This window comes from Candidatus Limimorpha avicola (assembly GCF_056978975.1).
In genome coordinates, this window is record NZ_DBMCYK010000013.1 from 1 (window position 1) to 57,671 (window position 57,671).

A 57,671-nucleotide genomic window follows, 5' to 3' on the forward strand; every position below is an offset into this window, starting at 1 on the left:
AAATTAACCGAAGACCAAGGGAAAAATTAAACTTCTCCACTCCAAAAAAGGAGTTCTTCAAATTTATTTCGTAATATTGCACTTGCTGTTTGACTCTACCTTTTTTAAAAAAAATTAAAAAAACTTTTTTCAATTAAAAAATATTTTATCTTTGCCAAATAATCTTAAATATATTTATTATGAATAAAAATCTCAAACTCATTCTCCTTTCATTGGGAGCGACAATTTTTGCAGCAGCAATTATATTTACATCCTGCAAAAAAGAAACATTGACACCTAAAACAGATTCTGTTTCAACCACAGACAATTCACAAGGCAAAGTCATTTATGAAAAGATTCAAAAGTTTTTGAAATTAAACGAGACATACAAAGCCGGTACTAAATCGAGCGGAACAATGTCAGTAGCAGAAGCAAGAGAGATCTTAGACCTTACTATTAATTATGAGTATAGTGAGCACATGACAGTATGCGACTCTGTCAGTCTTGATACTTTATATATAGCTATGCCACATGTAGATAATAATGGAAATATCTCTACAGATGATGTGATTGCAACTTATGGAACATTTGAAACCACATTAGCAACATACAAAGCAGCTATCGAAGACAATAGAAATACACTTAGTTATTTTATGATTAAATTTCCAACAAATGACAATGCTAAAACAGATAGTAATATTGAAATTGTGTTTGACAGAGGTATTCCCAGTAATGATTCTTTACAACAATATCAAGGACCTTTTGAAGAAGGAGATGATTTTTATTGTGGTTATATGCGCGGAAGATGTAATAGTACGTTTTCTGAAAATACAGACGCTGCAAATGAGTTAACAAAACGGTTTAAATATATTCCAAATCCTCCCGGAGAGGAATATATTATGTTACTCTGTAATGTTGAACATGTTAAATATATTGCCATTCCATATAATTATAATAGTTTCAGACCTTATGTCTATTATGATGACCCAAATATGGAAGACTGTTCTGATCATTGGTTATTTGCTAAAGAGATGATAGGTATTCAAGAATTTCCTTGTATCTGTCATGAAGAAATGAATTGCTATTGGCGTAGCATTAGGCGAAATATTGTTTTGCCCAATGCACCATTACACTATTCTCCGATTTATAATTCACCATATAATCAATGTCAAATATATTTCACGGACCTTTATCCAAAAAATAACAACTATTGTACTTATGTTCATATTGCAATAGTAAGATATTGCAATGTCTATTGGAATAATCCTAATGATGTTGAATAAATGAAACATTTCAGGTTATTTTTCATGATATCTTTTAGAATATACTCTATAAAAACAGTTGAATAAATGAAACATTTCAGGTTGTTTTTCATGTTGTTGATAATATCACATATCGGCAACAAAAGTTTTTGTCAAGAATATGATTGGGAATATACCATTGAACATGTATTCTCCGATTCAGTGTCGCCAAACCTCATGCATTCTATGATTGAGTTGGAATCCAATGATATCATAATCAGTTCTGCATGGTGTATTATTGACAGCAGCGGACAGGCGTCAAACAGCAGTTTTCCATCAATAATGAAATTCTCACCGGATGGTGTATTATTAAATGAAAAACGATGGTCGAAACCAGGATACCGTTCTGATGATCAATATCTCATTGAAACGGAAGACAATAAAATCATTGTTATGGGAACATACAATCCCGACAGAAATAAAACATCGCCCAATTACATTCCGGACATCAACGATGCTTTTCTGTATTTCTACAAGTTGGATTCCGATTTCAACATGGTCGATTCAATTGAATACAGAACAACACTTGACACAACTATATGCGAATCGTGTACTTCTCTTGACTATATCGCCAATGCGAACCATTATATGGCAAAAATAAGGCTTACGTCATGTTTTGAGGAAGACGGTCAAATAGTGGGTTCTTTTGTCAAGAATCAGACGAGAACCGACCAATTTGAACCCGGTCCTATTGATTCTCTTTTTCTTTTCAAGATGGATTATAACGGAACTATTACGGAAAGCAATGAAATACATTTGGGTGAATATGCTGTAAATGTTTTCTGCTTCAGTGATTTAATGATAGGTAATGATTCTTACTATGTTCATTACGATCTTGCATGTGAAAGCAGGACGGAGTCAGATAACAAGTCTGACTGGAGTCAGATTGCAGTATTGTTGGATAAAAACTTCCAATATGTAAAAACCTGTAAAGTTCCTACAGCATTTCAACCAGGACATTGGGGATTTCCAAGATGGTATGATTATACCATGGTTAAAAGAAGTCCGTGGGGAACAACGTATCTTTCCAGCAATGTAGATTATCTAAACAGCCAGGATGAACATCGATTTAGTGCATCTCTTATAGAAATAGAAGATGACAAGGGGACCTTAAACGTTTTAAATCGAATAGAATCTAACTCCGACGACTACGATTTTCCTTCATTATGGTCGCCTGTCGATTTCTCGGAAGGATATGTTTATTGGGCATATACCCGAAACAGAGGAATGTTTCACGAATATGAGTCGTGGATAACCATCGACGTCTTGGACAGGAACATGAATATAATTAAAGAACTTTATTACGAGAAACAAGACAACACGAATATGGAGTTATTGTCATATATAAAAACTGGCGACAACGGCTTATTGCTTATTATTCGTAAGACTTGGATATATGATTCTGAAAAAAACTATCACACACTCGTAAAAATACCTGCCGAAGCATTCTTGGGAATAGACGAAGCACACAAATACGGACTTCATTCAGCCATAGCATATCCCAATCCCGGAAACAATATCCTAAACATTAAAACTGCTCTTCAAAACGCAAAAGCAGAAGTTTATGACATTCAAGGTAAATTGGTTTACAGACAAGACATTACAGAAAACATTACCACAATTACAACAGATGAATGGAACAGCGGAATGTATTTTTGGAAAGTCTATAGCAATGGCAAGGAAGTTGAAACCGGGAAGTGGATGAAACAATAAATTTCGTTTGTAACAACAGGCAAAGGCAGAATACATGATAAAAGGTGTTCTGCCTTTTACTTTTCAATAAAATATGAATGTAAAACTTGAAAAAGAATTATAAATCATAAAACCGTTGCAAGATTTCGGTGCAGTCGTCGCATTGACTTTATCATCAGAGGCACAGTCACAAATAAAGTCGCGACTTCAGCCACAGGCATTGCTATCCATATACCCATATCGCCTATATAACGAGGCAATACAAAAAGAGGTATAAGCACGAATATCAACGAACGGCATAATGCTATCGCCACCGACTCCAACGGTTTTTCCACTGCTGTATGGAAACTGCTTCCCAATATATTGACAAACGACACAAGATAATGCAATGTAACGTATGTAGCTGCCGTGACCGCAAGAGAAAACAGCACTGTATCGTCATTGGAAAACACCCTTATTATCGGACGTTTAAACAACTGTATTACAATGAATACCGACACTCCTATCACAGCGCTTGTTTTCATTGACACACCGAGAAGACGACGTATCATATCATAATTTCCTGCTCCGAGTCCATACGACATAAGAGGATACAAAGCCTGAGACAGTCCGAATATCGACATATTGACTATCATATTCATATAATACACAATAGTAAAAGCAGCCACGCCTTTGGCTCCTATATCATTCATCAGCACTATGTTAAAGGCACACATCGTCACAGCCGACGACACTGCCGTCAGCATCTCGGAACTGCCATTGTAAAACACTCTCCATATATCTCTCAACCCTCCTCTTATCCTACCCATCTTAAGATTTGGAGCAAGCACCACAGCAGCCGAAGTATTGGCTATGACAGTAGCATAAGCAGCACCACTCATGCCCCACTGCCAGCGTATCACAAAAAAATAATCAAGAACCACGTTGACTACACAACATATCACACCACTGACAAACACCCAGTTGGGTTTGTCAACGAAACGGGTAAAAGCCTCTGTAAAATTGGGTATGCAATAAAAAAAGAAAAAGGCAACAAGTATTCCGAGATATGTCCTGACATAAGGATATGTATTGTCGTCACTGCCCAACAAATAACATATATCCTTGATATTCAACATCAAGACAGCAGACATAAAAAGACAAGTTCCAAGCAGCAATACAAATGTCAGAGTTGTGAATCCGCGAGCGAGAGCATCATCACCACTGCCTTTGGCGATACCGGCAATAACGACACCACCGGAAACTATCATGATGCAAACGCTGAGAAGTGCATTAATCAAAGGCATGGAAATGTTGACAGCCGCAAGACCTAATGCGCCAACACCCTTGCTGACAAATATGCCGTCAATCATCATTTGAAATGAAACAATCAACATGCCCACTATACTCGGCAAGGCATAACCTAAAAACCGTTTTTCAACAACAGACCCGCAATCATTTATTCCAAACTTCATTTCCAATTATTACAACAAAAAAACGGGACAAAATTAGTAAATATTGACAAAAGATAAAAATATCGTCATTTCAAATCCTCAACAAAAATAGTATCATTATTGCCTTTTTGTTTTACCATGGCAATACTTATGTTAAGTTCGTAGCCAATTAAAATAAGAATACAGTTAAAATACATCCAAAGCAAAAATATCAACAAACCTCCTATAGAACCATAAAGAGCATTGTAACGAGAGAAATTGTTGATATATACTTTAAAAGCGATAGTGCCGACAATGAAAAGACCTGTAAACAGAAGTGAACCCGGTGTAAAGATCTTAAACCTTATTCTCTTAGGATTAGCAAAATAATACAACACTGATACAGCAACAAGAAGCATGAACACAGTAAGCAGCCATTGTATCAACTTTGTAATAAAAATGACGAATTTATTACTTATATCAATCTCGACGAACACTTTTGAGATGACAGTATTTCCCATGGCGATAAGTACTGTCGAGGATATCAACAACACAACAAGTATTATCATCACAAAAGCAGCATTGAACTGTTTTTGGAACCATGACATGGAACCTATGCGGTTAACGCTCATGTCAAAGCCTCGAAAGAAAGCCGTCACTGCACTTATACTAAAATAAAAAGCAAGAAGGATACCTATTGAAAAAAGTCCGCCTCGCTCTATTGAAACTATTTCTGTTATTGTAGTTTCCACCAAACCGTACGCTTCACCCGGCAACATATCAGACAAGGTATTGAGTAAAACCTCATAAGCCTCATCTATATGAAGATAAGGTATTATGGTAAAAAGCACCATCACAGCAGGAAAAATGGCAAGGAACACATTAAATGCGACAGCGGCAGCCCTGTCGAGAAGATAACCTTTTGTAAATCCATTGACAAAATATACCAGGACATCATAAAGAGGCATACCTTCAAAACCCGGCAGTTTGACGATACGCAACAACCTCACCAATTTGGCTATAAGTATCTTGTAAATGCGTTTATATCTGTTGTATTTTGTTTTAATCTTGTTCATAGTGGCAAAAATAGTAAAATTGCCGATTGTCAACAAAAAAAGTTTATTTTTGCATGTTGAAATTATCAGGAATGATGGCAATAGAGTATGTATCACACCCGGGAGTAGTATCGGAAGTAACGGATAAGGAGATAAAAGTAAAAATCGTATCATCCGGAGCATGCGGAGGTTGCAATATAAAATCAGCATGCAATGTGGCAGACATGGCAGAAAAAGAACTTGTCATCTCTGTTGAAAATGGTGAAGAATACAGTATAGGACAACCTGTAAGCATCAGAATGAGCGCAAGACAAGGCAACAAAGCCGTGTTGTATGCATACCTTGTCCCGGCAGTCTTGTTGATATTTATGATATTATTATTCAGCGTCATGGGCATGAATGACTTATACGTTGCCCTTGCAGCCATTACTGTAGTAGGGATATATTATTTTGTCCTTTATCTTTTCCGAAACAAGATAAAGAAACAATTCAAATATGAAGTTTTAACACAAGGAAACAAAATTAATCAAATTTAATTTTGAAATATCAAAAGATGGGTTTAATTTTGCAGACAAAAAGGCAGAACATGTCCATAATTGAAAATGTACAATCTAATAACATAAAAATTCATAAACAGTGAACGGAGTCTTATTGTATTCCCTAATAATTTTAGGGGTAATGGGAGGAATTTTGGCAATTATCTTGTATTTTATTGCCCAAAAATTCAAAGTAGAAGAAAATCCATTGATTGATGAAGTGGAATCGGCATTGGCAGGAGCAAACTGCGGCGGTTGCGGTTATGCCGGTTGTCGCAACTTTGCAGAAGCATGTGTCAAGGCGGCAGCAGAAAAGAAAAGCCTGACAGGCTTGCATTGTCCGAGTTCCGACATGCAGAAGGTTGCCGACATACTTCAATTGACAGTGGAAGCGGAAGAACCCAAGATTGCAGTGGTACGTTGCAACGGCAGTTGTGAGAATGCCCCGTCGAAAGTACATTACGAAGGTGCCGACATCTGTGCATTTGCCAACACCTTGTATGCCGGAGAGAACGGATGTCCCAACGGCTGTCTCGGTCTCGGAGACTGTGTCAAGGCATGTCCTTTCGATGCCATACACATCGACGGCGTCACCGGACTTCCCGTAGTGGACCCGGAAAGATGTGTGGCATGCGGTGCATGTACCAAAGTATGTCCACGCAACATCATCGAGATACGTCCACGCGGCAAAAACGACCGTAGAGTTTATGTCAGCTGCATGAACGCCGAGAAAGGTGCCATTGCCATGAAAAATTGTAAAGTCAGTTGTATCGGCTGCCAGAAATGTTTCAAGACATGTCCTTTCGAAGCAATAGAGATGCGTGGCAATCTGGCATATATCGACCCTGCAAAATGCAAGTCATGCCGCAAATGTGTCGAGGTGTGCCCGAGAGGAAGCATCATTGAGGTAAACTTCCCTCCAAGAAAACCAAAAGAAGAAAATAAAGAATCAGTTAATAACGAAGTAAAAAATTAGCATGAATCCAATAAAAACATTCCCTAAAGGTGGTGTTCATCCGGAAGAAAACAAACTTTCGTCGGATCGACCTATCGAAAGGTTCCCCATACCTAAACAAGTGATAATACCACTCGGACAGTGTTTAGGAGCTCCCGCTGAAGTCATCGTCAACAAGGGCGATACAGTGAAAACAGGTCAGCTTATAGGTACAGCCAAAGGATTTATCTCAGCAAATGTACACTCTTCGGTAAGTGGCAAGGTGGCTAAAATAGACGAGGTAATGGACCATACCGGCTATCGTAAACCAGCAGTCTTTATCGATGTGGAAGGTGATGAATGGGCAGAAGGAATCGACACAAGCGACACCATCATAAGAGACATCACACTGTCAAGAGAAGAGATAATCGAAAGAGTCAAAACTCACGGCATAGTAGGTATGGGAGGAGCTACATTCCCAACATACGTGAAACTATCTATTCCCAAAGACAAAAAAGCAGATTTCGTAATAATAAATGCCGCAGAATGTGAACCTTATCTCACCTGTGACAACAGACTGCTTCTCGAAAGAGCAGAGCAGTTTCTTATTGGCGTAAAAATACTGATGAAAGCCGTCGATGCACCTAAGGCATTGATAGGCATTGAGAAAAACAAGATAGATGCAGCAAGGTATCTTGATAAGATGATAAAAAGCGACAGCTATTATGATGGTATTGAGGTACAATTGTTAAAGACCAAGTATCCACAGGGCGGTGAGAAACAACTTATCAAGGCGACCACAGGACGTGAGGTGCCATCCGGCAAACTGCCTATAGAGACCGGGTGCGTTGTCGTCAACGTTGCTTCCACATACGCAATTTACGAGGCTGTTCAAAAAAACAAACCTCTCATCTCGCGTATAGTGACTGTGACAGGCAAGTCGTTGAAGAAACCATCCAATTTGGAAGTTAGAATAGGAACGCCTGCCAACCTGCTTATTGAGGCATGCGGTGGCTTGCCTGAGGATACCGCCAACGTCATCAACGGTGGTCCCATGATGGGAAAATCAGTGTCGGTGACAGACTTCCCAGTAATAAAAGGCACATCGGGCATCCTAATGCTCAATGTCAAAGATGCACAACCTCGAACAGTAGGTAACTGCATCCGTTGTGGCAAATGCATACAGGCATGTCCTATGGGTCTCGAACCTTACTATTTGTGCAGAATGTCGAGACAAAAAGACTTTGAAAGTACCGAAAGTCATAACATTATGGATTGCATAGAATGCGGTTCATGTGAGTTCACTTGCCCAGCCAACATACCTTTGCTCGATTATATAAGATTCGGAAAAGCAAAGACAGGACAAATCATTCGTTCACGTAATCAGAAATAAGAGAAGTCATGAATCAATTTACCATATCAGGTTCTCCACATGTTCATGGAGAAGAAAGTACAAAAAAGATAATGTATAGCGTGGTGATTGCCATGCTGCCAATGTTTTTAGTATCGATTTATTTCTTCGGACTCAACGCTTTAAGAGTTGTAGCAATATCGGTAGCGTCGTGTCTTCTGATAGAATGGCTGATACAAAAATACATGATAAAAGGACCCAATACCATCAGCGACGGTTCTGCACTTGTTACAGGCATGCTCCTGGCATTCAACGTACCTGCCAACATTCCATGGTGGATGCTCGTCATAGGTGCTGCCGTATCAATAGGTATTGCCAAAATGTCGTTTGGCGGATTGGGAAAGAATCCGTTCAACCCTGCATTGGTAGGTCGTGTTTTTATGCTCATCTCATTCCCTGTAGCCATGACTACATGGCCGGTTCCTCATCCTGTCTTCAGCAACACAGTACTCGATGCCGTGACAGGTCCCACCCCACTCGGTATCCTGAAAGAAGGACTGGCACAAGGTCTTACCGTGGAAGAGATTACTAAAAACATAGATTATATAGATTTATTGATAGGCAACAGAGGAGGTTCATTGGCTGAGATGTGCGCCATTGCCATACTTATTGGCGGTCTTTTCCTCATCATAAGAAGAGTGATAGACTGGCAAACTCCGGTCATTATCATTGCCACAGTAGCTATCATTGCCGGAATATGTTGGCTTATCAATCCTGCTCAATATGTAAATCCCCTTTATCATATCCTCAGTGGAGGTCTCCTGCTTGGTGCTTTCTTCATGGCAACAGACATGGTGACTACACCTATGACCATGGGAGGAAAAATAGTCTTCTCCATAGGAGTAGGTGCGTTGACGATAATAATACGTTTATGGGGAGCATATCCTGAAGGAATGTCATTCGCCATTCTTATCATGAATGCATTCGTACCATTAATTAATAAAGGTTTCAAGCCAAAACGCTTCGGCTTGGTGAAGAAATAAGTTGAATCTTTAAAAATTACATTATGGCAAAGAAAGAATCAACATTAGGCAACATGCTAATCAGCCTCGCCGTCATCACCATGGTGTCGGGAGGCGTGCTGGGATTTTTCTATAACATGACAAAACCCGGCATAGACAAAGTAGAAAAAGAGAAAAATGAAACGGCTATCAACACGGTATTGAAAACCGATGCTGTCATTGCAAAAATAGAAACCGACACTATAGATGACATGATATACAATGTAGCATACGATGACAGCGGTTCACTCATAGGAGCAGCCATCAAAGCATCATCAGGTAAAGGTTTCAGCGGCAAAATAGAATTGATGGTAGGAGTCCTCGCCGACGGCACTATAAACAACATTTCGGTACTCACACAAAGTGAGACACCAGGTCTCGGAGCCAATATGGTTAACGAAAAGTTCAAATCACAATACAACGGCAAGAATCCTGCCACATTTAATCTTAAAGTGAAGAAAGACGGAGGCGATGTAGATGCCATCACGGCAGCCACCATCAGTTCGCGAGCTTTCTCTGAAGCAGTAGAGAATGCCACCAAAGGCTTTGCTGCCAACCGCGACAGCTTTATCAAGAAAGGAGGAGACAATGAATAACTGGCAAAATTTCACAAAAGGACTTATAAAGGAGAATCCCATATTAGTGCTACTTTTGGGCTGTTGCCCCACCCTCGCCACCACGACAAGCGCCATCAACGGCATGTCGATGGGATTGGCAACAACATTCGTATTGACAATGTCCAACCTTTGTATTTCCTTACTCAAGAATTTCATTCCTGACAAAGTACGCATCCCTTGTTTCATAGTCGTCATTGCATCATTTGTCACCGTAGTACAGTTAGCGATGCAGGCATACGTACCTTCGATATATGAAACTTTGGGACTTTTCATTCCTCTTATAGTAGTAAATTGCATTGTATTGGGAAGAGCGGAAGCTTTTGCATCAAAGAATCCTGTATGGCCATCCATACTGGACGGATTCGGAATGGGGCTTGGATTCACCATGTCGCTTACCATTCTTGGCAGCATACGTGAAATACTTGGCAGCGGTTCTATTTTCAATTTCAGATTAGTACCTGAAGATGCCAATACCATACTCATTTTCGTTCTTGCACCGGGTGCGTTCATAGTATTGGGTTATATCATAGCCATAGTAAACAAACTTAAAACCAAATAACAGCAGCCATGAAATTTATAATCATAATAATATCGACAATATTAGTCAACAACATCATTTTTGCTCAGTTTTTGGGTATATGTCCTTTTCTCGGCACTTCGAAGAAGACATCCACAGCAATGGGTATGGGTGCTGCAGTATTGTTTGTTCTCACCCTCGCGACATTAGTCACATCATTAGTAAACAAATACATACTTATCCCGTTGGAGTTGACTTTTTTACAGACGATAGCATTTATACTCATCATCGCAGCATTAGTACAGATGGTCGAAATCATCCTGAAAAAAATAAGCCCATCACTTTATTCTGCATTAGGAGTATTCCTTCCATTGATAACTACAAATTGTGCCGTACTTGGTGTAGCACTTAATGTAGTAACAAAGGAATATACCTTTGGTGGTGTCAGCCACATGCTTTCACTTGCCGAATCAGTAGTCTTTGCTGCCGGTACAGCACTCGGTTTCGCATTGGCTTTAATCATATTTGCCGGAATACGTGAGCACATAGACCTCATGGAAGCTCCTAAAGGCATGAGAGGAGTGCCTATTGCACTCATCACTGCCGGTATTTTGGCTATGGCATTTATGGGATTCGCCGGTCTTGTCTAAGGTTTTTAAAATATAAAATTAATGAAACAACTTATAAAAATTTTTACCGTATTAGTTCTTGCACTTACATGGCAAGGATTATTTGCTCAAATAACAGAATATCAATTTGATAATGGAAAATCAAAAGAAGGTTTTGTTATTGAGAAAGCCACACGTTCCGGTCTTAGCATCAGTCATTCCTTAAAGAAAATATCGGTAGAAGATATCAGCGATAATGGCTATTCCGGACAACAACTGCACATCAACGAAATAACACTGCCTTCGGATGCAGGAAACCCTAATTTACCAACCAACAGCCGATACATAGCTATTCCCAATGGTTCTACTCCGGTATTGGAAGTAAAGAATTTCAAAAGTACGCTATTAAAGGATATGGACATCATGGCAGCAGCACCTATATTGTCCGATACTGACGACAGACCTGCCACATACGAGAAGAATCCTGATATTTACAACAAGAACGCCTTCTATCCGGAAGAACCTTTCACTATATCAGAAGTCATGACAATACGAGGTGTACAAGTAGTAGTTGTATCAGTAACACCTTTCCAATACAACCCCGTCACAAAGGAAGTCATTGTATATCATGATATTGATCTTGAGTTATCATTTAAAGGAGGTAACGGAGAATTCGGAGAAGAACGTTATCGTTCAAGATATTTCGACCCAATACTTCAAAATGTACTGCTTAACTATGACCAACTTCCGGTCATTGACTACGAGTCTCGTATGAGAGAATGGTCTAACAACAGACCTACCGGTTGCGAATATCTCATCGTCATACCCAATAACGAGAGTTTTCGTCCAATAGCTGAAGAACTTGCCGAATATCGTATAAAACAAGGTATTCTGACGCAAGTAATGAGCCTGGATGATATGGAATGTACTACGACAGCACAATTGAAGTCATTTTTCCATAACGCATACAATACATGGGATATACCTCCTGTAGCGGTATTGCTTTTTGGAGACCACAACACCAACATGTCGTCCGGCATACCTGCCGAAGTCGTAACACATATCACAGAAGGAACATGTATAACCGACAATCAGTATGCAGATGTCACCAACGATCATCTTCCGGAAATGTGTTTTTCACGTTTAGTAGCCGCCAATGCGACAGAAGCTCAATTGATGGTTGACAAGACCATAAACTATGAGTACAACAACCCTAACATGGACTCATATTCATATCAAAATCCCATTACAGCACTCGGATGGCAGACAGAACGATGGTTCCAGATATGTTCCGAAGTTGTAGGTGGTTATTGGAGAGAACAAGGCAAGACACCTGTACGTATCAATGCAATTTATCAAGGTACTCCCGGCAATATATGGTCAACAGCACAAAATACTGCCACTGTGACAAATTATTTCGGACAAAACGGATTAGGATATCTGCCAACCTCTCCTACCGAACTCGGAGGGTGGAGCGGAGGTACTGCATCACAAGTCGTTACAGCAATAAATAATGGAGCTTTCATCGTCCAACACCGAGACCACGGTTATGAACAAGGTTGGGGTGAACCTTCATTCAGTGTAAATAATATAAACCAGTTAACAAACACTGACAAACTTACTTTTGTCATGACAATCAACTGTCTGACCGGTAAGTTTAATTATTCCTCAAATTGTCTTGCGGAGGCTTTCATGCGCCGTACCTATAACGGACAAGGTGCCGGTGCTGTTGGAGCCATCTGTCCTACCGAGGTATCATTCTCATTTGTAAATGACGTATTTGTATGGGGTATGTATGACCTTTTCGACCCTAATTTCATGCCAAGTTACGGTCCATACGCTGATTATTCAGGCAACTGGATGCCTGCTTTCGGTAATGTTGCGGGAAAATATTTCCTTGCCCAAAGTTCATGGCCATACAACAACAACTGCAAGGATGTCACATATCAGATGTTTACCGCACACTGCGATGCATTTTTACGTCTTTACACTACTGTTCCTCAAGAACTTAATGTATCACACGACGATGAAGTCTATGATGGCGAAGGTATAATTCATGTAACAGCACCAGCAGGTTCATTCATAGCAATAACAAAAAACGGCAATACCATTCTGGCAACTGCTGAAGCAACCGGCAACAACCAAACAATAAGTTTTACACCTCAGTCTTCCGGTACGACATTGGATATCGTCATCACAAAACAGGATTACCTGCGTTATGTCGATCAAGTAGAAGTGGTTAACAACAGACCTGTTCTCGATGTACTTGCATTCTCTATCAATGACGAGGACAACAACGGACATTTGGATTATGACGAGAGCGCTTCATTCAACTTCACCATCAAAAATAATGGAGGAGTGCCTTCAAGTACAACATCCGCAACACTGACAACAACATCTACATATATTACCATAAATAACCCTAATGCAACTATCAACAGTATCAACAGCGGACAACAAATCAATGTAAATGACGTATTCGAAATATCATCATCCGGCAATATGCCCGACAATTATGTCAACATATTCAATTTACAAATGGTAAGTGGAGATTATTCTTGGCAATATCAATTCAATGTCACAGGATATGCTCCAAATATAAATATCATGAAAATCTTTGAAATTGTCAACGATGACAATTCCAATCAGCGTCTTGATGAAAATGAATCAGGAGTTATCAGACTGCAACTAATCAACAATGGCCACAGCAGCGCGAGGTCTATCACTTCAGCACTCAGCACTACATCCCCATTTGTCAACATAACGGAGAACACTGCCACAACAACAAACCTCAATGTAGGACAATCTGCATATATTGAGTACAATGTATCAACAGAAAATAATATCCCTATGGGAGAAATTGCAAACTTTACCGTCAACTCTTCCTGTGCTTCCTATACTGCAGAAAATGATTTCTACACTCGTATGAATCTGCCAATAGAGACATTTGAAAGCGGTGATTTAAGTCAATTCGAATGGATGAATGATGAGACTCACCCATGGACAATATGCGAAACTTCTCCATATTCAGGTAATTACTGTCTCAAATCAGGAGCTATCAATAACAATGAGAGTTCTGTATTAGAGATAGAGATTGAAGTGACAGAAAACGACACTTTATCATTTATGAGAAAAGTTTCTTCGGAAGCAAATGGAGACTTTTTCAAGTTTTATATCGACAATGAAGAAATAGAATCAACTTCGGGAGTCAACAACTGGAGAAATGTCAATACTTCTATATCTCAAGGAACTCACATCATTAAATTCGAGTATGTCAAAAACGCATCAGGCAGCAGCAACGACGATTGTGCATATATCGATTTCGTGATATTCCCGCCTATTATAAGAACAAGTTGTTCAGCAGGATCTGACATGACTTTATGTCACGATGAAAATGCTGAACTAAACGGAATTGCATACGGTTATGAGAGTATTACATGGACAACAAACGGTGACGGACAATTCAACAATGCCTCCGTTCTCAACCCCGTTTATACCCCAGGTACACAGGATATTGACAATGGTAATGTCACCCTGACACTTACTGTGACAGGATCAGGCACTACAGTCTCTGATGACATCAATATCATTATTTGGAGCGATCCTGTCATCACCATGGATAATGAAGCATTCGTCTGTTACAACGAAACATACGCAACAACAGCAGAAGCAGAATTTTATGATGTATTGACATGGACAACAAATGGAGATGGCTATTTCGACGACATTTCTTCATTAAATACATACTACCACCCTGGTACACAAGACATCTCCAATGGTAATGTAGTGTTGACTCTGACAATAGAAGGCTGTGATAACGCAAGTAGTGAGATAACTCTCAATATTACTGATGCTCCAATCATTGAAATAGAAGAAACCATGTCGATATGCGGTGACAATCCTGTCAACATCACTGCCACAGCTGAAAATATTGAATCATTATCATGGACGACAGATGGAGACGGCACTTTCAACGACACCAATACTTTAGAACCCATTTATTTCCCCGGTGTTCAAGATCTGGCAAACGGAAATGTCGAATTGACATTAACAGCCGAGGGTTGCAATTCAACAGTGACAAAAACAATAACTCTTACTGCTCATCCTCTCCCGACATTACAGGTTTTGACTTCTGAAATCGAAACATGTCTAAATCAAGACATTGACATACAACTTGCTTTGACAGGTGTTGCTCCATTCGAAGTTAAAATCGAAGGTCAGGAAGAAACATACGAAGTCGGCGAAGATGCAGTTATGAAATTCAGAGTTCAGGATTACAACATTACAGAATATTATATAACTGATATTTATGACGCCAACGGTTGTCATGCCGAAATAAACGAGTCATTCAGTCTGATCGTTTTACAAACACCAGAAACACCATCAAGACCGACAGGAGAAACTATTGTCAATCTTGACGAAACATTAGTCTATACTTACAGCGTTCTTCCTGCAGCCAACACTGAAACATACAGATGGATTCTCGAACCAGAGACAGCAGGCAGTGTTGCTGGCAATGGTAATGTAGCCTCTATAACATGGAATACAGATGCGACAGACACTGCAACACTGTCAGTCGTTGCCATCAACAGTATATGCGGAGAGTCGGCAGAATCTGAACCTCTTGAGATATTCCTAAGCCACATTGGATTAGATGAAAACTTGTTTAATACATTGTCAATATATCCAAATCCTTCCGACGATATTGTTAATATCAAAATGGAAGGCTTTGATAATTCCAAGGCTTTGATATACATATACAATGTATTGGGTGAACAAATTTATGCACGTGAAGAAAGTGCAGGTCCCGAAGGCATCTCGACACAAATAGACATAAGCAATTTCTCAAAAGGCGTTTATATCTTTAGAATCATTACAGGCAATGATTCTTATATTAAAAATATCATTGTAAAGTAAGTTTTCAATAATATTTTATCAAAAGCAGGTTTTTTGAAAAAACCTGCTTTTTTTTTTGAAATTCTTTTAAAAATTCATTAAATTTGCGGTGTTTTTTAATTTAATATTCACAAAATGAAAAAAATTTACTTATCCCGTCTTCTTAGTGTAATCGCCATAGTGTTTTTCTCTACTATGGCAGGCTTTGCCGATGATGTACAGACAATAACATACAATCACGACAAAGATGGTATGTATTTGGTACACGAGTCCAAAGGTAATGTAGCGATAAATTTCAGTATCAGTACATTACAATTACAATCATTCAGTTATAATGATGAAACGATGCAAGAACTTGGAGTCAATGGTGTTACGATTCCCAACGACAAAGGAATGCCCAACGTCCCGGTTTTCAGTAGATTTATTGCAATACCACAAGGAGCACAAGCTGTTGTGCATGTAAAAAATATTGAAAAAGAGGTAATAAGCGGTGTCAATGTTGCTCCGTCATTAGGATGTCAAAATGAAGCATTGGAACCGGACATGAATTATGTCAAAAATGAAAAAGTATATTCAGAAGATGCTTTGTATCCGGCTGAAATTGTCAACACAAGCGATGTTCTGTCACTTCGTGGAGTCAACGCTGTCGCATTAAGCATATCACCTATACAATTCAACCCTGTAAAACAAGAAATAGTTGTTTATCACAGTATTGAACTTGAAGTAGAATTTGTCGGAGGTAACGGTCATTTTGGAGAAGACAGACTTCGTTCTCCATATTGGGATCCAATACTTCAAAACAACCTCATCAATTATAATTCCTTACCCAAAATAGACTATGAAGCACGTATGCAAAAATGGTTAAGAGACGGAGATGAAGGTTATGAGTACCTTATAATTATACCCAACAATGATGAATGGGAAGAACAAGCTGAAATATTAAAAGAATACCGTATTCGTCAAGGTATCCTTACCGAAGTATTACGTTTGGATGAGATGGGTGTTACCTCTACGAATGAGATAAAAGCGTGGTTTCACAATGCGTATAACACTTGGGATATTCCACCTGTTGCCGTATGTCTGTTAGCAGATCACAATACCAATTTAAGTTTAGGCATTCCGGGAGAAACAATATCGCACCCATATAATGGCTCCTGTATAACTGATAATCAATATGCAGATCCGACCGGTGATCATTTACCTGATATGACATTTTCTCGTCTTATCGCCGGTTCTGCCGAAGAAGTCCCTGTTTTCGTAAGTAAACAAATAGAATATGAATATACGAACCCTAACATGGATGAATATTCATATCAAAACCCTATCACTGCATTGGGATGGCAGACAGAACGCTGGTTCCAATTATGTTCAGAAATTGTTGGTGGTTATTTGCGTTCACAAGGGAAAACGCCTGTACGTATCAACGCCATATACAGCGGAACTCCAGGAAGTTCCTGGTCATCAAACCAAAATACAAGTTATATAGTCAACTATTTCGGACCTGACGGTTTAGGATATATCCCGGCCACTCCAAGTGAACTCGGTGGCTGGTCCGGTGGTACTGCAAGTCAGATAGTACAGGCTGTCAACAACGGAGCATTCCTCCTCCAACACCGCGACCATGGCTTTGAACAGGGCTGGGGTGAACCTGATTTCGACAATTCAAATGTATCACAGCTAACCAATGTAGGCAAGATGTCTTTCGTCATGTCTATCAACTGTCTGACAGGTAAATTCAACTACTCTCAAGAATGTCTTGCAGAAGCCTTTATGCGTTATACCTATAATGATCAGAATGCCGGTGCTGTGGCAATGCTATGTCCAACCGAAACATCATATTCTTTTGTCAACGACACATACGTATGGGGTGTCTTAGACCATTTTCAACCCGACTTTATGCCTGACTACGGACCTCTCGCACCTAACGAGGGAAACTGGATGCCTTCATTCGCCAATGTAGCGGGAAAATACTTCCTCGCACAAAGTTCGTGGCCATACAATCCTTCAGATAAAGATATTACATACCAAATGTTTACAGCACACTGCGATGCCTTTTTACGCATTTATACCGAAGTACCGCAAACAATGACTGTATCACTTCCGGAAGTAGTGATGACTGGTCAGACACAAATTCAGATTACTGCCCCGGAAAATACTCAGATTGCATTAACAGTAACTGAAAACGGACAAACCAACATCATTGCTGTTGCCGAAGGATTAGGCACTCCTCAAACAGTGGAAATACCGGTACTGAATCCTTCAACAATTATTGATGTAGTCGTAACAGGACAGAATTACCTTCGTCATGAATCTGAAATTATGGTAATAGTAGCAGAAGGTCCTTATATCACACTAAATGAATACTCACTCAGTGACGATAATGCACAGCTTGACTTTGGTGAGGAAGCCGGATTGGATATAGTTCTCAAAAATGTCGGTATAGAACAGTCCGAAGAAGGCACTGCGACATTGACTACAGAATCAGAATATGCAGAAATCATCAATGGCAGTACTTCTGTAAATTCCATGAATCCTGACCAGACAATCAATATAGACAATGCTTTCTCATTTTCCGTTTCTGATGAGGTACCAAACAAAACCAATATCGATTTCTTGTTGACGATAGTTTCAGGAGATGACACTTATGAAAGCAACATCACTCTCAAAGCATACGCGCCGGAACTTCAAATTGGTAATGTATCAATTACTGAAATAAACGGTAATGGTAATGGTCGTCTTGACCCGGCAGAGGAGGCTACACTGACATTCACCATACTTAACAAAGGCAATAGCAACACCAATGCCGCTAATGTCAACCTCACCATGAATAATCCATATATTGAGGTTCTTTCAGATCCTGTCGTGATAGAAAGCATAGAAGCTGACGGTTCAAGCCAAGCCCAATTTACAGTTTATGTATCTTCCAATGCTCCTGCCGGCGTTGCTGCAGAATACACATTAGACTGTGTATCAGGACACTATACTGCAACAAAAGACTTCATCTCAAAAATAGGTCTTATTGTGGAAGATTTTGAACTCGGAGTGCTCGGAGAAGGTTGGACTAACAATTCTCAACAACCATGGACGTTCTGTACCGAAGACCCGTATGAAGGTACTTATTGTTTGCAATCAGGTAGAATTGGCGACAGCGGCTCTACAACAGTATCACTGAATTACGAATGCGCCGATAACGACACAATCTCATTCTACTACAAAGTATCCTCAGAATCAAATTACGATAAATTGACATTCTACATTGACAATCAGTCTAAAGGCTCATGGAGCGGTTCTACAAATTGGACTTTGGCATCTTTCCCTGTCAACGGAGGACAACATACTTTTACATGGACATATTCCAAAGATAATTCAGTATCATCAGGAGAAGACTGCGCATGGATTGACTTTGTCATACTTCCTGCAACACGTTCCCTTTCGGTAAGTGCCGGCAGAGATTTACAGGCTTGTCCTGAATCGGATGTACAATTGAACGGCTTTGCTCAGTATTATAACACTTTGACATGGACTACAAACGGAGACGGCACTTTCGATGACCCTTCGAAATTAGATGCAATCTATACACTCGGATCCCAAGACTCTCAAAGTGAAGAAATTATACTTACACTTACTGCAACAGATGAAGAAAATAACACCTTATCTGATGATGTCACTGTTACCCTCATGGGCGATGCAACAGTGACAACGGAAGAATCAGCAACAATATGTTTTAACGAAACATATATATCAGATGCCACAGCGACAGATTATAATACTATAACATGGACTACCGATGGCGACGGAACATTCGACAATGTCAACAATCTTAATGCCGCTTATACTCCTGGTGAAAATGACATAAACAACGGCACTGTCAACCTTACATTGACAGTCGAAGGCTGTAGCACTGTCTCAAGTACTATTGCTCTCAGCATATTGGGTGAAACTGCTGTTTCAACATCCGAATCTATGATAGTATGCCAAGGAGAAAGTGCAACAATTGTCGCAGACGCTGTAAATTACAATACTTTGACATGGAGAACTGAAGGTGATGGAACTTTCAATGACAACTCTGTTGCTGAAGTGACGTATACTCCTGGTACACAAGACATAGCTAATGGTGAAGTAGTTCTATCGGTGACAGCTGAAGGTTGTTCAACAGCAGAGGCTTCCATAACATTAATGATAAATGCTTTGCCAACACTGTCTTTGGCAACAACAGAATATGTGGCATGTTCCAACATTCCTGTCGAAATGAACCTTACCGTTACGGGAGTTGCTCCTTACACTGTAACCATCAATGAAGAAACTTTCGACGTTGACGAAACAGGATTGTTATTATTCACTGTAAATCCCGAAATAACAGATTACACCATTACATCTATCTCTGATGCAAACGGTTGTTCATCAGAATGTTCTGTATCATTTACCGTAACTTCCACCAATATGTCGGCTCCGGCCAGACCTGTCGGTGACGAGATAATTGCTAAAGATGAGACAGCAACAACGACATATACCACTGAACTCATCGAAGGTATGGCTTCATACGAATGGAATATCAGCCCTGCCGAAGCCGGTACCATAGAAGGCAATGGCACAGAAGCCGTCGTGACATGGAATGTAAACTACAACGGTAACGCAGAAATCAGCGTGAGAGCATATCATAACTCATGCGGTTATTCAGATTTCTCTGAACCTTTGACTGTCACCTCAAGCATGATAGGCATAGATGAATATTCTTTGCAAAATATTAAGATTTATCCAAACCCGGCTGATGATGTCGTAAATATCAAGATTGATGGATTAAACGGCAAAACAGAGTTGAAAATGTATAATATCTTAGGTGAGAAAGTCTATGATAACAGCACAACTGCAAAAGAAGGTCTCAACGAAACAATTCATACCAATGTGTTAGGCAAAGGTACATATCTGCTGATAGTGAAATCCGGAGACAATATCTGGAGAAAACAGATAGTCATCAAATGATAAATTATATCATAATATCTTTTATCAAAAGGTTGCATAATTGCAACCTTTTTTTTTAATTTGCAAAAAAAACTGAAATGCCTGAAGTTCAGAATTTATTCTCTGATTTAGCATTGATACTTGCAACCGCATGTATAGCAACCGTTTTATTCAAATGGTTAAAACAACCGCTTGTTCTCGGATACTTAACAGCCGGTTTTCTGATAGGTCCATATTTCTCATATTTCCCATTTGCTGTTGATACAAACAGCGTCAAGACATGGAGTGATATTGGAATGGTATTTCTACTCTTCGCATTGGGTCTTGAATTCAGTTTCAAAAAACTTAAAAAAGTAGGCTCAGTGGGAGTTATCACAGTGATTATAGAACTGATAATAATGTCGATATCAGGATTCTGCATAGGTCATCTCCTCGGATGGTCAAAAATGAACTGTATCTTCCTCGGATGCATGCTCTCCATCTCATCGACAACTATCATTATCAAAGCTTTTGAAGATTTGAAGCTGAAACAAGAAAAATATACCAATAATGTAATAGGCGTACTTGTAGTTGAAGACCTTTTGGCTGTCTTGCTCATGGTTATATTGTCCACCTTGTCCGTTAGCAAACAATTCGACGGAAAGGAACTGTTATTCAACATGTTGAAATTGGCATTCTTTCTTGTGACATGGTTTGTTTTCGGCATTTATCTGATTCCTACGATATTGAAACTCGTAAGGAAACTCATGACGGAAGAAACATTGGTGATTTTCTCACTTGGATTATGTTTTATCATGGTAGTGTTCGCCAATTATGCCGGGTTCTCTCCGGCTTTGGGAGCATTCGTCATGGGCTCCATATTAGCTGAGACAATAGAGGCTGAGACAATACAAAGACTCATTGCTCCAATCAAAAATCTTTTCGGTGCAGTTTTTTTTGTATCTGTTGGCATGATGATAAATCCTTCAGTGATAATAGAATATGCATTCCCGATTTTGATAATTGCCTTGACAGTAATGATAATGAAAACTTTTAGCGCAACTTTAGGAGTTTTCATTACAAGTCACAACCTCAAGACATCAATACAATCAGGTTTTTGTTTCTGCCAAATCGGAGAGTTTTCTTTTATCATAGCATCCTTGGGATTGAGTTTCAAAGTAATAGAACCATTTTTATACCCGGTAATAGTATCTGTTTCCGTCATCACCACATTTTTCACTCCATATATAATGCGTTTGGCAACACCCGTTTATAATAAACTTGAACCATTGATAAAACCGATTAATAACATCTCATCCAATAACAATACCAAAACCGTTAACGATAATAATCAAGCATTATGGATGTTTTTGACACGTCAAATGAAACGACTTGTAATATATTCTGTCATCATCATTGCAATAATATTCCTTGTTTTTATTTTCATTACACCTTTTATAAACAAATATACAGTCGCACCATGGTCCGGTATAATCAATACCTCGGTAACACTTATTTTGTTATCTCCCTTTATTTGGGCTATGGCATTTAAATCCAAATTCTCTGTTCAGGAAAATTTAAACAGTGTCAATAGTAATCTGAATAAAATCATAGTACTTACAGTAACAAGTTTACGCTATTTATTGTCATTATGTGTTGTATATTTTATTATTGACAGATATAATGACGCTAGTTTTATCATAACACTCGGCATATCTTTAGCTTATTCAGCACTACTTGCCATATCGTCTCACATCATGATGTTTTATGACAAAATAGAGAAACATTTTATTGAAAATTTAAATAACCGACAAAGTCAAGAATCATTTATTATTCCTGAAATATTGCAGGAGAATTTCCATTTTGAAAAAATGTTGGTGAGTCCAAACAGTCAACTCGTCGGTAAACAACTGAAAGACACAATGTTTCGCAGTAAGTACAATGTTAATATAATTAGTATTCAACGTGGTGATAAATTTTATGACCTGCCAGACAATAAAATGGTATTCTATCCATACGACAAAATCAGTATGATCGGGAGTGATGACAATATCAACAAATTGAGACCTTTTATTGAAGTAGAAAAAAAACAACTTATTAATGAACGACAGAATAAGGAAATGGAATTACACAACGTTGTAGTATCAATTAATCATACATTATGTCACAAACATCTTAAAGAATCTGGATTTAAAGAAAAATATAATGCCATGGTTATAGCAATAGAACACAATGGTGAATTTATTCTTAATCCTAAAGCAGATACCATGTTTGAAAACAATGACAAAATATGGTTCGTATGTACAGAAAATGCTTATCATAACATTATAAATGCAATTTCCAAATAAAATGAAAACATATCCTTTCAACATTAAGTACATTTTACTTTTCGCGTTGACAATTACATTGTCATTCAATCTCAACGCCCAATCTTACGATTATCAGTTCAACACCGGCATCGACGGTTTTTCTATCTGTAACAGCACCCGTTCAGGATTGACTCTGCGTTACAGTATTAACAATTTGTCCATAGAAAATACTACATATAATGATGCCTCCGGCGATATTATATCATTACATGGCATATTCCTTCCCGGTGATCCCGGAAAACCAAATCTTCCTTCATCAAGCAGATACGTGGCAATTCCCAAAGACGCTTCCATCAAGGTTTCCATTAAAAACATGAAAACCAAAAACATTGACAATGTCGATATTTTACCGGCTCCTGAACCCGTATTGGAAAACGACAACAATCCCATAATAAGGAAAAAAGACGAATCGGTTTACAATAAAAACGCTTTCTATCCTGAGAACCAAATAGCAATATCTGAAATAACACAAATCAGAGATGTTGACGTTGCCATTATCAGTGTCAATCCCTTTCAATACAATCCTGTGACAAAACAACTCATAGTGGCTTACGACATTGAGTTGAACATCGAATTCGAAGGTGGGAAAGGCACCTTCGGAGATCCTCGTTATCGTAGTGACACTTGGAACCAAATCATCAGCGACATGGTGATAAACAATGATGTCATAGAACCATTCGACTACAAAAGTTTTATCAGAGAATCAGTGGAAAGAGGCGACACCGGATGCGAGTATTTGATTATCACACCTGACAATGAAGAATTTATACAACTTGCCGACTCGATAAAACTGTTCCGCAGCCAACAAGGCATTCTCACCAAAGTTGTCACGGTGAGTGAATGTGGAGGCAACGACTACAATACAATACGCTCATACATCAATAATGCTTACAACACATGGGATGTCCCCCCATCAGCAGTTCTTTTCCTCGGAGATCATAACACCGATGGTACAAAAGGCATAGTGTCGCATAATATGTACAACCACCCCGGTGGAGATTCCTACAACCCTTATATATCAGACAATCCTTACGGAATAACCGACAACAGCGATCTCCCCAACATCATCACCGCCAGAATTACCGGACGTGATTACGATGAACTTTATCATATCATAAACAAAGATTTGCGATATGAACGTAATCCTCCGACAAACAGCAATTTCTATGACAAACCCATCACCGCCATGGGTTATCAGTTGGAACGTTGGTTTCAGTTGTGTTCAGAGGTAGTAAATGGTTTTTGGGAATACGGTCTCGGCAAACACCCGGTTCGTCTCAATGCAATATACGAAGGTACTCCGGGCAGCAGATGGTCAACAAATGAGAACACTCCTTCTATTGTCAATTATTTCGGTCCCAATAACTTAAACTACATCCCTCAAACCATGTCGCATCTTACTGAATGGGATGCCAAAGCCGCAGATGTAAACGAGGCGATCAACAACGGTGCATTTATACTGCAACATCGTGACCATGGAGCTGAAGAATTGTGGGGAGAGCCGTCATATAGCATAGGATCTATAAAAAAACTTACCAACGAAGATCTCACCTTTGTCATGTCCAACAATTGTCTGACAGGAAAATTCAATTATGGAGGTCAAGATGGCTGCTTCGCTGAAGCTTTTCACCGCCACCAATACGGTGCTCTCGGACTTATTGCCGCAACAGAAGTGTCATATTCTTTCGTAAACGATGTATATGTATGGGGTGCATACGATAACATGTGGCCGGAATTCATGCCTGACTTCGGCACTCAGCACCCAAAATCTTTCGTCTTGCCATCTTACGCCAATGTCTCAGGAAAATATTTTCTGAAACAATCGTCATGGGTCAGTTCCTGGCAAGGCAAAGAAATAACATACTATTTGTTCCATCATCATGGCGACGCATATATGAACCTCTATACAGAGATGCCTCAACACCTTACAGTTGATATGTTGCCCGTTTTAAAAGACGGTGCCACAACCTACCAAATCACTGCCGATAAAGATGCAACAATTTGTCTATCAGTAGGCGACGAGATAATAGGTCTTGCCTACGCCACAGGCCTGCCAATGGAAATGACAGTAACGCCGCAATCTGTAGGAACGGAAGTCATTCTAACTGTAACAAAACAAAACTATTACAGATACACCGGGAAAATATCCGTCATTCCCAACGAAGGCCCATATCTCATCTTCGACAACTGCACGGTAAACAACAATAACAGCAATAACTTGGATTACAATGAGACGGCAAGTCTCAATGTCGCCCTGCATAATGTAGGGACAGAAACAATAAACGACGTGACAGCCGTATTATCAACAACCTCACCTTACGTCGAGATACTTAATAATACAGCTGTGTTCAATAGTATTTCCATAGATGATATAACATCTCTAAGTTCTGCTTTTGAAATAAGAGTATCTGATGATGTGCCTGACATGACATACATCCCATTCACGTTATCATTATACAACAATGATTATTCATTTACAGACGATTTCAAATTGCCTGTTTTTGCTCCTTCTTTGATGATGACAAATTATACCATCACAGACGAAAATGGCAATGCAACAGACAGATTACAGGCAGCCTCAATATCAAATTTAACATTTACCATTAAAAATCAAGGACATAATAAAAGCAATCATGTCAATATTTATTATAAAATATTTGCTCCTTTCATTTCTGTCAATGAAGATATCATTACTATTGAGGGAATTAACAGCAACGACAGTACAACTGTAACATTCACTGTCAATGTCAACGATAACAGCCCTATGGGAGCCATACTGACAGACAGACTGACTATCACATCCGGAAAATACCAGTCAATACATGAAAACACAGTCTCATTAGGCAATACGACAGAAAATTTTGAAAATGAGACACTCAACTCAATAGCACAATGGAGTAACAGCGGTGCAGCTCCATGGGTTCTCGATGACACCGACCCTTATGAAGGAAATTATTGTTACAAGTCAACATCTGCAAACAGCATACCTAAATCCACGTTGATTATGGGAATAACAACAGATAAAAACGACAAAATATCATTTTATTTCAAACCTTCTGATAATAAAGATGACAAATTCATTTTCAAAATCAACACAGAGACATTTGTCTTAGAAGGAGAAGGCTGGACATATTTTGAACAACCGATTGAGGCGGGGCAGTATTTGTTACAGTGGGTTTTCTCACGCGAAAGCGGAGCTGACCATGGCGATGCCCGTATAGATTTGATAAGATGGGCGCCCTCTCCTATCTGCATCATTGGTGCCGACGATGACATATTCACCTGCGAAGATCAACCGGCTACAACAAATACTGCATACGGATTTAATTACAAATCAATACTATGGAGTTCTGATGGAGATGGGTATTTTGAAAATCCGCAGGACCTTGTAACATCATATACACCAGGTCCGGAAGACATATCAAACGGTACGACGATTCTGAACCTCACTGCCATGGACAATTACGATATGTCTTATCAAAGTTCCATAAATCTTTACATTAACAACTATATCGAACTTGAAGATACAATACATGGTATCTCCTACATAGACATTGATAATGCCGATACTACTTCATATCATATTGTCGATCTTGACAATGTAAAATATCATTGGAACATAGAACCACAAAACGCTGCCGAGATTGTCACAAATGGCAACAAAGCCACATTGTATTGGAACAACAATTTCAAAGAACCAAATGCCACGCTTTCCGTTTATATCGACAACGGCTGTCAAAGCAATACTGTTTCCAAAACAATAAACATGTCGCATTTCTCCGTCGATGAGAACGATGATATGTCTGAACTGCGTATTTATCCCAATCCAGCAAAAGAAATACTGACAATAGTTTTACCTGCAAACAACGAAAACAAATCATCGTTAGAAATATTTAACATATTAGGTAACAAAGTGTTGAACAGAAATATCAATCCGACTAACGGCAGTATTTCTCTTGATGTAAGTAGTCTTGCTCCCGGTGTTTACATCATTAAAATAATTTCCGGCAGTCATAATTGGACAGAACATGTCGTGATACAAAACTAAATTGTATTTTGGTTGTTGATTTGTTATTTCAAGTCAAATGGATAAGATAATCAAAATAAAAAAAGGTTTAAACATTAATCTTGTCGGAGAAGCCGAACATGTAGTAGAGCATCACGAGCCACAGTACTGTGCCATAAAACCTACAGACTTTATAGGCATATATCCCAAGTTGCATGTAGAAGAAGGTGACAAGGTCAAAGCCGGGAGTATTTTGTTTCACGACAAATACAGGGAAGATCTGTTTTTCACGTCTCCCACAAGCGGTACAATAAAAGCCATAATACGCGGCGAGAAAAGGCTGCTTAAAGAGATTATCATAGAAACAGACGGCCGAGATGACAAGATAGACTTCGGCAAAGGCGACCCTTTGAGGATGTCACGCGAAGAAATAACATCAAAACTTGTTCAAAGCGGTATCTGGGCAATGATACGGCAACGTCCCTACTCTATCATTGCCAACCCTTTGGAAAAACCAAAATGTATTGTAGTTTCTACTTTTGACACAGCCCCTCTTGCTCCGGATAACACCTTAATAATTAAAAACAAACAAAACATCTTCCAAAAAGGAATAGATGTGCTGACCCGCCTTACCGACGGCAAAGTACACCTCAACGTAAGATACGGTGACAATTCTGACATTTTCACAAATATTAAAGGAGTGAATATCAATTATTTTACCGGTCCGCATCCTGCCGGCAACGTGAGTACTCAAATCAACAGACTCGATCCTATCAACAAAGGTGAGATAATTTGGTATTGTTATCCTCAAGATATACTTACAATAGGAGAACTTTTTGAAACCGGATATTACAACGGCGAAAGAGTATTCGCTCTGACAGGTTCCGAAGTGTTACATCCTCATTATTACCAATCTATTATTGGAACATGTATCTCGGATCTTGTAAATAACAACACCGGTGACAAAGAAAACCGATATATAAGCGGCAATGTATTGACCGGGAAAAAGATAGATAAAGATGGTTTTATCTCTTTTTACGACAATACCGTGACAGTAATACCGGAAGGACGACATCATGAGTTGTTCGGATGGTTGGCACCGAACCTCAAAAAATTCAGTTTTTCCCATACCTTCCTGTCATATCTCTTTCCAAAACGCAAATATGTGTTGGATACCAATATGCATGGCGGAGTTCGTCCTTATATCATGACAGGAGAGTTCGAGAAAATCTTTCCTTTCGACATTTTTCCCCTGCAACTCATCAAGGCGTGCATCATCAAAGATATAGATCTTATGGAGAATCTTGGCATCTACGAAGTCGATGAAGAAGATTTTGCATTATGCGAGGTTATAGATCCCTCAAAAACACCTATACAGAAAATCATAAGAGAAGGTATAGATTTAATACATAAAGAAATGAATTAATGTTATGGGATTAAGAACTTTTTTAGACAAGATAAAACCGGCTTTTGAGAAAGGTGGCAAGTTTGAGAAACTGCACTCAACATTCGATGCCTTCGAGACATTTCTTTATGTTCCTGACACTGTCACAGAAAACGGCTCTCATATTCGTGATGCCGTGGATATGAAACGTAACATGATTTTTGTGATGATAGCTCTGATGCCTTGTTTCTTCATTGGTGTTTTCAACGTAGGATATCAGCATTTCTTATCATTAGGAGAAAATGTAACATTTTGGCATACAGTCGGTTATGGACTCATGAAGGTCATTCCCATGTATCTCGTGAGTTACATTGTCGGTCTTGCAATAGAATTTATTTTTGCAGAGGTGCGTCATGAACAGGTCAACGAAGGCTATTTTGTGACAGGGTTTCTGATACCGTTGATAATGCCGCCGGATATACCGTTGTGGATGCTTGCCATTGCTGTAGCCTTCGCTGTCATAATAGGTAAAGAAGTATTCGGGGGCACCGGAATGAATATCGTCAATCCTGCCCTTCTCGCCCGTGCTTTTCTTTTCTTCTCCTATCCGTCCAAGATGTCCGGAGATGATATCTGGATTGCTGACAAACCCGATGCTTATAGTGGAGCCACGCCATTAGGAGAACTGCTTAACGGAAACAACGTGATAGAATCATTAAACATATCAGACATGTTTTTCGGCTTCATGCCGGGAAGCGTCGGAGAAACCTCCAAACTCGCCATCTTGACAGGCGGCATGTTCCTGATATTGACACAAGTGATAAGTTTGAGGATTTTATTGTCAGTTTTTGCCGGAGCCATAATAATGTCATTGACATTCAACCTAATAGGCAGCACTCCTGCCATGGAGGTGACCTTCTGGCAACATTTCCTCATAGGTGGTTTCCTTTTTGGAGCTTTCTTCATGGCAACAGACCCGGTGACGGCTGCTCAGACCAATACGGGAAAAATAATCTACGGCTTCCTCGTTGGCGCCATCGCCATCATGATAAGAGTTATCAATCAGGCTTATCCTGAAGGAATGATGCTTTCCATCCTTCTCATGAACTTTTTCGCTCCTTTTATAGATTATGTAGTCGTAAACAATAACATCAGAAAACGCAAACGCCGTCTTGCCAAAACGGAAAGGAGGTCCCCATGACGAACGGATATATTTTCAGATATACCATAACACTTGTGATAATTGTAGCGATAATACTTTCTGCAACGGCAACTTTGTTATATCCTTTGCAGAAAAAAAACGAAGACAATGAAAAGATGGTGAATATCATGAAAGCTGCCGGTATTACAGTGACAAATAATGAAGATGTATATTCATTATTCGACAAATATTGTACCAAGATGCTTATTATTAACAATGATGGGACTATTATTGATGAATGTAGCGATGCCGTTAAAACAAAATGCAAAGCTTTCAACATTAATCTTAAAAATGAATTGTCAAAAATGGCTGACAATAAAGATTATTCCCTTCCTGTATATGTGTTGCAATATGACAATAAAATTATCAATGTAATACCATTGCAAGGCACCGGGCTTTGGGGTCCTATATGGGGATATATGGCACTGTCGGAAGATTTCGACACTGTGATAGGCACTGTCTTCGACCACAAATCCGAGACACCGGGTTTGGGAGCCGAAATAACGACGGAAAAATTCTCAAATCAATTCAAAGACAAGAGATTATTCAAAAACGGTGTTTTCAAGTCTATTGCTGTCGTCAAAGGCGGAATCTCCGCACTTGATACAGAAGAACAAAAATATGCCGTCGATGCCATATCCGGCGGAACGATAACGTCTAACGGAGTAAATGATATGATAAGGAACACATTAGAGTTATATTTACCTTATATCGAGAAACAAAATGACAAACAATAAGAACATACAAATACTATTGCGTCCCATCAGCGAAGCCAATCCTGTCACGGTGTTGATTTTGGGAATATGCTCCGCTCTTGCCGTGACGGCAAAACTAAAACCGGCTTTTGTCATGGCTGTTTCCGTAACAGTAGTCACCGCCCTGTCAAATCTGATAATATCATTGCTGCGGAAAGGGATACCGCCCAAGATTCGTATCATAGTACAACTCGTAATAGTAGCATCTTTAGTAATATTGGTGGATCAGGTACTTAAAGCTTTCGTCTATGATGTCAGCAAACAACTGTCGGTATTTGTCGGTCTTATCATCACCAACTGTATAGTCATGGGACGTCTCGAGGCATTTGCCATGGCTAACGGTCCATGGGAGTCTTTCTTGGACGGCATTGGCAACGGTTTAGGATATGGCTTGATTCTCATAATAGTAGCTTTCTTCAGAGAGTTGCTCGGTTCCGGCACATTATGGGGTTATCAAATCATACCTCAAAAACTATACGACATCGGATACATGAATAACGGACTGATGATATTGCCACCAATGGCTCTTATCATCGTAGGGATAATAATTTGGGTTAAAAAAACTTCTGTAAAATAAAGGCAGGAATTATGGGAACTTTCAACATATTTATACAGTCGGTTTTTATCGACAATATGATTTTCGCCTATTTTCTCGGCATGTGTTCATATTTGGCTGTATCAAAAAACGTTAAAACTGCCATAGGACTCGGCTTGGCAGTAGTTTTCGTATTAACAATTACAGTACCAATAAATTATCTTTTAGACAAATATGTATTGTCGGCAGGTGCCTTGGCATGGATAAGTCCCGTATTTGCCAATATGGACCTTGAATTTTTAAGTCTGATACTTTTCATCGCCATCATAGCCGCCATGGTACAAGTCGTCGAAATGGTGATAGAAAAATACAGTCCCGCCTTATATGCATCATTAGGAATCTTTCTTCCACTCATAGCAGTAAACTGCGCAATTTTAGGATGTTCTCTGTTCATGCAGGAAAAAGATTTCGGTACTGTATTTCAATCCATTGTATATGGCTTCGGATCCGGCATCGGTTGGCTCATCGCCATAACCGGCATAGCGGCAATAAGAGAAAAAATACGTTATTCCAAGATTCCCAAACCATTGGAAGGTACAGGCATCAGTTTCATCATAACTGGCCTGATGGGAATAGCATTTATGGCTTTCCTTGGCATTAAATTGTAAATCAAAACAAAACAACAATGACAACAATAGTTTCCATCATAATAACAAGTATAATAGTATTTCTCATTGTAGTACTTGTGCCCGTGGGAGTACTCGTAATATTGAAAAAGAGATTGACACCGCAGGGCAAGGTGAAAATCACAATCAATAACGAAAGAATCATCGAAGTGGAACCCGGCGACTCGTTGCTCACGACATTGGCAAATCAACAGATTTTTCTACCATCGGCATGTGGTGGTGGTGGCACTTGCGGCATGTGCCGGTGCAGGGTAATAAGCGGTGGTGGTGCCATACTGCCTACAGAGACAGGCTTCTTCAGCAGAAAAGAACAAAAAGAAAACTGGAGACTCGGTTGTCAGGTCAAAGTAAGAGAAGACATGAATATTGCCATAAACCCTCAGATCTTCGGAATAAAAAAATGGGAATGCGAAGTGATAAGCAACCGTAACGTGGCAACTTTCATCAAAGAATTTATTGTAAAACTTCCTGAAGGAGAACATCTCGATTTCCTGTCCGGAAGTTATATTCAAGTTGATGTTCCTGTAATTGACGTTGACTTCAAAGACATGGATGTCGAGGCGGAATATCGTCCCGAGTGGGACAAATACAAGATGTGGGAGTTGAAGATGCACAATCCCATGCCTCAGTTCAGAGCCTACTCCATGGCAAACCGCCCTTCAGAAAACAATGTGATAATGCTCAACGTACGTATTGCCACACCACCATTCGACAAGAAAACAGGAAGATTCATGAACGTCAATCCCGGCGTATGTTCTTCCTATATCTTCTCCCGCAAGAAAGGCGACAAAATCACCATCAGCGGTCCTTACGGAGAGTTCCACATCAAGAATACCGACAGAGAAATGATTTTCATAGGCGGTGGCGCCGGTATGGCTCCCATGCGTTCCCACATCCTCGACCTTTACAAGACAAAACACAGCAAACGCAAGGCTTCATTCTGGTATGGAGGCCGTTCTCTCAAAGAGTTGTTTTATATCGACGACTTCAAAGAGATAGAAGCAGAAAATCCCAATTTCAGTTTCCATGTGGCATTGTCCGCCCCATTGCCGGAAGACAACTGGAAAGGAGATGTCGGCAACATCCATGAGGTGCTGTACGAAAATTATCTTAAAAACCATAAAGAACCTGAAGAAATAGAATATTATCTCTGCGGACCGCCCATGATGAATGCTGCAGTGCTCAACATGCTCGACAACCTCGGTGTCCCTAAAGAAATGATTGCATTCGATGACTTCGGCGGATGACAATTATTTCATTGCGATACTGTCCTCAAAAATGTGTAAAATCTACTGTACGACAAATTTTTCATGGAATTTTATCAGCAGATTTTATTCCTTTATATGGTAGTGTTTCAAAAAGTGTGTAATTGAAATTCATATTTTGACAAATTATTATAATTTATCGATTATCGATACAAAACCACAACAACAAACCATCTGTATGATTTGACAGCATATAATTCGATTCTCAAGATATTATAAACAAACTTGAAAATTTTATCGGACAGCAATAAAAACATATTAGCAATGAATCTACACAATAGAATTCATTGCATCTATAAGGTCACTGTATTTAGTTACCTTATGATACTTTACTTTGGCCGCAGAAATAGAGTTATATAACTTTTCTGCACATTCTATTTTAGCCAATTCTATCTTAGTCAGATCCATTGACGACATTGAACCCTTGGTTTCAGCAATAAAGAAAATATGCTTTATACCATTTTTCTCCATGGCAATAGCCCAGTCCGGGGCATAATTTCCAACCGGAGTCGGTATCTGGAAGGTTCGCGGTAACTTGGCATATACCACAACCTCCTGGGCTTTGTCAAGGTCATGCGCAAATTGCCGCTCGCCCTTGCTGTCGCTGAATACATAGTCTGTTATGTGCTTCTCCGCTTCATAGGCCTTGTCAAAATCCATTTTGCTCTTTACCGTGAAAATATTGCTGTCATATTTCCCCTCGGTCATGTTGTAGTGGATTGATTCTACAATCATTGTGGACTTCTGCTCCTTGATGATACTGATAACTTTCCGGATAAATTCCTCGGGATTATTCTTGAACAAATACAACTTGCTTTCTTTGATGCCTTGCAGTATTTTCACGACTGTGCGACGCGTGAGGTTTGCTCCCTTGGCAATATCACCCACCAGATCGTAACGGACCGTCGAGGTACATACATCAGTCAACAGATGCGATTGTGATCGGGTATCGCCGAATTCCGTAACCTGTTTTTCATCCTGCATCCCTTCCACCATGACATAACGGAGCTGTTTTACATCCAGCTCTGCATTGATATGCAGAACGGCTTTCTCAATCAGTTCGTTGCTGTCATAGCTTACCGTATAAACATATTGATGATTGATTTCCTTCCATAAGGCCTGGAATTCTTCTTTGCCAAAATTCTCATTCAGCTTGTTTTCGGGGATAGTGGTTTTCTCTTCCACCACCATATCATCGAGAGCTTTCGGGTCAAAGATAGAATTGATCAGTCGGGTAACTCCCTCGGCTATCGGTTGCAACTTCGGAGGCAACGGAGCCACGTTGCCGTTGGTTATAGCCTCACGATATTCAGGCGTGATATGCTTGTCTGCATCAATATAGCCATTGTCTTCCAAATAAATGATAATGCGGCTGGCCTCCGATTCGTCTATGGTATGAATCTCTTCGCCTATCTTTATCTGCTTGCCTGTAAAATAGGCCACGGTCGCTTTGGCGGCACGTTCGCGCAGCACCTCGCGGGTCTCTTTCTGCAATGCACTGGTAAAATCGGCATAACTTTCATTGGCTATGACCGTCAGTTTGTTTACCTCATGCACATCTTCACCCAACAGCTCTTTGTCCATACGGACTCCGTTTTTATCCACACAAAGGCGCAGGCCGCGCCCCACTTCCTGCCGTTTGGCCGTGGTCGAATTGGAGTGCCGGAGCGTACAGATTTGAAATACATTCGGATTATCCCATCCTTCACGCAGTGCCGAGTGTGAGAAGATAAAGCGGGTAGGTTCGTCAAAGTTCAACAGTCGTTCCTTGTTCTTCAATATCAGGTCGTAGGCGGATATATCATCCGACAGGCCGGTCTTCTTCTCAACCTTTCCATCTATTACCCGGTTCGTTTTCTTGTCTATCGAGAAATAGCCTCGATGCACCTCTTGAGGTGTAAACCGACGCAGGTATTCATTATAATCCTCGTCCCATATCTGGAACTCTTCGCTTACTAAACGTGCATACTCTTCTTCAAATATTTCCTGGAATTTGCCCTTCACTTCGTTCCCGTCGTCATCATAGCTCTTATATTTAGCTACCTCGTCGATGAAGAACAGCGACAGGCACTTGATACCCCGCTTGAACAACTGGCGTTCCTTCTCAAAGTGCGACTTGATGGTTTCCCTTATCTGTACGCGCTGCATCCTCAACTCGCTTGTGTCTCCGATTACCTCGCCTCGCCGCAACGTAACGCCATTCAGGAAGGTGACATAACCTTTGGCGTTGATTTCAGACAAGGTAAAACCTTCATATTCGGCCAATCCCGATGCTACACGCAGGCTGTCGCCGGTGCCGAATGTTTTTGTTTTTCGCACTATGGTGCCCGATGCCGTTTTGGTTTCAAATTCAATGCGAGCCATAGGCGGCCGTTTGGGCGAGAGTTCGATACTGTCAAGATACATATAACCGCTGGTACCTCTTAAATTTTTCACCTCAAAGCCCTTTACATGAATGCGTTTTACCAGTTGCTGGCGGTAGGCATCCAACGCATCGAGCGCATACACCGTGTCGTGTCTGGTCTTGTGTGTAGCCGAATAGTTCAGCACAAACAGCGGATTGAACCGCCTGATACCGGCCTGGGTGGCATCGCCTTCCATCTTTTGCGGCTCGTCCATAATGACAACAGGATTGTTGGCCGCAATAACATCAATCGGACGGCGGCTGCCAAACTCATCGCGCTTGGAGTATATAATACGGCTTTCTTTGCTTTTGCCTCCCTCTTTCAAGGAAGCGGCAAAAGCCTGCGTGTTGATAATCATCACGCACAATCCCGAATCTGACGAAAAGCTGTCCAACTGCTGCAGGTTGCTGCTGTCGTAAACAAACCACCGGGCTTTCTTGCCGTAAAGTTCCATGAAGTGCTCTTCCAGCATGGTAAAGCTCTTGGCCACGCCCTCTCGAATGGCTATACTGGGCACCACGACAATAAACTTGCTCCACCCATACTGCTTGTTCAGCTCAAACATCGTCTTGATATATACGTATGTCTTGCCCGTACCGGTCTCCATCTCTATATCCAGATTCACGGGTGCCACTCCTTTGGCCAGTGTCTCCGAAGGAGCTATATCGTATAAATTCTGCACCGAACGGATATTCCGGAGCATCGTCTGCCTGTCCAGCTCCAAGCGGTGGTTACCGTAGCCGATTTCTTCCTCCTTGTAGGTAATCCGCTTTTCTTTGTAACTTCCCAAATCCCTGCGATAGGCCGACAGAGCATGTGACGGCTGACCTCGAAAAACAGCTACCGTATTTTCTACGGCATCGGTCTGATATTGCTGTATTTTAAATTTGAATTTCATTTATATTTATGTCTATATGTACCCGAAAGCCGGGAAATAATCTCCATTAACAATGATATGTACCCAAAAAGAGGATTTCATGGACTTATTCTGGTCAATATGTACCCAAAAACAAGATTCCGGGTACATATTTAATCACACTACACATTGACAGATTCAATCGCCTCTGTCGTAGTATCCATCTTGTGAATAGGTTGTGATATAAATAATGCCATCAATTCTTTGTTGATATAATAATTACTTCTTCCCAATTTCACTTTTTCCAGTAATCCTGTCTGAACAATTTTATCGAGATATTTTGCCGCGGTTTTTCTTTGGACCATCATATCCTTCTCCATAAACTCAATCTTTGTGTACGGATGAAAGAACAGGTTATTAATCAACTCGTGTTTATATTGCTGACCAAAGAGTGGCCTAAGTTTAGCTTTATATGCAGCCATTAGTTTTGATATGTTTTTTACCAATCTCATCGTATCAATGGATGTCTCTTCTATGCCTTTCAATATAAATAATATCCATTCTTCCCATTGATCGAAATTATCCGGGGCCTTGTCTCGAATTGCTTGTATTAAACGGTAATAATCTCCTTTATTATGAGTAATGTACCGACTCAAATACAGAATAGGAAGATCTAATAAATCATTGATTACCAGATACAGAATAGCGATAATACGTCCTGTACGGCCATTTCCGTCATAAAATGGATGAATGCTTTCAAACTGATGGTGAATGATGGCAAGTTTGATTAAGGGGTCTATATCATGAAGCTCGGATATGTTGATATATTCTTCTAAATTAGTCATATATCGCAGAACATCCTGACCACTCTGTGGCGGTGTGTATACTGTCTCTCCTTTAGAAGATTTCAGCGTGGTTCCAGGAAGAGTTCGGAAACCTGCATTATTATTCTCCAAAACATGTTGGATCTCCTTAATGTCATTGAGAGACAATACATGCTTGTGTCTCACCATATTAAATCCTTTCTGCATGGCTTGCCGGTAATTCAGAACTTCTTTAGTCGCTGCATTAACGATTCCATCTCTGAAATGAAGATCTGCCTTATACAGGTCATCAGAAGTGGTGACTATATTCTCAACGGCAGAACTGTCAAGAGCCTCCTGGAGCACCAGAGAACTGAGAAGAATATTCTCATTCGGTATTGTGAGAGCTACGCCCTTAAGTTCTGCCAACCGTTTGTTTGATCTATTCAGTTGTCGCAAGACAGCCTTAGTTTCAAAGTCAAACCCTAACGGTAATTGCGGTATGCTGTATGTTGTGCTCATATTACAATATTTTACAATTGGTATCGGGCGAATAGTGGCGGAATATCTGCTCAAAGTTGTCAATCACATTGTCGTTGGCGGCCGAGGCATCGCGCATGACGAAATACACCGGGTGCAGTTCGGCTATTTCCTTTATGGCGGCTTCGGTCACATCGCGGTCGAAGCAAGCCACCAGATAGTTGTCATCTACTATATGGACGGTCTTGCCCGCTATCTGTCGGGTCTCGATCTTGGCCGAGAGTTCTATGCCGAGGTCGAGCATCACCTGGAACAACAAGTCTTCACCCGTGCGGTCGGCTTTCACGTTCTCAGTGAATAACGATTGCATCGTAAACTCCTGCGGTGTGTAATACACATCTTCCATGTTTGACGTGTCAAGTTTCAACACGCGGAATCCGGTGTCGAGTTTTTCTATGCCCTCCTTGTCTTTGTTTTCATCTTTTATCTTCCTTCCGGCACGGCGTATGCGTTCCTTGCCTATCTCGCAAATGTTTTTGTATCCGGCTTTGTAGGCTTCGCTCTTTTCGTCAGTCTTTTCGGGCAACTGCACCATAATAAACTTGCGATTGCCTCCATCTTCGGCATTGAGTTGCATCACGGCATGGGCCGTTGTGGCCGACCCGGAAAAGAAATCAAGAATAATAGAGTCTTTTTGAGTATTGGCTATTTGTAATATACGAGATAGCAGACGTACGGGTTTAGGACCATCAAAATAACCATTGTTATCAAATAATATTTTCACTTCTTGCCGTCCTTCTTGATTATGCCCAACTTCGGTATATTTCCAGATTGTAGTTGGTGTCATACCTTGTTGTACATCTGCCAAATATCTTTTTAATCTCGGCATATTACCTCCGTCCTCTCCAAACCAAACTCTTCCATCAGCAATAAGCTTCATCATTTTTTCTTTATTGGTGAACCAGCATCTTCCATTTGGAGGAGTCATCTTTGATCCATTTGGAGTTGTAATTTCGTAGTCATATGCTGCAGAATATGTTTTAACCGTCATATTGTCAGGCGACCATGGGCCTCTTGGGTCGTTATCTGGATTTTTATATCTGGCATTTGCTTCTTCAGTACGTGCTAATTTGCCAATGTGAAAGTTGCTTAAAATTTTTGCATATACAACAATGTAATCGTGGCTATCAGAAAAATACTTGGCATCATTTTTTGGTGCAAAAGCTCTTTCCCAGATGACAGACCCGACGAAATTATGCTCCCCAAATATTTCATTTCCGACTTTTTTGAGATTCTCTATTTCATTTTCGTCGATTGAGATAAAGATCACCCCGTCGTCCGACAACAGGTCACGGGCCACTTTCAAGCGGGGATAGATCATATTGAGCCAATCGGTATGGAAACGGCCGTTGCTCTCGGTATTGCGCTGCATCGGGTCGATGGTTTGGTTGCCCTCTTCATCGAACAGTCCGCTGGTCTCTTCAAACTCGTCACGGCTTTGTGCAAAATCGTCGTTATAGACAAAATCATTGCCGGTGTTGTAGGGCGGGTCGATATAGATCATCTTCACCTTACCTAAATAGGTCTCGCGCAACGCTTTCAGTACATCGAGATTGTCTCCCTCGATATAGAGATTCTGCGTGTGGTCAAAATCCACACTCTCCTCGCGGCAAGGGCGCAGGGTCATCGTCGTGGGTGTATTGGCCAGCCGGTTGGCCGCACGCTTGTCGGGCCAGGTAAACTGGTAACGCTGTTCGGGGCCTTCGACCACGTCGTGAGCCAGGAGTTGGCGGAGTTTGTCGAAATCGATGGCCTGTTCGACGCGACCGTTGCTGTTGATTCGTTCGGTCAGACACTCGGGGAACAACGCCCCGATTTGTTCTATATTTCTATCGGCCATATCTGCCGTTTGCATCTTCAGGTGTTCCATGAAAGGTATATTTAGTTCTCTAATTCTGACCAATTTATAAAATTGGCGTGTATGATTTCATTCTCTTTAAGAATTGGGGGCAAAATTTGAATTGGTAATCCCATCCCATATCCCAAGTCATCATATCCATGACCTTCAGATATAGGTTGTCCAAAAGCTACGCCAACAACACTGCCTTTTTTATTTATAATAGGCCCTCCGCTGTTTCCGCCTTTGATTTTGGCAGTGATCAGCATAAGACGAGTTTGTTCGTGGGTATACATATTTTCGGCAATGGCTGCAACGTCTCCTCGTGTGGGAGCCATGCGTAATGTTGCCATTGTTGAAATTGTTGCTTTTTCAGCGGTTAAGAAATCCAAAAAGGTTGGTATTTTGGGATATCCCATTACTAATACTTCATCAAGCACATGGGCCTCATCACTAAATAGGTGGGCAGGTTCTCCAAGATCGATATAAGCTACATCAATGTTAGGATTTTTACTTACATATATTTTTGATGAATTCAATAACCCTGCATCATAACCTTGAATGGCGTATGAATCATGATCTGTAATGCAATGGCGAGCGGTAACAAGTCCATTTAAAAATTTAAATGTCGTACCCATTGATTTTTCTCCGTCTTTGCATGCAATAATAGGGATAACTTTATCTCTATAATATTTATATATGTATTCAAATCCATATACCAAAGCGCAATAACAATGGTTGTAATTCATTTTGTTATCTTCCCAGATCTTTTTTTCCCTCCAAAAAGAATAACAAGTATCACCCTCTAAAGTGCCACCTCTTCTAATTACGGACATAATATTATTTTGCACCAGCAAATCGCATATTTTAATGATTACCTGCGGTTGTAATGCGTCGGAAGAAGTACAATATTTGTTATTGGTGCAAAAACCAATTACGTTCTTTTCATTGAGGTTAGTATCTAACCAGAAATATTCTAATATTGATATTATTAAATCTGGATATTTAATGTCATAATCTAAAAATTCTTTCATCTTATTATTATATTTGCATTTTCAGTTTCTTTAACTCCTTGAATAACTCCGATTTCCGCCGCGGTTGCCGTTCCGACCGAACCTTGCGTTCCAGCACCTCGATCTGGTGAAGCAGTTTCGCGCGGCGATCATCCTGCACAATCTGTTCGGCAACGCTACGTCCCTCGGTGGGGGTGATAGCTCCGATCGAGGCGACAATTTCATCCCATACGGCATCGAGGTTCAACCCCGAGAGTGGTAAGGTGGCTTGCTCGACAGGTTGCCAGGCAGTTGTAAACAGCTTGGTGTGGAAGATGGCAAACTGCACCTGGTCTTCGTGTCGCAGGGCAAAAACCATGTGTTGAGCAATCAGTCGGGGCAGCAGCAAGATGTTTTTTGCATCGTATTCCCTGCGCTTCATCTGCACATCGACCACATAAACCCCTTTCACCTCGGCTCCTTCGCCCAATGCCGGTATCGTTGCCGGGGAAATAACCGCCACAATATCGATACGGGCAATATCTGCATCGAAGTTCTCACGCCGGGCTGTTGGCAGGTCAAACTTCGCATAAATCGCCTTCTTCGGCAACTGCTGTTTTCGTTCAGTGGATGTGGGAAGACCGTACATAAGCTATTTTTTTATCGTCACATATTTCTGTGTAGGAGCATTTTTACTTTCAGATGAAGTCATCTCTATCAGTTCACCAAGTATGGGGTCTATATACATACGTTTCATCCAATTCCTGTCAGAATATCCCAAGTGGTTGGCAATCTCCTGCAATGTGCGCGGCTCCCGGCAAAAGACGACCAAGGCCTCACGCAATTCCCGTTTTTTCCTCTCCCTTGATGTCACTCCTTGAGTTTTACTCCTTGAGTTTTTTACTCCTTGAGTTTTACTCCCTGAGTTTTTCACTCCTCGAGTGTAATTGTCATTGATGGTGTAAGAAGTCCACCGTCCCTTGTTGTTGGATACGAGCATTCCATTATCAACCAGAGCATAAAGAATTCTACCTACCTCCAAAGGATTTTTACCCAATAATTGCTGTATGCGATAATTGGAAATATTATCTTCCGTAATGGCAGTAGCCAAAACCAGTTGACATTCTTTATCAAGCCTATTATACTCACTACCATAAATCTCATTCAACGCATGATGACATTCTTCCGGAATAAGAGATACCATAGATAGGGTCAATTCAACAAGATGCAAATCAGTCCGTTCCTCCAAAAATGGCTTACGCCAGTTTTCATTTTTCCATGCATTCAGAATAGTAGGGAACCCTGAACCGATGTTGTCGCCAAAACCAATCATTCTAAGCATTGACTGCATATTTGGATTTCTTGCCTTTGAATTACCTCCGGCATAAATATCCATAACCGGTATTTTAAGTGTACCCGGATTGGAGAAGACAAAACAGTCATCGTGCTTTTCTACTTTTAGAACTCCTGTTACCATATAGTCTGAATGGATAATAAGATTTGTCAATGCCTCTCGGATGGCTTTATGAACAGGGGTATCGTCTATGCGTTCCATACCCTCCAGCCTGAACGGACGTTTTATATCGCTTACTAACTTGGACAATACGCGCATAAAGAAATTATACAGATTATTTTCCCATCGACCGTCGTATGTCAAACGGTCACTCCAGCGGCTGTCCGGTTGCAGATTGGTCATATCAAGATAATCCATGCGGATATTGTCAAACCTTTGCCTGATAGAAAGCCCTTTGCCAAACATAAGCAAACCGGCTAAAGTCAGTCCTTCTCTGCACGTATTTCTATCCACAATATATCCACCCATATTCAAAAGAAAGTCTTTATCGGAATAATCATTCCAAACGTGATCAGGATTCGCTGTACGAAAACGATTTCTATAGGCAGCAAGAGTAGGTACATCGATGTCATCCATTGTATAATTCTCCATCAATACAGAATCATTACCACTGTCATTTGCATCGCGAATCATTGCTTTTACATCATCTTCCGTACAATGGTAATCACCTTCATAATTCCGTTTGAAAGCCCCATTCATCATGTTTCCATTGATATAAATGGGGCGCTGCCTATAATCAGCCTGTGGTATGCGAATACACAATAAATCACAGCCTTTATATTGCAATATCTCAACATCGTCATCTGTCAAAATGTTTCTGTTTACTTTATTGCTATTCAACGTATCAAATAATTCTTTTTTCATTTTATGGGGATTGGATACGCCTGTTATCTCAAACCTTTTTTCAATATCAGGTTCGTTTTGGTTTTCCATTATTCCGAGCAAAATGATTCCGCCAATAGTATTGGCAAATGAAGAATACGTCTCCCAAACAGATTTCGGAAGCTTGCCTTCTGCTTTTTTACACTCAAACGTAATACGCTCTCCGACTTGCAGCAATATACTTATGTCATTAGTATCCATAATTTTCAAACTATCATTATTTAATAACCAGGAAACATATCAACTCAAAATCGTCCAACCCACGAATTTCATTGGAAAACAGGTTGCCCTGCATCCCATTCAGGAAGTCATCTATATCGCTCTCTTCCTTCACCGTGATAATGCTTTCAATTACCGATTGCAACAAGTTGCTGTAATGACGCATATTCTTGCCATCGCGGGTTTCCTTGTTGAACTGTTTGCAAAGCGCCATATCCGGTTCTGTCTTGTCCTTGCAGGCATAACGCATCTTGTCGAGCAGTTTTTTAGGCGACAAATGGTCGCAGATAACGGTTCCGGTGTGTGAAATGTAAACCATGTAAAATGGGTGGAGCAAATTGGAACGGTCGATATTTACGGCATTGTTCTTGTTCTTCAACACATACATCACACCCGGTTCCACCAATTCGGAAGCACTTACCACCGCACTCATTCCGAAGGGTGTCAAATCCATGTTGGGATGCTCTTTCAGATTGGCCAATAAATCCAGACGGAATTCATTCAACCCCAAATCCATGATGTTGACACCGGTATCCATATCCTCAATATCGAGCACTTCATTTTGAAGTTTCTTCAACTGGTTGCGGCGGTATTCCAAATCGCCTTTTTCATCGACCGACAAAAGGTTGTCATCACCGGTGCTGGTGATAACAGTCGCTTTCATTCGGCTTTCCACACGACCTTTCAGTTTGATATAATCATCCAACTCCATATCCGGCCAATAGTTCACCAGTTGAATCACCTCGTTGCGGCTACCTATACGGTCGATACGACCGAAACGCTGAATGATGCGCACCGGATTCCAGTGAATGTCGTAGTTAATCAGATAATCACAGTCCTGCAAGTTCTGTCCTTCGCTGATACAGTCGGTTGCAATCAACACATCTATTTCCCTGGTGTCGTCCGGATGAATGGCATCGCGGTCTTTCGAGATTGGCGAGAAATAAGTAAGTATGTCGTTGAACGTACATTTCAGTTTCGGTAACGTACATTTACCCTCAGTACTACCGGTTATCAGAGCCGTATGCAGTCCGCAATCGTTCAGGATTCTATCAGATAACTGTTCGTACAAGTAATTGGCCGTATCAGCAAAGGCTGTAAAGATGAGTACTTTCTTGTTCGTACCGTTGATCGGATGTTCAAACTTGTTTTTCAAGTCAGCTACGAGCTGCTGCAATTTAGTGTCATGCTCCGGCGTAATATCCTTCAACATGAATATAAGTAACTCAAGCATTTCCAAGTCTGCTTTCAGATCACGTCTCCAACTCACATAATCCATGTCACGGAGATTGATTTTCGATTTACGCCCCACGAAAGGATCGTTTTCATTATCTTCATTATCAAAATCATCCGAAAATTCAGTTACATCAATTATTCCGGCACCACTTTCCTGAAATTTATCAATGGCAGTAATGGAGTCTTTTATAAAATCATGTATTCTTGTCAAAGTAAGGCGAAAAGAGTTCACGCTACTTTCTAAACGTTTCAGCAGGTTAATTGCCATCAATTTTCTAAGACCTTTTTCACGACCATCCACAGTAAGTCCTTTACCTTGAAAATCAATACCATAGTTATCCTTTTCACTATCAAATATGAAAAATGAAGGTGTGTATATGGAAAGATTAAGATTATTAAGCATTTCCGCAATATCTGCAAAAGTTATGGCATCGTTCAAATCCGTAAGTTTGGGTCTGCGAGATACAGGTGCGAGACGTGTAGGGAATTTTCCCACATCGTTCGTGTTGTAATACTTGATGATGTGGCTACGGCTACGAGCTATGGTAACGGCATCGAGCAGTTGAAAGAAATCATAGTTCAATGAATCTACTAATTTTTCCGTGGTTCTATTTTCCGGAGGCAGTTTAGCCCATTTTGAATATACAGTCTGTGCATCTCTGAAAATACTGTCTATACTCTTTCCCGTATCAAGCAAATCGTTTATATTTTCGGCCTTGCCTTCATACGCCAATTGCAGTTGATTTTTCAAATCGTTGAAACGGTTGTTAACCGGTGTGGCTGAAAGCATAAGTACTTTCGTTTTTACACCACTGCGTATGACTTTATTCATCAGCCGGGCATAACGGTTCTCCTTGAAATCATCTTCTTCGTCCTCATTGTCAAATCGACCGCCATTGCGGAAATTATGACTCTCGTCTATGACAATTAAATCATAGTTTCCCCAGTTCACACGTTCCAGGTCAAGACCGTTGCTCCGTCCGCTATCCCTTGACAGGTCTGAATGAAACAAAATATCGTAACGCAACCGGTCTGCCAAAACCGGATTGTTCTTATAGTTGGAACGGAAGGTCTGCCAGTTGTCATTCAATTTTTTAGGACAAAGAACCAATACATTTCTGTTTCGGTTTTCATAATATTTGATAACTGAAAGTGCGGTGAAAGTTTTTCCCAAACCCACACTATCAGCAAGAATACATCCATTGTATTTCTCCAATTTATTTATTATTGCCCAAGACGCGTCTTTTTGGAAATTATAAAGTTTGTTCCAAATAACACTGTTTTTGAATCCGGTAGCCTCATTAGGCAAGACATCTTCGTTAATATCCTCCAAAAATTCATTGAAAATGTTATACAGCGTAATGAAATAGATAAAGGCAGGAGCATTTTCCTTGTAAACCGTCTCAATATTTTCTATTACATTTTCTGTCACATCCTGAAATTTCTCCTTGTCCTTCCAAAGTTCATTAAAGTTATTCAGAAACATATCTGTCGAACGATGTCCGGGCATACCTACAACCATAGGACAAATATTGTTGCCTCTGTCAAGACCAAGTTCGGTAGTGGTAAACTCGTTAAAAGGCATATATGTATAAGTCTCCTCTTCATTCCTAATGTTGAGGAATGAGTTCATGGAACCATGAGTAATATTGGTTTTGAATCGGGCTTTTCTGCGAATCCAGTCTGCACATTCTTTAGCAATGGCACGTTGCGTAAGCCGGTTGCGAAGTCTTATTTCAAAATCAGAGCCAAAAAGATTTCTTTCTCTATTCAATTTCGGTATATAGAACTCTCTTTTTTGCTTTTCAGACTTATCTGCATAAAATGTCGGTGAAGTAAAAATAAAGTTTACACAGTCCAACTTTTCCAACTCTTCTTTCAATGCTTCGTATGCATAAATGTAAAAACTGGCTGCCGCTATGGAGATTTGGCTATTGCCCGATGACAATACCTCTTTCAAATCATCTATGACACGTTCAGTTATATTATTGAATTGTTTAGGAACCTTCATATTTTCTCATTCTTAATAACCAAATCTTATTTTCAACACCTACAATAATATTTTCGAGACGGCAAATGACATAATATAATTTTTCAACAAACCTATCATTTACTATATTTATGAAGAAAGACCAAGTATCCCGAAATGATTTATATAACTGTATTTCAGCATTCTTATATTCAAAGATAACATACTCCCATATTTTCAACAATATTTTTATTTCAGCAGTATCCATCTGTCTTTTTATCACTTAATTATAATCCCTATCAGACATTTACATAATTCAAACAGCGACATTTCAATATTTTGCATCCATTTCCCCATAAATATAAATCTTGTGTTTTTATTTTCTTTTGCAAAGCAACGACAATTTTTATAAATCTTCAACTTTAATGCACGAATCTGCCTATAATATTTCTTCAATCAATTCATTTTTACAAGCCAATTCAACTCCACACAAAAATAGGAAATATAATCCGATAATAAAATGATTTATCAAAAAAACATATCAACATTTTTAGTTAATAAAATTCTGTTTCTTCAACATACATCATTGACAATTATCTGTTTTGATCGATAAAAGAACTTATTCGGGAAGCATGTTATTATTACATAAAAAAAGATGCAAATTCCATTGTGTGAATTTGCATCTTTCTGCGGTTCGGACGGGACTCGAACCCGCGACCTCCTGCGTGACAGGCAGGCATTCTAACCAAGCTGAACTACCGAACCATCAATCCAAAGAACCTTGTCTTTTGACGTTGCAAAGATACGATATTTTCATTTACTGTCAAGCATTTTTTTAACTTTTTTTATCCTTTCAGAATATTTTTCATTAAATACTGACAATCAATAATTTGAATCATATTTTGTCTTTATATACAAAAGCTCCTTCATCTTTAACAGCCCAACACGGAATATTCAACTCAGCAGCCTGTTCTTTCCATCTATCCTTGAGATAATCGGGAACACTACTGTCAACAATCAGTAAATCAACATCATATACATCAAGAAGTTTTCCAAGAGTTGTCTTCATGCGTCCACGCACTATCATAAAATCCAAATGTATCTTACGTTCGAGTTTTAAATCAGGCTCCATAACATCGTCTATCAAAGCCATAGTTTTCCCGCCAAAACTTATAAGATTTTCCCGTTTTTTCAAATATTTACATGTAATATGCCTATCATCCGCCGACATAATATGTCCCCTGCGAAATACACCTTCTTTTATAAGATTGTTTTCAATATTATATGCCATTGCCGAAGAATTCGACATCAATACAGTATCGCACAACAGTATATGAGTGTTTGAAAATGTAAAATCCACAGCCGTTGACTTGTTGATACAATATACCGTCATGGAGAAAGTATTTCTTTGCTTTATTGTCCTCGACAATCCTGATAAGCCAAACAGTAAAACCGAACCAAGCAAGACAAAAAACATCATTTTGTTTCTGTACTCCACACACAACAGCAAACACAAAACGGCAATCAACAGCAAAACAAAATCAATTTTGTCAATATAAAGTCCTCTTATTAAAGAAAACGGCATATTCTCGATAAAAACGACAGCACCATTCATCATTTTAATCATCATTTTCACACAAAATGCCACCGCAATATTGAAATATGGCAGAAAACACAGCAACAACATAATCATGCCACCTGTTATCACCACAGTAGAAACGGGAGTCATAAACAAATTACTCAGCCAGAAATAAGAAGGAAACTGATGAAAATAATAAATTGCGAAAGGCGCCGTAGCCACCTGTGCGGCAAGGCTCACCGATGTAATCTCCCAAACTTTGTTTATCAATCCGTATTTGAAACAAAACATACGCGAGATATGCGGCTGAAGAACGACAATACCTATAACGGCAACATAAGAAAGCTGAAATCCAACATCGAACAAATTCGCAGGATCGACAAGCAACAAGATAAAAGCCGAAGCAGCTATGGTATTCATCAATATGCCCTTACGTTTTATTATATTACCGACAACGACAAACGACAACATTATGGTTGCTCTGAGTATAGAAGGTGCCAAACCGGCAAGCAAAGCATAAAACCATATCAGAAACAATAATATCATTTGTTTTAACTGCTGAGTTCCATGTTTTTTGTCCAAAAACGCCAACATATAGGAAAACAACATAAATATCACACCAACATGCAAGCCTGAGACACACAGCAGATGCATGGCTCCGGCAACGACATATTTCTGCCGCAACTCTGTTCCCAACTCATCATCATAACCCAATAAAATTGCCGCAGCAACCGAATACTCCTCACCTTCAATGCCGAGACTGTACATTGTTCTCAACAAATAATCTCTCAAAAAATAAGAAAAGCCATATATAGGACTCGAGATGTCATCTCCCAAGTCAATCCATGAATCTTTATTCAGATACACCTGATGCGTGATATTTTTATTCAAAAGATATTTCTTATAATCAAACTGCTCCGGATTCAATGCCGGAGAAACAATTTCCGGCTTAGTGATAAAAGCCATGACATCACCATATTCCAACGACAGACTTTCAGGAGTTTTTTCAAAATAACACATAATCTTACCTTCACAATCAATCATCTTGCCGTCATAATTTGCCACGCACAACGTTTCTATCACGACTTTCACGGAGTTCTCTTTCTCCACTATACATTCCGACAAGCGAGCCACACAAAACGAATAATCAGACATCACTTCAGAGATATGATATTTACCAAGGTCATTTCGAAGACAAACCAATACCATACCGTCAATCATCATGACAAAAAACAGTAAAATACCGAAAAGCCAAAGTCTGTCGTAACGTTTTATGAAAAATGACGAAACAACAAGTAACAAGGAAAATATCACTGAAACGACCATCATATCAAAAAGATACAATGACAAGGCATCACGAAAAACAAATGCCATAATAATACCGGCAGTAAAAGGTATCAAAATTCTAATAAAAGGATATTTGAACCAGTTTATCATATCATGTCGTTTTAAAGCGCAAGTTACGACATTTTACAATTCATACAATATTGATATTCAATATTTTATGTTAATTTTTATTAAGATTTAAGTAAAAATTCCTTAAGAAAAACCAACCAAAATCTTAAAATACATTTAAGAATATCATTATGATAAAAAAGGTAAAAACAGACTTATCAGACTAAAGTCAGGAAGCTGTCATTTAGCATAACAAAAAAATGCCAAGCTTCATCAACGAGGCCGGTAGATATTCTGCACTATGATATTGGCAGCTCTGTCCGAAGCGCCTTCATTGCCGAGACGGTATTTCAACTCGTCATAATCTTCCAAGAGGCGTTTTTGACGTTTTGGATTTCTAAGCAGTTGGTTCAGCTCATTTTTTATATTATCAGCAGTCAAATCATCCTGTATCAATTCCTTAACCACCGGTTTATTCATAATAAGGTTAACCAGGCTGATATATTTGACCTTTATCAAATTTTTAGCGATGATATAAGATATTCTGCTGCCTTTGTAGCAAACCACCTGAGGGACGTCCAACAATGCTGTTTCAAGAGTTGCGGTACCTGAAGTTACCATGGCAGCACTCGACACCTGAAGCAACTGGTATGTCCTATTCACCACGAAGCGCACATTAGCCTTACCTATCAATGACTTATAATAACTCACCGGCAGAGACGGAGCACATGCCACCACAAACTGATAATCAGGAAACTTTTTCACCACCTCAAGCATGACATGCAACATTTTGGCGACCTCCTGTTTTCTGCTACCCGGGAGCATGGCAATAATCTCTTTCTTGGGATTCAGTCTATTCTGTTTATAGAACACCTGTCTGTCAACATGTTTCATAGAATACATCTCATCGAGGAGAGGATGTCCCACAAATACGGAGTCCACATTATAAGAATCATAAAAATCTTTTTCGAAAGGCAAAATGACGAGCATTTTATCCACTGTTTTTTTTATGGTAAAAACTCTTCTTCGTTTCCAAGCCCAAACTTGAGGAGAAATATAATAAAACACCTTGATTCCGAGTTTACGGACATATTTTGCCATTTTAATGTTGAAGCCGGGATAATCTATAAGAATCACCGCATCAGGAGCAAATTGTTTAATATCTTTTTTACAAAAGTTAAAATTTTTTAAGATTGTTTTAAGATGAAACAACACCTCAACGAAACCCATAAAAGCGAGGTCTTTATAATGTTTCACAATCTCAGCGCCTTTTTTACGCATAAGGTTACCTCCCCATGCCCTGATGACAGCATTAGGATCACGCCGTTTCAGAGCAGCTACAAGATTGGAGCCATGCAAATCACCGGAAGCCTCCCCGGCTATTATATAATATCTCATTTAATATCAAAATTGTTATTTTCAAACCAACCATTCACTGTTTTCAATGCTGAATAAGAAGTCCAATCATAATGAGAAGGCACCACTGAGACATAATTATTATTAAGTGCATAAATATCCGTATCCTCTTCACATTCATCTTCAATAAAGATACCCGTCACCCAAAAATAATCTCTTCCCATAGGGTCTCTTCTTTTATCGAAACTCTCGACCCAGCGAGCTTTAGCCTGACGGCACACCTTAACTCCTTTTATGGCCTCATCGGAGAACTTTGGGAAGTTAACATTAAGACAGACACCGGCAGGCAGTCCTTTAGTCAACACTTTATCAGATATATCGAGTACATAATCGTCCACATGATCGAAAACCGCATCACTGTCGTAGCAGTCGAGGCTGAAACCGACAGCAGGTATATTAGCCATACATGCCTCAATGACAGCTCCCATAGTGCCGGAATAAACAACATTGACAGAAGCATTGGAGCCATGATTGATGCCCGACACCACCAAATCAGGCAGTTGTTCCATAATCTGCTGGTATCCCAATTTTATGCAATCGGCAGGACGCCCGTTACATATATACATCATATAATCATTACTCTTTTCATGAAGTCTGTATCGTAAAGGGATAGTTGTCGTTATCGAATGACTTTGCGCCGACATAGGCTGTTCTGTCGTCACGACGACGACTCTACCGATACTGCGCATCAACTCGACAAGTTTCCGAAGTCCCTTAGCTTGATAACCATCATCATTGGCAATTAAAATAAGCGGTTTTTCTATCATAAATCTCTCAATTTTACTCAAAAATGCTTTAACACCTGATAAAGACGCTGTGTAGGCAATCCCATCACATTGTAATAAGAGCCGCGCACCTCAGCAACCCCAACATAACCTATCCATTCTTGCACTCCGTATGCTCCGGCTTTGTCATAAGGGTGAAAAGCGTCTATATAATATTTTATCTCTTCATCTTCAAGATTGTCGAACGTCACTTCTGAAGTAACTGAGAATGTTCGCGTTTTAGCAGCTGTAAGGACTGTCACTCCGGTAATGACTTTATGAGTACGACCGGACAGCATTTTCAACATCCTCTCAGCATCTTTTTCATCTTTTGGTTTACCCAATATAAAGTCATCACAAATCACCACAGTATCGGCAGCTATCAACAGAAAATTTTCCGGCAGTTTCTCTCCTTCAAAAGCATGAGCCTTTTTCTTACTCAAAAATGCCGGAACATCTTCAACACCAAGACTTTCCGGATAAGTCTCTTCCACATCCGCTGTCATCACAGTAAAGTCTATTCCAAGACCTTTCAACAAATCTTGCCTCCTCGGAGATTTCGATGCAAGTACAACATCATATTTTTCAAGATTATTCAACATGTCACACAAAAATCATAGAAATAATTCCGAACAACATCAATATCTTGGCCATCAGCGAGGCGCGATGAAAATCCTTTTTCTTTTCAGCATTAAGCACCTGCATGATCAAAGCCACGCACAAAACATCTACTACAATGAGCGACAAAAGGGCGACATTATTGTCCATGGAATATAATACATATTGGAAATAAGCCACCAGAGCAAGCAATAACATTATCAAGACACTTACCATCACTTTCGTCACAGTAAGTCCTGCAACAACAGGCAATGTCCTGCAATTATCCTGCATATCACCTTTATAGTCTTCAGCATCTTTTATCAATTCTCTCACAAGCGTGCTAAGAAAAGCGAAAGCTGTATAAATCAATACATTATATTCAATATAAGGCATCACATCCTTAACCACGCTGAGAATCAAAGTATCTTGAGACAAATATATCATCTCGAAAAAGAGAGGCAATGCCACGGCAGATGCCACGGAAAGAGCCACAATAATATTGCCTATCAACAACTTACGTTTATATGTACGGGAATACAAATATAAAACAAGTGCCAATAAAACGACACAAACCACAAGTTGAAAAAAGCTCATCTTCAAAGCCCTCACCCCGGATACCACAGAACAACACAAGCCAAGAATATTGAGTATCCAATAGTAAACATAAGCTGTTGACTTTGGCAACACTCTGTCAACTATGACAGTATCAGGGCGATTTATTTTATCAATATACACGTCAAAACAGTCATTTATAACATACCCGCCAGCCACCACAAATATCACAGAGAGGACGAACAAAAAAAACGACAGTGAATCCGGCACGACAGTAGAATAACTTGTCATAAACAGCGGTGACATCAAAGCATAATACACCAAAAACATCATCAAGGCCACCATTATCAGGTTTTGCCATCTCACAAGTTTAAAGAAATATTTTATTTTCTTCATAAACAAAACATTACCAAAGATGAGACTCAAAATTCAGCATCCATTTATCCTGTACTTTCAACACCTGTTCCACAATGTCTCTCACACAGCCACGCCCACCGCCAAAAGCACTGATATAGAGACTTATAGATTTTATCTCCTCGGCAGCGTCGGCAGGACAGACAGGAACAGAAACAGCTTTCATCGGCAAATAATCAGGTATATCATCCCCCATATAAACAATTTGATTGGGTTTTATATTGCGATATTCCATATATTCATTCAGCTTTGACATTTTATCAGCCACTCGCAAAAAGACGTCTTCAATATTGAGCATCTGCATTCTATTCAATATAGAGAGAGAATAACCTCCAGAAATGACAGCGACATTATATCCAAGTTTACGTGCAAGTTGAAGAGCATACCCATCTTTGACATTAGCCATCCGCAAAGGCTCGCCATTTTCATTCACGAGTACATCGCCATTAGTCATAACTCCATCATAATCAAAGATAAAAGTCGTAATATCATTTAACAATTCCTTATAATTTCTCATCATCAGAACCTTTTTAGAATATAATCTGTCAAAATATCATAAATCTCCAACTCATCGTGAGAGTTTTTAAGCATTTCACGGTGCATTGCAATAGTACCAAAGTCTTTACGTCTTGCCGGACCCGTCAAAGCATCGTGAGGATTTGTCATAAAAATCTTATCCATTGTCTCCATCACCAATGGCTTCATCAATGCAAGAGACAGATTTTCAGCATTTAACAAATCAGTGCCTATTCCCATCATAACATCCACAAAATTACACATAAAAACAGCAGCAAGATGAATTTTTTTTCGTTTTTCATCATCACAATGATAAACAGTGGCAAATAAAACAGAAGCAAAATCTTTCAACAAAGAAAGGTCTTCAGAAGTAACACAGTTAATTAATATAGGTGTAGTCCGGTAATCTATCTTTTTACCCTTACTGAATGTCTGTAAAGGATAAAACACTCCTCTGCGTTCCACAGGAAGTAAAGCATCCATACTTTTGATTCCGGAAGTATGCAATAACAATCCATGAAAACCGGAAAGTTTAGCTGCTACTTCTTCAATAGCATCATCCTTAACAGCCACAATGACAATGTCGCAATCCATCAACTCATTTATGTCACTAACAACTCGGACCCCCAATTCTCGAGCCAGGTCATCGACCTTGAATTTATCACGAATATATATGCAATATGGCGATATTTCTTTATTTATCAACGCTTTACAAAGAACACAAGCCAAATTTCCAGCCCCTGCAATACCAATTTTTCCTAACATAATTACAATAGCTTATTTTTTTACGAAATTACATTTTTTTAACAAATAACAACACTATTTTTATAAAAAACTTTTAATTTTCAAATGACGAAAAATTCACACAAAACAACACAATTAAATACACAACATATAACAATTTACAAAATAAATGTAAAACAAAGTTTATTGTTCATTAAAGCAACAAGTTAAACAATCATTTTAATAATAAAATCATTTCATCACCATTAAATATTTGGATATCAAACATTTTATTATTTAATAGTAAACAAAATAACAAACAAGACATAAATAGACCATATTGAAACAACAAATGTTAATATATTGTTAAAAAGAACTTATTTTATACCGTTAACTTACATTTTACAACCGACAACTTAAACAAATTCTGTTAACTTTATGAATATAACCGTTAACTTTAGAAATTTAACAATTATTTTACATTTTTTCAATGTATTGATATTCAATAATATTAACAGAAATATAATTATTATTAAAAAAAAATTCTTGACAAAAATAAAATATGAAATAAGCTTTGCAGCACAAATAAAAACAACAACCAGATGACAGCAATAGAATTTAATGCAAGTCTAACAGAGATGCAAAAGTATCTTGAGACTTTTGCGAAACAGCTCACAGGCAATGAAGACGATGCCAAAGACCTGACGCAGGAAACATTCCTGAAAGCACTTGTTTACCGAGAGAAGTATGTCAATCATAACAATTTCAAGGCATGGGTTTACACAATAATGAAAAATATTTTTATCAACAATTACCGAAGACAGAAAAAATCCAAAACTATTATCGACCAAACTGAAGACTTGTATTATCTCAACATCAGCAATTCCAACAGTGACACCGATCCTGAATCTATGTATTATGCTTCAGAGTTAGAGCATGGAATCAAGCAACTCGATGCCGATTTCAGAAAAGCATTCGACATGTACAATGACGGTTACAAATACAAAGAGATAGCAGAGACATTAAAACTCACCATAGGCACAGTAAAAAGCCGTATCTTTTACAGTCGCAAGAAACTCATGGAACAACTCAGTGAATTTTGTCCCAACTAAACTGTAAATACAAACATAACACAACAATCCGACAGAAGGACTTCGTGAGCATTAATTTTGAAAAATGTCAAAAATTCATGCCAATCACGAAGTTCTTTTTCATTAGAATAATGATATGTAAAAATTTAAAAAATCTTAAAAATTAGTTAAAAATTGAACAATATTTTTACGAAAAACGTGTTTAAAACAAAATGAAATAAACAATTAAAATCAAAAACAAAATGATTGATACAGATATCAGAGAATTGAACGAGAAGATTCAGAGAGAGAGTCAATTCATCGATTTGATTAACCTTGAAATGAGCAAAGTAATTGTCGGGCAGAAAAGCATGACAGAAAGACTGCTTATTGGGTTATTGTCCAACGGACATATTTTGTTGGAAGGTGTCCCCGGATTAGCCAAGACTTTGGCAATAAAAACATTGGCGAACATTGTAGATGCCGATTTCAGCAGAATACAATTCACTCCCGATTTATTGCCTGCCGACCTTATAGGCACTATGATATACAGTCAAAAAAAAGAAGAGTTTATAGTTCGCAAGGGACCTGTTTTCGCCAATTTCGTATTAGCCGATGAGATAAACCGTTCGCCTGCCAAAGTACAGAGTGCTTTGTTGGAAGCCATGCAGGAACATCAAGTAACCATAGGAGACAGCACTTTTGCCCTACCCGACCCGTTCCTAGTCATGGCAACACAAAACCCCATAGAACAGGAAGGAACATATCCATTGCCGGAAGCACAAGTTGACCGTTTCATGCTGAAAGTCGTAATAGACTATCCGAAAAAAGAGGAAGAGAAAATCATTTTAAGGCAAAATATAGACAAAAATTATCCTCAGGCACAAAAAGTGACTACAACAAACGATATCATCAACGCAAGAAAAGTTTGCCGGGAAGTATATTTAAGCGAGAAGATAGAGAATTACATCACCGACATAGTATTTGCATCACGTTATCCTGAAGATTTCAAATTAAAGAAACTAACCAATTTCATTAGTTACGGAGGTTCGCCACGTGCCACCATCAATTTGGCAATGGCTGCCAAAGCGTATGCTTTTATCAAACGCAGAGGTTATGTGATACCGGAAGATGTGAGAGCTGTTGCTGCCGATGTGATGCGTCACCGCATCGGTCTGACATACGAGGCAGAAGCCGAAAACATCACCACCGAAGAAGTCATTAATGAAATTCTCAACGTTGTAGAAGTTCCGTAATAATTAATATGGAAGCAACCGAATTATTTAAAAAAGTCAGAAAGATTGAGATAAAGACCCGAGGATTGTCAAACCATATCTTTTCAGGTCAATATCACAGTGCTTTCAAAGGACGAGGCATGACATTCAGCGAAGTGCGCGAATATCAATATGGAGATGACATTCGCAACATAGATTGGAACGTCACTGCCCGTTTCAACCGTCCTTTTGTAAAGATTTTCGAAGAAGAACGAGAGATGACTGTGATGTTACTCATTGATGTCTCCGGTTCCAATGATTTCGGTTCCATTGATATCACTAAGAGAGATCTCACTGCTGAATTAGCTGCCGTACTTGCTTTTTCCGCAATACAAAACAATGACAAGGTGGGAGTAATATTCTTCAGTGACCAAGTGGAGAAGTTCATTCCTCCCAAGAAAGGCACCTCCCATATCTTACGCATAATAAGAGAGATTGTCACTTTCACTCCTTCACATCAAGGGACCGACTTAGGGGAAGGTCTTCGTTTTTTGACAAGTGCCATAAAAAAACGTACTACTGCTTTTCTTATTTCCGACTTTATGACAGCAAAACCTTTTGAACAGCAGTTGAGAATGGCGGCAAACAAACACGACCTTATATCTCTGAGAATAACCGACAAGAGAGAACTTGTCATACCTAAAATAGGTCTGGTAAAATTCAGAGATACAGAAACCAACAAAGACGTATGGATCGACACATCAACGGGTGCATGGACAGAAGCATATCAAAAATTCGTGCAACACGAAACTTCGGCATTGAATCGTATATTTACCAACAATGGTATAGACAACACATTGATATACACTGACAAAGACTATGTAAAACCACTCATGCAGTTGTTCAAGAAAAGAGAATCAAAAAGATGAAATCATTGAATGCCAAACATATAATATTCAAGTCATTAACAACGACACTTTGTTGTCTGATGCTGTCTTTGGGAACGCAATATCTTGAGGCACAGGACATATATGCTGTAGGTAAAATCAAGACCGACACTGTACATGTCGGACAGCCTTTCGACTATGAGTTGAATATCAGGGTCCCTTCAAGTTATAACATCGATTTAAACATTTTTAATGACACTTTAAGCAAAAACATAGACATAATAGAAAAAAGCGAGGTAGTCAAAACTCCTTTCAAAGACAGTGATGACATGTTGTTGTCACAAACATTA

Annotated in this window: 40 protein-coding genes and 1 tRNA gene (1 of these 41 running past the window's edge); 23 read left to right on the forward strand and 18 right to left on the reverse strand. The window is 39.5% G+C overall.

Annotation, left to right across the window (positions count from 1 at the left end; translation table 11 throughout):
* Nucleotides 1-179: 179 nt before the first annotated feature.
* Together ACZOVS_RS06855 and ACZOVS_RS06860 are read left to right on the forward strand one after the other, a co-directional pair.
* The gene (locus tag ACZOVS_RS06855; protein WP_483996493.1) at nt 180-1,262 is read left to right on the forward strand and encodes a hypothetical protein; all 1,083 of its coding nucleotides are present in this window, start codon (nt 180-182) and stop codon (nt 1,260-1,262) included.
* A gap of 66 nt (nt 1,263-1,328) precedes the next feature.
* Complete coding sequence (locus ACZOVS_RS06860) at nt 1,329-2,993, forward strand: T9SS type A sorting domain-containing protein (RefSeq protein ID WP_483996494.1); 1,665 nt, start codon at nt 1,329-1,331, stop codon at nt 2,991-2,993.
* Nucleotides 2,994-3,097: 104 nt separating this feature from the next.
* Here ACZOVS_RS06860 and ACZOVS_RS06865 read toward each other — a convergent pair whose 3' ends face one another.
* Complete coding sequence (locus ACZOVS_RS06865) at nt 3,098-4,426, reverse strand: MATE family efflux transporter (RefSeq protein ID WP_483996495.1); 1,329 nt, start codon at nt 4,424-4,426, stop codon at nt 3,098-3,100.
* A gap of 65 nt (nt 4,427-4,491) precedes the next feature.
* Nucleotides 4,492-5,460, reverse strand: coding sequence for a YihY/virulence factor BrkB family protein (locus ACZOVS_RS06870; RefSeq protein WP_483996496.1), 969 nt, complete (start codon nt 5,458-5,460; stop codon nt 4,492-4,494).
* Nucleotides 5,461-5,513: 53 nt separating this feature from the next.
* Between ACZOVS_RS06870 and ACZOVS_RS06875 the strand changes: the two genes are divergently transcribed.
* The 17 genes from ACZOVS_RS06875 to nqrF all read left to right on the forward strand — a co-directional run bounded on the left by ACZOVS_RS06875 (nt 5,514) and on the right by nqrF (nt 33,080).
* A complete protein-coding gene (locus ACZOVS_RS06875) occupies nt 5,514-5,975 on the forward strand; it encodes a SoxR reducing system RseC family protein (protein WP_483996497.1) in 462 nt (153 codons plus the stop codon).
* Between the two features lie 142 nt (nt 5,976-6,117).
* Nucleotides 6,118-6,951, forward strand: coding sequence for an RnfABCDGE type electron transport complex subunit B (locus ACZOVS_RS06880; RefSeq protein ID WP_483996498.1), 834 nt, complete (start codon nt 6,118-6,120; stop codon nt 6,949-6,951).
* A gap of 1 nt (nt 6,952) precedes the next feature.
* Entirely contained in the window at nt 6,953-8,302 is a 1,350-nt protein-coding gene (rsxC, locus tag ACZOVS_RS06885; RefSeq protein ID WP_483996499.1) for an electron transport complex subunit RsxC, read from the forward strand.
* Nucleotides 8,303-8,310: 8 nt separating this feature from the next.
* The gene (locus ACZOVS_RS06890; protein WP_483996500.1) at nt 8,311-9,303 is read left to right on the forward strand and encodes an RnfABCDGE type electron transport complex subunit D; all 993 of its coding nucleotides are present in this window, start codon (nt 8,311-8,313) and stop codon (nt 9,301-9,303) included.
* A 23-nt stretch (nt 9,304-9,326) separates the two neighbouring features.
* Nucleotides 9,327-9,917 (forward strand): RnfABCDGE type electron transport complex subunit G, encoded by a 591-nt coding sequence (locus ACZOVS_RS06895; RefSeq protein WP_483996501.1) that lies wholly within the window; start codon nt 9,327-9,329, stop codon nt 9,915-9,917.
* Nucleotides 9,910-10,497 (forward strand): electron transport complex subunit RsxE, encoded by a 588-nt coding sequence (rsxE, locus tag ACZOVS_RS06900; protein WP_483996502.1) that lies wholly within the window; start codon nt 9,910-9,912, stop codon nt 10,495-10,497. The genes ACZOVS_RS06895 and rsxE overlap by 8 nt, the downstream gene beginning before the upstream one ends.
* An 8-nt stretch (nt 10,498-10,505) precedes the next feature.
* Nucleotides 10,506-11,105: an electron transport complex protein RnfA gene (locus ACZOVS_RS06905; protein ID WP_483996503.1), complete on the forward strand. Its 600-nt coding sequence runs from the start codon at nt 10,506-10,508 to the stop codon at nt 11,103-11,105.
* 21 nt (nt 11,106-11,126) lie between these two features.
* A complete protein-coding gene (locus tag ACZOVS_RS06910; RefSeq protein ID WP_483996504.1) occupies nt 11,127-15,980 on the forward strand; it encodes a C25 family cysteine peptidase in 4,854 nt (1,617 codons plus the stop codon).
* 114 nt (nt 15,981-16,094) lie between these two features.
* Nucleotides 16,095-20,939 carry a C25 family cysteine peptidase gene (locus ACZOVS_RS06915; protein ID WP_483996505.1) on the forward strand — a complete coding sequence of 1,615 codons (4,845 nt, stop codon included), beginning with the start codon at nt 16,095-16,097 and terminating at the stop codon, nt 20,937-20,939.
* A 77-nt stretch (nt 20,940-21,016) separates the two neighbouring features.
* Complete coding sequence (locus tag ACZOVS_RS06920; RefSeq protein ID WP_483996506.1) at nt 21,017-23,245, forward strand: monovalent cation:proton antiporter family protein; 2,229 nt, start codon at nt 21,017-21,019, stop codon at nt 23,243-23,245.
* A gap of 1 nt (nt 23,246) precedes the next feature.
* Nucleotides 23,247-27,314 (forward strand): C25 family cysteine peptidase, encoded by a 4,068-nt coding sequence (locus ACZOVS_RS06925; protein WP_483996507.1) that lies wholly within the window; start codon nt 23,247-23,249, stop codon nt 27,312-27,314.
* A 37-nt stretch (nt 27,315-27,351) separates the two neighbouring features.
* Nucleotides 27,352-28,698 carry a Na(+)-translocating NADH-quinone reductase subunit A gene (locus ACZOVS_RS06930; protein ID WP_483996508.1) on the forward strand — a complete coding sequence of 449 codons (1,347 nt, stop codon included), beginning with the start codon at nt 27,352-27,354 and terminating at the stop codon, nt 28,696-28,698.
* Between the two features lie 4 nt (nt 28,699-28,702).
* Nucleotides 28,703-29,857, forward strand: coding sequence for an NADH:ubiquinone reductase (Na(+)-transporting) subunit B (locus ACZOVS_RS06935; protein WP_483996509.1), 1,155 nt, complete (start codon nt 28,703-28,705; stop codon nt 29,855-29,857).
* Nucleotides 29,854-30,594, forward strand: a complete 741-nt coding sequence (gene nqrC, locus ACZOVS_RS06940; protein WP_483996510.1) for an NADH:ubiquinone reductase (Na(+)-transporting) subunit C — start codon at nt 29,854-29,856, stop codon at nt 30,592-30,594. Before ACZOVS_RS06935 ends, nqrC begins: the two co-directional genes overlap by 4 nt.
* Nucleotides 30,581-31,189 carry an NADH:ubiquinone reductase (Na(+)-transporting) subunit D gene (locus tag ACZOVS_RS06945; RefSeq protein ID WP_483996511.1) on the forward strand — a complete coding sequence of 203 codons (609 nt, stop codon included), beginning with the start codon at nt 30,581-30,583 and terminating at the stop codon, nt 31,187-31,189. Before nqrC ends, ACZOVS_RS06945 begins: the two co-directional genes overlap by 14 nt.
* Nucleotides 31,190-31,200: 11 nt before the next feature.
* Nucleotides 31,201-31,815, forward strand: a complete 615-nt coding sequence (nqrE, locus tag ACZOVS_RS06950) for an NADH:ubiquinone reductase (Na(+)-transporting) subunit E (protein WP_483996512.1) — start codon at nt 31,201-31,203, stop codon at nt 31,813-31,815.
* A gap of 17 nt (nt 31,816-31,832) precedes the next feature.
* A complete protein-coding gene (gene nqrF, locus ACZOVS_RS06955; RefSeq protein WP_483996513.1) occupies nt 31,833-33,080 on the forward strand; it encodes an NADH:ubiquinone reductase (Na(+)-transporting) subunit F in 1,248 nt (415 codons plus the stop codon).
* A gap of 288 nt (nt 33,081-33,368) precedes the next feature.
* On the opposite strand, the gene ACZOVS_RS06960 is transcribed toward nqrF, so the two are convergent.
* From ACZOVS_RS06960 to ACZOVS_RS07035, 16 genes are all read right to left on the reverse strand, one after another.
* Entirely contained in the window at nt 33,369-36,401 is a 3,033-nt protein-coding gene (locus ACZOVS_RS06960; protein ID WP_483996514.1) for a type III restriction-modification system endonuclease, read from the reverse strand.
* Nucleotides 36,402-36,541: 140 nt separating this feature from the next.
* Complete coding sequence (locus tag ACZOVS_RS06965) at nt 36,542-37,684, reverse strand: Fic family protein (protein WP_483996515.1); 1,143 nt, start codon at nt 37,682-37,684, stop codon at nt 36,542-36,544.
* A gap of 1 nt (nt 37,685) precedes the next feature.
* Nucleotides 37,686-39,329: a site-specific DNA-methyltransferase gene (locus ACZOVS_RS06970; protein WP_483996516.1), complete on the reverse strand. Its 1,644-nt coding sequence runs from the start codon at nt 39,327-39,329 to the stop codon at nt 37,686-37,688.
* Nucleotides 39,330-39,583: 254 nt separating this feature from the next.
* Nucleotides 39,584-40,573 carry a S1 family peptidase gene (locus tag ACZOVS_RS06975; protein ID WP_483996517.1) on the reverse strand — a complete coding sequence of 330 codons (990 nt, stop codon included), beginning with the start codon at nt 40,571-40,573 and terminating at the stop codon, nt 39,584-39,586.
* A 7-nt stretch (nt 40,574-40,580) separates the two neighbouring features.
* Nucleotides 40,581-41,180, reverse strand: coding sequence for a DUF4391 domain-containing protein (locus tag ACZOVS_RS06980; protein ID WP_483996518.1), 600 nt, complete (start codon nt 41,178-41,180; stop codon nt 40,581-40,583).
* Nucleotides 41,181-41,183: 3 nt separating this feature from the next.
* The gene (locus tag ACZOVS_RS06985) at nt 41,184-42,968 is read right to left on the reverse strand and encodes an RNA-binding domain-containing protein (protein WP_483996519.1); all 1,785 of its coding nucleotides are present in this window, start codon (nt 42,966-42,968) and stop codon (nt 41,184-41,186) included.
* Between the two features lie 16 nt (nt 42,969-42,984).
* Nucleotides 42,985-46,233 (reverse strand): helicase-related protein, encoded by a 3,249-nt coding sequence (locus ACZOVS_RS06990; protein ID WP_483996520.1) that lies wholly within the window; start codon nt 46,231-46,233, stop codon nt 42,985-42,987.
* Nucleotides 46,220-46,459, reverse strand: coding sequence for a hypothetical protein (locus ACZOVS_RS06995; RefSeq protein WP_483996521.1), 240 nt, complete (start codon nt 46,457-46,459; stop codon nt 46,220-46,222). Before ACZOVS_RS06995 ends, ACZOVS_RS06990 begins: the two co-directional genes overlap by 14 nt.
* Nucleotides 46,460-46,881: 422 nt before the next feature.
* Nucleotides 46,882-46,956: transfer RNA gene (locus tag ACZOVS_RS07000), tRNA-Asp, on the reverse strand.
* A gap of 130 nt (nt 46,957-47,086) precedes the next feature.
* Complete coding sequence (locus ACZOVS_RS07005; protein ID WP_483996522.1) at nt 47,087-49,207, reverse strand: ComEC/Rec2 family competence protein; 2,121 nt, start codon at nt 49,205-49,207, stop codon at nt 47,087-47,089.
* Between the two features lie 231 nt (nt 49,208-49,438).
* Nucleotides 49,439-50,563, reverse strand: a complete 1,125-nt coding sequence (gene lpxB, locus ACZOVS_RS07010) for a lipid-A-disaccharide synthase (RefSeq protein ID WP_483996523.1) — start codon at nt 50,561-50,563, stop codon at nt 49,439-49,441.
* Nucleotides 50,560-51,348, reverse strand: a complete 789-nt coding sequence (gene surE / locus ACZOVS_RS07015) for a 5'/3'-nucleotidase SurE (protein WP_483996524.1) — start codon at nt 51,346-51,348, stop codon at nt 50,560-50,562. Before surE ends, lpxB begins: the two co-directional genes overlap by 4 nt.
* 17 nt (nt 51,349-51,365) lie before the next feature.
* Entirely contained in the window at nt 51,366-51,947 is a 582-nt protein-coding gene (locus tag ACZOVS_RS07020) for a Maf family nucleotide pyrophosphatase (RefSeq protein ID WP_483996525.1), read from the reverse strand.
* A 1-nt stretch (nt 51,948) separates the two neighbouring features.
* The gene (locus ACZOVS_RS07025; protein ID WP_483996526.1) at nt 51,949-52,893 is read right to left on the reverse strand and encodes a geranylgeranylglycerol-phosphate geranylgeranyltransferase; all 945 of its coding nucleotides are present in this window, start codon (nt 52,891-52,893) and stop codon (nt 51,949-51,951) included.
* A gap of 10 nt (nt 52,894-52,903) precedes the next feature.
* Entirely contained in the window at nt 52,904-53,431 is a 528-nt protein-coding gene (locus ACZOVS_RS07030; protein WP_483996527.1) for a KdsC family phosphatase, read from the reverse strand.
* Nucleotides 53,431-54,192 carry a Rossmann-like and DUF2520 domain-containing protein gene (locus ACZOVS_RS07035; protein WP_483996528.1) on the reverse strand — a complete coding sequence of 254 codons (762 nt, stop codon included), beginning with the start codon at nt 54,190-54,192 and terminating at the stop codon, nt 53,431-53,433. Before ACZOVS_RS07035 ends, ACZOVS_RS07030 begins: the two co-directional genes overlap by 1 nt.
* 560 nt (nt 54,193-54,752) lie before the next feature.
* Here ACZOVS_RS07035 and ACZOVS_RS07040 point away from each other — a divergent pair.
* From ACZOVS_RS07040 to ACZOVS_RS07055, 4 genes are all read left to right on the forward strand, one after another.
* Nucleotides 54,753-55,262, forward strand: coding sequence for an RNA polymerase sigma factor (locus ACZOVS_RS07040; protein ID WP_483996529.1), 510 nt, complete (start codon nt 54,753-54,755; stop codon nt 55,260-55,262).
* A 221-nt stretch (nt 55,263-55,483) separates the two neighbouring features.
* On the forward strand, nt 55,484-56,476 hold the full coding sequence (locus ACZOVS_RS07045; RefSeq protein ID WP_483996530.1) for an AAA family ATPase: 993 nt from the start codon (nt 55,484-55,486) through the stop codon (nt 56,474-56,476).
* Nucleotides 56,477-56,484: 8 nt separating this feature from the next.
* A complete protein-coding gene (locus ACZOVS_RS07050; protein WP_483996531.1) occupies nt 56,485-57,363 on the forward strand; it encodes a DUF58 domain-containing protein in 879 nt (292 codons plus the stop codon).
* On the forward strand, nt 57,360-57,671 hold the 5' portion of the coding sequence (locus ACZOVS_RS07055; protein WP_483996532.1) for a hypothetical protein. It continues 765 nt past the right edge of the window; 312 of the gene's 1,077 nt are visible here — the first part of the coding sequence; its start codon is at nt 57,360-57,362; its stop codon lies off the right edge, out of view. The genes ACZOVS_RS07050 and ACZOVS_RS07055 overlap by 4 nt, the downstream gene beginning before the upstream one ends.

Bases quoted from the DNA above. Each gene is read 5' to 3' on its own strand.
- ACZOVS_RS06855 (WP_483996493.1), top strand. From the start codon at position 180: ATGAATAAAAATCTCAAACTCATTCTCCTTTCATTGGGAGCGACAATT.
- ACZOVS_RS06860 (WP_483996494.1), top strand. From the start codon at position 1,329: ATGAAACATTTCAGGTTGTTTTTCATGTTGTTGATAATATCACATATC.
- ACZOVS_RS06865 (WP_483996495.1), bottom strand. From the start codon at position 4,426: ATGAAGTTTGGAATAAATGATTGCGGGTCTGTTGTTGAAAAACGGTTT.
- ACZOVS_RS06870 (WP_483996496.1), bottom strand. From the start codon at position 5,460: ATGAACAAGATTAAAACAAAATACAACAGATATAAACGCATTTACAAG.
- ACZOVS_RS06875 (WP_483996497.1), top strand. From the start codon at position 5,514: ATGTTGAAATTATCAGGAATGATGGCAATAGAGTATGTATCACACCCG.
- ACZOVS_RS06880 (WP_483996498.1), top strand. From the start codon at position 6,118: ATGGGAGGAATTTTGGCAATTATCTTGTATTTTATTGCCCAAAAATTC.
- rsxC (WP_483996499.1), top strand. From the start codon at position 6,953: ATGAATCCAATAAAAACATTCCCTAAAGGTGGTGTTCATCCGGAAGAA.
- ACZOVS_RS06890 (WP_483996500.1), top strand. From the start codon at position 8,311: ATGAATCAATTTACCATATCAGGTTCTCCACATGTTCATGGAGAAGAA.
- ACZOVS_RS06895 (WP_483996501.1), top strand. From the start codon at position 9,327: ATGGCAAAGAAAGAATCAACATTAGGCAACATGCTAATCAGCCTCGCC.
- rsxE (WP_483996502.1), top strand. From the start codon at position 9,910: ATGAATAACTGGCAAAATTTCACAAAAGGACTTATAAAGGAGAATCCC.
- ACZOVS_RS06905 (WP_483996503.1), top strand. From the start codon at position 10,506: ATGAAATTTATAATCATAATAATATCGACAATATTAGTCAACAACATC.
- ACZOVS_RS06910 (WP_483996504.1), top strand. From the start codon at position 11,127: ATGAAACAACTTATAAAAATTTTTACCGTATTAGTTCTTGCACTTACA.
- ACZOVS_RS06915 (WP_483996505.1), top strand. From the start codon at position 16,095: ATGAAAAAAATTTACTTATCCCGTCTTCTTAGTGTAATCGCCATAGTG.
- ACZOVS_RS06920 (WP_483996506.1), top strand. From the start codon at position 21,017: ATGCCTGAAGTTCAGAATTTATTCTCTGATTTAGCATTGATACTTGCA.
- ACZOVS_RS06925 (WP_483996507.1), top strand. From the start codon at position 23,247: ATGAAAACATATCCTTTCAACATTAAGTACATTTTACTTTTCGCGTTG.
- ACZOVS_RS06930 (WP_483996508.1), top strand. From the start codon at position 27,352: ATGGATAAGATAATCAAAATAAAAAAAGGTTTAAACATTAATCTTGTC.
- ACZOVS_RS06935 (WP_483996509.1), top strand. From the start codon at position 28,703: ATGGGATTAAGAACTTTTTTAGACAAGATAAAACCGGCTTTTGAGAAA.
- nqrC (WP_483996510.1), top strand. From the start codon at position 29,854: ATGACGAACGGATATATTTTCAGATATACCATAACACTTGTGATAATT.
- ACZOVS_RS06945 (WP_483996511.1), top strand. From the start codon at position 30,581: ATGACAAACAATAAGAACATACAAATACTATTGCGTCCCATCAGCGAA.
- nqrE (WP_483996512.1), top strand. From the start codon at position 31,201: ATGGGAACTTTCAACATATTTATACAGTCGGTTTTTATCGACAATATG.
- nqrF (WP_483996513.1), top strand. From the start codon at position 31,833: ATGACAACAATAGTTTCCATCATAATAACAAGTATAATAGTATTTCTC.
- ACZOVS_RS06960 (WP_483996514.1), bottom strand. From the start codon at position 36,401: ATGAAATTCAAATTTAAAATACAGCAATATCAGACCGATGCCGTAGAA.
- ACZOVS_RS06965 (WP_483996515.1), bottom strand. From the start codon at position 37,684: ATGAGCACAACATACAGCATACCGCAATTACCGTTAGGGTTTGACTTT.
- ACZOVS_RS06970 (WP_483996516.1), bottom strand. From the start codon at position 39,329: ATGACCCTGCGCCCTTGCCGCGAGGAGAGTGTGGATTTTGACCACACG.
- ACZOVS_RS06975 (WP_483996517.1), bottom strand. From the start codon at position 40,573: ATGAAAGAATTTTTAGATTATGACATTAAATATCCAGATTTAATAATA.
- ACZOVS_RS06980 (WP_483996518.1), bottom strand. From the start codon at position 41,180: ATGTACGGTCTTCCCACATCCACTGAACGAAAACAGCAGTTGCCGAAG.
- ACZOVS_RS06985 (WP_483996519.1), bottom strand. From the start codon at position 42,968: ATGGATACTAATGACATAAGTATATTGCTGCAAGTCGGAGAGCGTATT.
- ACZOVS_RS06990 (WP_483996520.1), bottom strand. From the start codon at position 46,233: ATGAAGGTTCCTAAACAATTCAATAATATAACTGAACGTGTCATAGAT.
- ACZOVS_RS06995 (WP_483996521.1), bottom strand. From the start codon at position 46,459: ATGGATACTGCTGAAATAAAAATATTGTTGAAAATATGGGAGTATGTT.
- ACZOVS_RS07005 (WP_483996522.1), bottom strand. From the start codon at position 49,207: ATGATAAACTGGTTCAAATATCCTTTTATTAGAATTTTGATACCTTTT.
- lpxB (WP_483996523.1), bottom strand. From the start codon at position 50,563: ATGAGATATTATATAATAGCCGGGGAGGCTTCCGGTGATTTGCATGGC.
- surE (WP_483996524.1), bottom strand. From the start codon at position 51,348: ATGATAGAAAAACCGCTTATTTTAATTGCCAATGATGATGGTTATCAA.
- ACZOVS_RS07020 (WP_483996525.1), bottom strand. From the start codon at position 51,947: ATGTTGAATAATCTTGAAAAATATGATGTTGTACTTGCATCGAAATCT.
- ACZOVS_RS07025 (WP_483996526.1), bottom strand. From the start codon at position 52,893: ATGAAGAAAATAAAATATTTCTTTAAACTTGTGAGATGGCAAAACCTG.
- ACZOVS_RS07030 (WP_483996527.1), bottom strand. From the start codon at position 53,431: ATGATGAGAAATTATAAGGAATTGTTAAATGATATTACGACTTTTATC.
- ACZOVS_RS07035 (WP_483996528.1), bottom strand. From the start codon at position 54,192: ATGTTAGGAAAAATTGGTATTGCAGGGGCTGGAAATTTGGCTTGTGTT.
- ACZOVS_RS07040 (WP_483996529.1), top strand. From the start codon at position 54,753: ATGACAGCAATAGAATTTAATGCAAGTCTAACAGAGATGCAAAAGTAT.
- ACZOVS_RS07045 (WP_483996530.1), top strand. From the start codon at position 55,484: ATGATTGATACAGATATCAGAGAATTGAACGAGAAGATTCAGAGAGAG.
- ACZOVS_RS07050 (WP_483996531.1), top strand. From the start codon at position 56,485: ATGGAAGCAACCGAATTATTTAAAAAAGTCAGAAAGATTGAGATAAAG.